The organism is Nonomuraea sp. NPDC005650 (assembly GCF_040605375.1).
GTDB lineage: Bacteria > Actinomycetota > Actinomycetes > Streptosporangiales > Streptosporangiaceae > Nonomuraea.
Window position 1 is genome coordinate 227486 of the sequence record NZ_JBEXCR010000013.1, and the last position, 57671, is coordinate 285156.

Genomic DNA, 57671 nt, shown 5'->3' on the forward strand with positions numbered 1-57671 from the left:
CGTGGCCGACCGCTCCAGCTGCCGGTGGGTCACCAGCGCGCCGATCCGCAGCTTCCCCGCGCCGGCCTCGATCCCGCGCAGCTCGCTCAGCCGTCCCATCGCGAGGAGCGCGGCGGGGGTGTCCTCGCCGGTGCGGATCCGGTTCATCAACGCGGTTCCGCCCGCCAGCAGTGCGGTGTCGCTCCCGTGCCGCTCCCGGAGCTCCAGGAGTTCCTCCAGCGACTCGGGGAGCAGCACCCGGGGCCAGCTCATCGAGCTCCCTCGTGGACCGGGGCCATGGGGTCGAGTCCAGACATCGTCTCCGCCCTCCGTGCGATTCGTTGCCATAATATGGCAACACATTCCGGCTGGGAAGAGGCAGATCCCATACTTGACGTCGCCGTTTCCTCGGCGGGGCCGGCGCGGCGCCGCTCGTCCGAGCGCATGCTGCCGCCAGGCCGCGGGCCCGCCCCGGCCGGGGTGCGTCAGGCGCCGGACAGGGCCCGGACCGTCCGCGACGGGCTCGGGCGGCCGAGCTCCCCGGCCAGCCAGACGCTCGTCTCGACGAGCTTGGCGAGGTCGACGCCGGTGTGCACGCCGAGTCCGTCGAGCTGCCAGAGCAGGTCCTCGGTGGCGAGATTGCCGGTGGCGCTCCTGGCGTACGGGCAGCCGCCGAGCCCGCCCGCCGCGGCGTCGACGGTCGTGACACCGCGCTGCAGGGCGGCGAGACAGTTGGCCAGGCCCTGCCCGTAGGTGTCGTGGAAATGCACCGCGATCCGGTCGAGCGCGACCCCGGCGGCGCGGAGCGCGCCAATAAGCGCGACGACCCGCCCGGGGGTGGCGACGCCGATGGTGTCGCCGAGAGCGAGTTCGGTGCAGCCGAGCCCGAGGAGCCTCGTGGCCACGGACACCACCCGCGGGATCGGGACGGCGCCCTCCCAGGGATCGCCCCAGCACATCGACAGGTAGCCGCGGACGCGCAGCCCGGCCTCCCGGGCACGGGCGACGACCGGGGCGAACATCTCCAGCGATTCGTCGACGCCGCGGTTGAGGTTGGCCCTGGCGAAGCTCTCGGTGGCCGACCCGAACACCGCGACGTCGGTGACGCCGAGGTCGAGCGCGCGCTCAAGCCCGCGCAGGTTGGGCACGAGGACCGGATAGCGCACCCCGGGCCTGCGGTCGATCCGCCGGAGCACCTCCTCGGCGTCGGCGAGCTGGGGCACCCACGCCGGGTGCACCATGCTCGTCGTCTCCACCACGGTGTGCCCAGCGTCGACCAGCCGCTCGACGAGCTCGACCTTCACCTGGACCGGCACGAGCCCGGCTTCGTTCTGCAGCCCGTCGCGGGGGCCGACCTCGCACAACGTCACCGCGCGGGGAAACCCGGGCAAGGAGTCGATGCCGTAGCCGTCCATGCAGCTCCCTCCGGGGCGCCCGGTCGCTTGGAGACAGCCACAATAAGACCATATAATGGCAAAAGCCAAGAGCGCCGACTGGCGCTCTCGGCTGATTGATCGCAGTGGTGTCAGTCGTTCTGCGGAAAACCGAGATTGAGCCCGCCGTGCGACGGGTCGAGCCACCGGGAGGTGACGACCTTGCCGCGGGTGAAGAAGTGCACGCCTTCCGTGCCGTGCGCGTGGGTGTCCCCGAACAGGCTGTTCTTCCAGCCGCCGAAGGAGTAGTACGACACCGGCACCGGGATCGGCACGTTGATGCCCACCATGCCGACCTCCACCTCGTTCTGGAAGCGCCGCGCCGCTCCGCCGTCGTTGGTGAAGATGGCCGTGCCGTTGCCGTACGGGTTGGCGTTGATGAGGCCGAGGCCCTCGTCGTAGGAGCGCACGCGGACGACGGACAGCACGGGGCCGAAGATCTCGTCGCGGTAGATGGACATGTCGGGCGTGACGCCGTCGAACAGGGTGGGCCCGAGCCAGAAGCCGCCCTCCCCGCCGTCGAAGTCCCCCTCGCGGCCGTCCACGACGAGCCGCGCGCCCGCGGCGACCCCCTCCTCGACGTACCCGGCGACCTTGTCGCGGTGCTGGCCGGTGACCAGCGGGCCCATGTCGCAGCCGCGGGTGCCGTCGCCGGTGCGCAGCTTGCGCATCCGGTCGGTGATCTTCTCGACGAGCTCGTCGGCGATGGTGTCGACCGCGACGAGCGCCGAGATCGCCATGCAGCGCTCGCCGGCCGAACCGAAGCCGGCGTTGACGGCGGCGTCGGCCGCCAGGTCGAGATCGGCGTCGGGCAGCACGAGCAGGTGGTTCTTGGCGCCGCCGAGCGCCTGCACCCGCTTGCCGTGCGCGGTGCCGGTCTCGTAGACGTAGCGGGCGATCGGGGTGGAGCCGACGAACGAGACGGCCCGCACGTCGGGGTGGGTGAGCAGGGCGTCCACGGCCTCCTTGTCGCCGTGCACGACGTTCATGACCCCGTCGGGCAGCCCGGCCTCGGTCCACAGGCGGGCCACGGCCACGGCCGCCGAGGGGTCCTTCTCGCTGGGCTTGAGTATCACCGAGTTGCCGCAGGCGATGGCGATCGGGACGAACCACAGCGGCACCATCGCGGGGAAGTTGAACGGCGAGATCACGGCCACGACGCCGAGCGGCTGCCGGATGGAGTAGACGTCGACCCGGGTCGAGACGTTCTCGCTGAACCCGCCCTTGAGCAGGTGCGGGATGCCGCACGCGAACTCGGCGACCTCCAGCCCCCTGGTGACCTCGCCGAGCGCGTCGTCGAGGACCTTGCCGTGCTCGGCGGTGATCAGCTCGGCGATCTCGTGCTTGCGCGCGTGCAGCAGCTCGCGGAACGCGAACAGCACCTGGGCGCGCTTGGCCAGAGAGGCGCCGGCCCAGCCGGACCAGGCCGCCTTGGCGGTGGCCACGGCCTGGCCGACGAGCTCGGTCGAGGCGAGGTCGACGCGGCCGGTGAGGGCGCCGGTCGCGGGGTTGTACACGTCGCCGGCGCGCCCGGCGGGGCCCTCCCAGGAACGGCCGCCGATGAGGTGGGTGATACGGGTGGTCAACGTGCTGGTCCTTCCGGGTCGCGAGAGGCCGGCGCCACGTGGGGCCGTTGCGTGGCCTTGTGCGTCGTGTACCGCTCATAGGCGCGGCGGGTGGAGTCGAGTTCGCTGACCTCGCTGACGGGGACGTCCCACCAGGACCCGCTGTCCGGGGCGTGCACCGTCGGGTCGGTCTCGACGTGGATGACGACGGGCCCGCCGTCGGCCGGAGCGGCCTTGGCGTCCTTGATCGCCTGTTCGAGCTCCTGCGGGTCGCGCACCTCGATGACGGTGGCGCCGAAGCTGCGGGCGCTGGCGGCCAGGTAGACCGGCAGCCGGGCACCGTCGAGGCGGCCGGTGGCCTCGTCGCGGAAGCGGTAGCCGGTGCCGAAGCGCTGGGAGCCGAGCTCCTCCGACAACGAGCCGATGGAGTGGAAACCGTGGTTCTGCACCAGGACGACGATGATCTTGACGCGTTCCTGCACCGCCGTGACCAGCTCGGCCGGCATCATCAGGTACGAGCCGTCGCCCACCATGACGAACACGTCCCGGCTCGGGTCCGCCAGCCGGACGCCGATGCCGCCCGGGATCTCGTAGCCCATGCAGGAGTAGCCGTACTCGACGTGGTAGCCCTTGCGGTCGCGGACCCGCCACAGTTTGTGCAGGTCACCGGGCATGGACCCGGCCGCGCACACCACCACGTCCCGCGGGTCGGACAGCTCGTTGACGAGGCCGAGCACGGTGCCCTGGGTGAGCACGCCGGCGGCGAGGGCCTGGGTGACCTCCGCCGGCGGGTGGTAGGCGGCCTCCACCCGCGCGTCCCACTCCCTCCAGAGCTCGGCCTGCCGCTCGCGGTAGGCCGGCTCCACCTCGTATCCCTCCAGCGCCGCCGTGAGCGCGGTCAGCGCCTCTCGTGCGTCGGCGACGACCTGCAGGCCCGCGAGCTTGCCGGCGTCGAGGCGGGCGACGTTGACGTTGACGAAGCGCACACCGGGGTTCTGGAAGGCGGTGCGCGAGGCGGTGGTGAAGTCGCCGTAGCGGGTGCCGACCCCGATGACCAGATCGGCCTCCCTGGCCAGGGCGTTGGCGGCGGTGGTGCCGGTCGAGCCGACCGCGCCCATCGCCTGCGGGTGGCCGTGCGGCAGCGCCCCCTTGCCGGCCTGGCTCTCGCCGACCGGGATGCCGGTCGCCTCGCAGAAGGCCCGCAGGGCGTCCTCGGCGCCGGAGTAGTGCACGCCGCCGCCCGCCACGACGAACGGCCGCCGGGCCGCGGAGATCAGCGCCGCGGCGTCGGCGACGTCGGCGGCCTCCGGCAGGGGCCTGCCCACCCGCCAGACCCGCCGCTCGAACAGCTCAAGCGGCCAGTCGTACGCCTCGGCCTGCACGTCCTGGGGCAGCGCGATCGTCACCGCGCCGGTCTCGACCGGGTCGGTCAGCACGCGCATGCCGTTCAGCAGCGCCGCGGGCAGCTGCTCCGGCCGGTCGACCCGGTCGAAGAAGCGCGACAGCGGGCGGAAGGCGTCGTTGACGGTCACGTCCGCGGCGTACGGCACCTCCAGCTCCTGCAGCACCGGCCCGGCCACGCGCGTCGCGAACGTGCCCGACGGCAGCAGCAGCACCGGGATCCGGTTGACCGTGGCCAGCGCGGCCCCGGTGAGCATGTTGGTCGAGCCGGGGCCCACGGACGCCGTGCACGCCCAGGTCTGGAGGCGGTCCTCGTGGCGCGCGTAGGCCACGGCCAGGTGCACCATCGCCTGCTCGTTGCGGGCCAGCACGTACGGCAGCCGCTCCGGCCCGCCGGCCAGCTCGTCCTGCAGCAGCGCCTGCCCGAGCCCGGCAACGTTGCCGTGCCCGAAGATCCCGAGGCACCCGGCGAACAGCCGCCGGCGCTCCCCGTCGCGCTCGGTCCACTGCGCGGCCAGGAACCGCACGACGGCCTGCCCCACGGTCAGTCGCACGGTACCTGATGTCGCCGGGTCCGCGACGGCGCCTGACGTCGCCGAGTCCGCGACGGTGTCCATCATCGGGCTCCTCCCATCGGCAGCCGGGGATCGACGTCCTGACCGGCCCAGGTTCGGCGTACCCAGCCGTGGGCGGGGTCGTCGCAGATCAGCCAGGCGCGGGTGGCGCCGGGGCCGGCCATCACGTTGAGGTAGTAGAGGTCGTAACCGGGCGGGGCCATGGCGGGACCGTGCCAGCCGTGCGGCACGAGGACGACGTCGCCGGTGCGGACCTCGGCGAACACGTCGATGGGCCGCTCGGCGGTGCCGTAGACGCGCTGGTAGGCGACCGCGTCCGCGCCTCCGGGGGCGCCCGGCTCGGCGCGTACCTCGAAGTAGTAGATCTCCTCGAGCTCGGTCTCCACGCCGTCCCGCTCCTCGTCGTGCTTGTGCGGCGGGTAGGAGCTCCAGTTGCCCGCGGGCGTGATCACCTCGCAGGCGATGATCGAATCGGCGTCGAGCACCTGCGGGACGCCGAAGTTGCGCACCTCGCGCGAGGCCGTGCCGGCCCCGCGCAGCTCGACGGGCACCTCGGCCGCGGCCACGTGCCGGAACGGCAGCGGCTGGGCGGCCTTCGCCCCGCACAGGGCAATCTTCGCCGGGCAGTCCCCCGCGCCGACCGTCAGGCGGGAGCCCTTCCCCACGTACGCGACGTCGGTGGGCCCGGCGAACACGCTCTCCCGCCCGGCGAGCCGGACCTCGTGCCGCCGCCCCTCGTGGTCGGCGACCACGAGGTCCGCGCCGCCCGCCAGGGGCACCACGATGACCTCGCTGTCACCGGTGTCCAGCTCCACCTGCGCGTACGGCTCCAGCGTGGCCACCCGCAGGCTCGTGTGCGCCCACCCGGGGACGGCGTCGGTGATCGACACCTGGAAGGCGCCGTCGGCGGCCGTGCCGTAGGTCCGGACCCAGCGCGCGTTGTCGTTCATGATCCCTCTCCGTGTACGAGTGCCGCGGCGAGGTCGACCGCGGCGGCCACGTCGCCGTCCGGCGGGAACAGCAGGGCCCGCCCGACCACCAGCCCGCGCACGGCGGGCAGGTCCAGCGCCCGCCGCCAGCCGGCGTAGGTCTCGTCCGGATGGCCGGTGGGGTCGCCGCCCAGCAGCAGGGTCGGCATGGTCGTGGCCTCCATGACGCGTTCCAGGTCGTCGACCACGGGCAGTTTCAGCCAGGTGTGCCGGCTGGCGGCGCCCAGCCCGGCGGCGATGTGGATGGACGTGATGGCCGAGTCGGGATCGAGCAGGTTCTGCACCCGCCCGTCCGCCCCCCGTACCGACAGGAACGGCTCCACCATCGCCATGACGCCGTGCCCCGCCAGCTCGGTGACCGCCCGGCCGCAGGCCTCCAGCGTGGCGACGGTGCCGGGGTCGTCCAGGCAGATGCGGGTGAGCATCTTGCCGCCGTCCAGGCCGCGGGCGGCGATCTCGCCCGCGGTGTAGGCGGTGAAGCGGTCGTCCAGCTCGAAGACGGCGCCCTGCAGGCCGCCCCGGTTCATCGAGCCGATCGCGACCTTGTCCTCCAGCGCCCCCATCAGCAGCAGGTCGTCCAGGACGTCGGGGGTGCCGAGCACGCCGTCCACGCCGGGGCGCGACAGCGCGAGGGCCAGGCGTTCCAGCAGGTTGCCGCGCGAGGCCATGGCCTGGCGGTCGCCGCGGGCGCCGAGCGCGCCGCGGGCCGGGTGGTCGGCGGCCACGATCAGCAGCCGGCCGTCGGCGCCCACCAGGTCGCGCCGCCGGCGGGCGGCCCACCCGTCGGCGATCCGCGACGGCTCGCGTACCCGGATCTCGGTCAGATCGCCGATGCCGGGACGGCGCGGCGCCTGGGTCGTCATCGTTCTTCCTCCCCGTTCTGGGGCAGGGCGCTGCTCAGCCCCGCCTCGACCTCGGCCTCCGTCGGCATCGCGTCGGCGCATTCGAGCCGGCCGGCGACGATGGCGCCGGCCACGTTCGCGAAGCGCAGGATCCGGGTCAGCGCCCAGCCGCTCAGCAGGCCGTGCACGAGCGCGCCCCCGAAGGCGTCGCCGGCGCCGAGCCCGTTCACCACCGCGACGGGGAAGGGCGGCACCTCGACGCGCTCGTCCGCGGTCGCCGCGAGCACCCCCTTGGGGCCCTGCTTCACGATCGCGAGCTCCACGCCCCTCTCCAGCAGGGCGTCCGCCGCCCGCTGCGGATCGCTCTCGCCGACCGCGACCTCGCACTCCTCCCGGTTCCCGACCGCCACCGTGACCTGCTCCAGCGCCTTGCCGATCTGCGCGCCCGCCTCACCGGCGTCCGGCCAGAACATCGGCCGGTAGTCGAGGTCGAGGACGGTGTGCGCGCGCCGGCCGCGGGCCTGCCACGCGGCGAAGTGCGCCGAGCGCGACGGCTCCTGCGACAGCCCCGTGACGGTGGCCCAGAACACCCCCGCCTGGCGCACCGCCTCCAGCGGGACCTCGTCCGGCTCGATCATCAGGTCGGGCGCGGTCGGATAGCGGTAGAAGTACAGCGGGAAATCGTCAGGAGGGAAGATCTCGCAGAACGTCACCGGCGTCGGCGGGCCGTCCACCTCCCCGGCGAAGGCGTCGTCCACGCCGAAGCCGCGCAGCGCCCGGCGCACGAAGCGGCCGAACGGGTCGCGCCCGGTCCGCGTGACGATCGCGGCCCGGCGGCCGTACCGGGCCGCGGCCACCGTCACGTTGGTCGCGCTGCCGCCCAGGAACTTGCCGAACCGCTCCACGTCCTCAAGGCCGACGCCGTGGTCGAGCGGGTAGATGTCCACCCCGCACCGGCCCATGGCCACCAGGTCATATGACCGCGCCATCGCTCATGCCCCCGCGGCGCCGCGGTCGAGAGCATCGCGCCGCACGGTGCCGGGCCGCCGGTACGCGCCGCGGTGGCCTGGCGGTGGGGTGAACGGGGTGGTCATGGCTGCTGGATCCCTTCCGGCTCAGAAACGCGACGGCTCTCGCGACCTCGGGCCCGCCCCTGGACAGAGCGGTCGGCGATGCTGTCGAGCCTGCCTGACCGCGACGGCTTGAGTCAAGACTTTGTCCTGACATATTGGCGTAATGTCATCCTGAGAAGACGCTCCAGTATGGTGGCCGCGTCGATGATCAGCACGGCCGGGGCCTCGATAGGGTGCGGTTCGTGCCCTCATCCCCCAGACGCCGGCTCCTGAGCTTCCTCCCGCTGGCCGGCCGGCCATGGCTGGCGGCCCTTACCGTACTCGAACTGTTCCTCCTGGCGGAGCCGACCGCGGTGGCCCTGGTGACCGGTGAGCTGGTGGGCCGCCTGGCGCAGGGCGTGGCCCGGCAGGACGCCGCCGCGGGCGGCATCGGCGCGATGCTCGCGCTGCTCGGCGCGCTGCTGGTCACCGGCAACGTGCTCCGCTCGACGAGCCGGCCGCTGGCCGAGCGGGTGGGCCGGCGGATCGACGCCGCGGTCCGCGAGGAGCTGACCTCCCGCGTGCTGGCGCTGCCGGCCCTGGACCGGGTGGAGGACGTCGCCGTACAGAACGAGCTGACCACCATGCGCTCGCCGCTGCTGACCTGGACGGACGAGGGCATCGGAGCGGCGGCGGCCGGCCGGTTCCGCGCCGGGCTGACCATGGCCGGGCTGGTGACGGCGATGCTGGTGCTCTCCCAGGTGGTGTGGTGGTGGGGCCCGGCAACGGCCGTGGTGGCGCTGCTGCTGGGCCGCTACCGGGTCGGCATGTGGCGGGAGTTCTTCGCGGTGGTGTCGGGCACCATGCCGGCCGCGCTGCGCGGGCGCGCGTGGTCGGCGATGATGTCGGACAGCCGGGACGCCAAGGAGGTCCGGATCTTCGGGCTGACCGGCTGGCTGGAGAAGCACGCGGACGAGAACATCGCCGACGCCACGCGGCGGATCATCGATTCGCGGGTGGCCCTGCTCCGGCGCGAGATGTCGGTCTTCCTCGGGTGGGCGGCGACCGCGTCGGTGGTGTACGTGGCGGTGGCCACCTCCGGCGAGGTGTCGGTCGGCCGGATCGCCGCGACGATCGGCGCGGTCTCCGCCATGTTCGTCATCTCCATGTCGAGCCAGGGCGAGGACCGGGACGAGGTCGCGATGCCCGCCGTGGACGCGGTCACCCGGATCCGCGCGCTCGCCCCCGGCCTGGAGCCGCCGCCAGGACCGGACGGCACCGGCGAGATCGCCCTTCGGGACGTGGAGTTCGGGTACGGGGAGGTGCGCGTGCTGAACGGCGTGACGTTAACGCTCACACCCGGCGAGGTGATCGCGGTCGTCGGCGTGAACGGGGCGGGCAAGACGACCCTCGCCAAGCTACTGACCGGCCAGTACCGCCCGTCGAGCGGCACGATGGCCACCGATCCCACGGCGTACGCGGTCTACCAGGACTTCAACCGGTACGAGCTGAGCGCGTACGAGAACGTCAGGATCGCTGCACCGGAGGCGACGCGGGAGCAGGTCGAGGCGGCGGCCCTGGCGGTGGACGCGGCCGAGCTGATCGAGAAGCTGCCCAAGGGATGGGAGACGGTGCTCTCCCCGAAGTACGCCGGCGGCGGCGACCTGTCCGGCGGCCAGTGGCAGAAGATCGCGCTCGCGCGGGCCGCGCTGGCGGCCGCGTGCGGGGCGCGGCTGCTGGTGCTGGACGAGCCGACCGCCAACCTGGACATCGAGGCCGAGCTGGCGGCCTTCGACCGCATCCGCCAGGTGCGGGGCCGCGCGACCGTCGTCCTGATCTCCCACCGCTTCTCCACCGTGCGCAAGGCCGACCGGATCGTCGTCCTGTCCGGCGGCCGGATCAGCGAGGACGGCACCCACGACGAGCTGCTCGCCGCCGCCGGGGAGTACGCGCGCATGTTCCACCTCCAGAGGAGAGCGTATGAGGTTCACTGAGATCCGCACGCTGCTGGGCGAGTGCCTGCGTCACAAGCCGGGACGCACCTGGCTGGTGCTCGTCCTGACCCCGCTGGGCGCGATCACCCCCGGGCTGACCGCCCTCGGCCTGCAATGGCTCGTGGACGGCGTGCTCACCGGAGCCCGGCCGTCGGTCATCGGCGGGGCGGTCTGCGCGGCGACGGCGGGCGCCTTCGCCCTGGCAGGGAGTCGCGTCATGCAGGTGCAGACCGACCTGCTGGGCAGCGAGGTGGGACCCGTGCTGGACCGGCGGATCATCCGCTGGTGCGCGACCCTGCCGACCACCGCGCACCTGGAGGACGCCGAGTCGCTGCGCCGGATCGAGCAGATCCGCGGGCTCGGCCAGCGGACCGTCACCACCGGGCTGGCCTCCCTGTTCGTGGTGCAGAGCGGGCTCTGGCTGGTCATCACCACGATCCTGCTGGCCGGGGTCCACCCCGTGTTGCTGGCGCTGCCGCTGTTCGCGCTGCCGTCGATCCTGCTCACCCGGACCAGCTCGCGCAGGACCGAGGCGGCCAGGGCGGAGACCGCCGAGCGCAACCGGGCCGAACAGCACCTCTTCACGACGATCACCGAGGCGAACTCGGCCAAGGAGCTGCGGCTCGGCACCTCCGGCGGGCACGCCGCCGCGATCGCGCGCCGCCTGCGCGAGGAGCGGACCGCGATCCTCTGGCGGGCCACGCTCGCCGTCGGCCGCCTCTCCCTGATCGGCTCGCTCGTCTTCGTGGCGGCCTTCCTCGGCGCGTTGTTCCTCACCGTCCGGCTGGCCCTCTCCGGCACCGTCAGTCCGGGCGCGCTGCTGCTGGTGGCCACGCTCGGCGGCCAGATCAGGGGCCAGCTCGACCTGCTCACCCACGCGCTCACCCGCTCCGCCTACGGCCTCACCCTGGCCGGCCACTACCTGTGGCTGCGCGACCTGCACGATGCGGGCACCAGCGGCACGCTCGCCCCGCCCGACCGGCTGCGCGACGGCATCACCCTGTCCGGCGTGGACTTCTCCTACGGCGGGCCGCCCGTGCTGCGCGGCATCGACCTGCGGCTGCCCGCCGGGGCCACGGTGGCGCTGGTCGGCGACCACGGCAGCGGGAAGACGACGCTGGTCAAGCTGCTGTGCGGGTTCCACCTGCCGACCGGCGGAAGCGTCACCGTGGACGGGACCTCCCTCACCGAGCTGGATCCCGCGGCCTGGCGCGAACGCGTGACCGCCGCCTTCCAGGACTTCAGCCGGTTCCCGTTCCTGGCCCGCGAGGCCGTCGGCGTGGGCGACCTGCCCAGGATGGACGACATCGCGCGGGCCGCCGAGAAGGGCGGCGCCGCCCAGGTCTTCGCCCGCCTGCCGGAGGGCGAGCGCACCCGGCTCGGCAAGGCCCTCGGCGACGGCGTCGAGCTCTCCGGCGGCCAATGGCAGAAGATCGCCCTGTCGCGGACGTTCATGCGGCCGACGCCGCTGCTCGCCGTACTCGACGAGCCGACCGCCGCGCTCGACGCCGCCAGCGAGTACGAGGTCTACCGGCGCTACGCGGAGGCGGCCCAGGAGTGGCAGCGCGCCACCGGCGGGATCACCCTGCTGGTCTCCCACCGGTTCGCCACCATCCGGATGGCCGACCTGATCGTCGTGCTCGACGGCGGCCGGATCATCGAGTGCGGCACGCACGCCGAGCTCATCGACCTCTCAGGCCGCTACGCCCACCTGTACGACCTGCAGGCGTCCGCCTACCGGTGATCGCTCACGGGTGGCGGGAGAGGTAGCCGCCCATCGTCCGGAAGACCTCGCCGGCCGGCAGGTCGGTGCCGTCCTCGGTGCGGACCCGTTCGACCACCAGGCCGTGGCTGCGGCCGCGGCGGGCCTCGGCGCCGGCGACGATGACGATGCCGTCGCCCTCGCGGATGAACACCCGGCCCGGGGTGCCGCCGTAGACGCCCTTGGAGACCGAGGCCTTCAGGACGCGGACGCGCTCGCCCCTGTAGTGGGTGAAGGCGTTGGGGTAGGGGTCGGACTGGGCGCGTACCAGCCGTTCGATGTCCTCGGCGGGCCAGGTCCAGTCGATGTTGCCGTCATCGATCGAGCGCTTGTGGAAGAAGCTGGCCTTGGAGCGGTCCTGGGGCGTCCAGTCGGTGCGGCCGGAGGCGATGAGGTCCAGCGCCTCGGCGACGATGGGGGCGATGAGGTCGACGGTGCGGTGGAACAGGTCCGTGGTGGTGTCGTGCGGGCCGACCGGGACGGCGCGCTGCACCACGATGTCCCCCGCGTCCAGTTCGGCGTTCATCATGTGGGCGGTGACGCCGACCTCCTTCTCGCCGTTGATGAGCGCCCAGATGAGCGGGGAGAAGCCGGCGTAGGCCGGAAGCAGCGAGTCGTGCACGTTGAGGATGCCGTGCCGGGGCAGGGTGAAGATCTCCGGCGGTATCCAGGTGCGCCAGTTGTTGGCGACGATGAGGTCGGGCTCGGCTTCCTTGAGAGCCAGCAGGACGTCGTCGTCGGGGCGGTTGCGCAGCAGCACCGGGACGCCGTTGGCCTCGGCCAGCTCGGCCACCGAGTCGCTCCAGATCTTCTCGTATGCGTGGTCGCTCTGGGGGTGAGTGACCGCCAGCACCACGTCATGCCCTGAGTCCAGCAGGGCGTGGAGGGTGCGATGCCCCCAGGTCTGGTAGCCGAACATCACGACCCGCATCAGCGCTCTCCTTGTGAGGTGAGTGGAAGAAAGGTTAGGCTCGCCTAATTAGGCGAGCCTAACCTAAGTTTGTTGGGGATTCCACCCATGGCTCCCCCTTCCGGACCGCTCTCTCGAAAGGCCTTTCATGCCCACTCCCGAGCAGCCCGTCCACGACCTCGTCGGCATCGGTTTCGGACCGTCCAACCTCGCCCTGGCGATCGCACTGCGCGAGCGCCAGGCGCGGACCGGCGAGCGAATTGACGCGGTATTCCTGGAGAAGCAACTCTCATTCGGCTGGCACCGCGGCATGCTCCTCGAAGGCACCACGATGCAGGTCTCCTTCCTCAAGGACCTGGTCACCATGCGCGACCCCACCAGCGAGTTCAGCTTTCTGTCCTATCTCAAGGCGCGCGGCCGGATGCTGGACTTCATCAACCACAAGACGATGTTCCCCTCCCGCATGGAGTTCCACGACTACCTGGAGTGGGCCGCGGCGCCCTTCGCCGACCAGGTCGAGTACGGCTCGGAGGTCGTCGCGGTCACTCCCGTCTCCGTCGACGGCGCGGTGGAGTACCTCGACGTGGTGGTCCGCCAGGGCGACGGGGAGCTCAGCACCCGCCGCACCCGCAACCTGGTCGTGGCCGTCGGCCTGGTGCCGGTGCTGCCCGACGGGATGGTCGGCGACGAGCGCGTCTGGCACAGCGAAGAGCTCCTGGACCGGCTCCCCTCGCTCACGGACCCGCGGCGCGTGGTGGTGGTCGGCGCCGGCCAGAGTGCCGCCGAGGTGACCGACCACCTGCACGGCCACTTCCCCGACGCCGAGGTGTGCGCGGTGTTCGCCAAGTACGGCTACACCCCCGCCGACGACAGCTCCTTCGCCAACCGCATCTTCGACCCCGACGCGGTCGACCACTACTTCGCCGCGCCCGAGCCGGTCAAGGAGCGCCTGGACGGCTACCACGCCTCCACGAACTACTCCGTGGTCGACCTCGACCTCATCGACGAGCTGTACCGCAGGCACTACCAGGAGAAGGTGCGGGGCAGGGAGCGGCTGCGCATCCTCAACGCCTCCAGGCTCGTCGACGTCGACCGGGGCGTCGCCGAGGGCGTGCGCGCCACCGTCGAGTTCCTGCCCACCGGGGAACGGACCGTCCTGGAGGCCGACGTGGTCGTCTACGCCACCGGCTACCGGCCCGGCGACCCGCTGACCCTGCTGGGCGCCATCGGCGACCACTGCGAGCGGCTGCCCTCGGGCGCCCTGCGCATCGAGCGCGACTACCGGGTCGCCACCTCCGCGCGCCTGCGCTGCGGCATCTACGTGCAAGGAGCCACCGAGCACACGCACGGACTGAGCTCGACGCTGCTGTCCAACACCGCCGTACGGGCCGGGGAGATCGCCGACGCCGTGGCCGGACGCCTGAGCGACACCGGCCGCAGCACCTACGCGTTCTCGCGCTGATTCCCCGCCGCGGTGTCGGCCGACCGCATCGGCCGTCACCGCGGCGGCGCCGCACCCGAACCTGCGCTGCTCCTGGCTACGCGAGCACCCAGGCGACGTCCCTGAGCAGGGCGTGCCGCCAGCCGGCCCGGTCGTGGCCCGAGGCCGACCGCGAGACCCGCACGGTCGCGCCGGCCTGTTCGGCCAGGGTCTCGACCAGCTCGCAGTGCGGCAGCATCCGCGTCTCGTGCTCCCCCACGTCGAACGCGGCCCGCAGCCCGGACAGGTCGGGGCGCCGCCGCAGGCGCTCGGCGATGGCGCCGCCGAGCTGGCCGCCCATGGGGTCGGCCAGGCCGGCGGCCTCGGGCGTCCACCAGAACGACCCCGACTGGCAGGCGACGCCGGACACCAGCTCCGGGAACTCCAGGGCCGCGTACATCGCGCTCAGGCCGCCGAGGCTCTGCCCGGCGACCACCAGCCGGTCCAGGTCGGCGGGCACGCCGCTCTCGGCGACCAGCGGCAGCAGCTCGTCCCGGACCGCCTCCCACAGCTCGGGCCCGCACCCGAACTCGGCGTCCCTGGCCCGCGCGGGCAGGAAGACGAGCGTGACGGCGGGCAGCTCGCCGCAGGCGACCGCCGAGTCGAACGCGGTCATGGCCGGGTGCAGGTACAGCCAGTCGTCCCCGTCGAGCAGCAGGACCAACGGCCCGCCGCCGCCCGCCGGGTGGACGCGCACGGTGCGCCGTCCGCCGAGCCGTTCGCTGGTCCAGCGGAACCGGGTGCGCGGGAGGGGCAGGACGTCGGCGGCACCGACGGCCGGCCAGTGCGGCTGGGCGGGGGCGTCGGGGGTCGCGGCGATGGACCGCTCACCGCCCGCGCCGACCGGGTTGAACGGGTCGGCGCACGCCGCGCCGTCCGTCAGGAACTGGTACGTCACCCGCAGCCGCGCGGGCATGGCCACCTCCGCGTACCAGCAGTCCGTCCCACTCCACCGGCGCAGCGGCACCGGCTCCGACCAGCTCTCGAAGCCGACGCTCGCCGGCGACCCCCGCCAGAGGAACAGGGTCTCCCAGCCATCGCCGGCGGGCACCGACGCGGGCGCCCCCGCCGCCGCCCAGAACTCGTCGGTGCCCGGCTCACCGGGCAACCCGAACCTGGCGAAGGTGTTCTCCATCCCACTCCGTCCCTACCGTCGACCATTGACTAAGGATAGACTTACCTAAGTTTGAAGATCGAGACGGCCGCAGAGCGCCCCAGTGGATCAACCCGTGGATCAAAGGGATGACGCACGTAGATGAGCATGACGCTGGAGAAACGTCCCACGCCCGTGGCCACGCAGGCCCGCCGTCGGCGGGTGGTGGGCCTGGGCGCGCTCGCGGTGGTCCTCCTGGTCGCGGCGGCGGCGTCGCTGGCCGTCGGCGCGCGCGCGTTGAGTCCGGCGGAGGTCTGGCACGGGTTGTTCCCGGCACCGGGCTCCGACCAGCGGCTCACCGAGATCACGCTCATCGTGCAGACCGTACGGGTGCCCCGGACCGTGCTCGCGATCGTGGCGGGCGTCGCCTTGGGGGTCAGCGGGGCGCTGATCCAGGGCTACACGCGTAACCCGATCGCCGACACGGGGTTGCTGGGGGTGAACTCCGGCGCCTCGTTCGCGGTGGTGACGGTGATCACGCTGTTCGGGCTCGCCAATCCGTTCCAGTACGTCTGGTTCGCCTTCCTGGGGGCGGCGCTCGCGGGAGCCGTCGTGTTCGGGCTGGCGAGCATCGGCAAGGGCGCGGGCAGCCCGTTGACGCTCGCGCTGGCCGGGCAGGGGGTCGCGGTGTTCCTGGCGGCGATGACCACGGCGGTCGCGTTATCGGACCAGGCGTCGCTGAACGCCCTGCGGTTCTGGAACGCGGGCACCGTGGCCGGTGTCGGATTCGACGTCATCCGGCCGGTGACCGCGTTCGTCGCGGCCGGGCTGCTGCTGGCGCTGACCACGCTGCCCGCCCTCAACCTGCTCAACCTGGGTGACGACGTGGCGCGGGCGCTCGGCGTGAACCTCGCGCTGAGCCGGACCGTCGGCATCGTCGCCGTCACCCTGCTGGCGGGCGCGACGACGGCGGCGTGCGGGCCCATCGCCTTCCTCGGGCTCATGGTGGCCCACGTCGCCCGGCATCTCACCGGCCCGGACTATCGCTGGCTGGTGCCGTGCGCGGGCCTGCTCGGCGCCGTCATCCTGCTGACCTGCGACATCGTGGGGCGCGTGGTGACCCGGCCGGGCGAGTTGCAGGCCGGCGTCGTCGTCGCCCTCGTCGGCGCCCCCTTCTTCGCGGCGCTGGTGTGGCGCGGAAAGTTCAAGACGGTATGAACGAGACAGCGGTGAAGCGGTCGGTGGCGCCGGGCGTGCGGCTCGGCCGCGCGTCGTTCGTGTGGCGGCCCTGGATGGTGCTCGTCACACTGTTGCTGGCGGTGGCGGCCTTTCTGGTGTTCTGCCTGTCCATCGGCGTCGGGGACTTCCCCATCGGCCTGTCCCAGGTGATCGCCACGCTCTTCGGCCAGGGCGAGCGGGTCGACGAGTTCGTGATCATGGATCTGCGGATGCCGCGCGCCCTGGCCGGGCTCGTCGTGGGGGTCGCGCTCGGGCTGTCCGGGGCGATCACGCAGTCCATCGCGCGCAACCCGCTGGCCAGCCCGGACGTCCTGGGGATCACCGGGGGCGCCAGCGCGGTCGCGGTGTTCCTGGTGACGGTGTCGGGCGGGGCCGCCACGGCGATCGCCGACTCCGTGGGCCTGTCCGCGGCGGCGCTCGCGGGCGGTCTCGGCACCGGCCTGACGGTGTACTTCCTGGCGTGGCGGCGCGGGATCGACGGCCTGCGGCTCATCCTCATCGGCATCTCGGTGAGCGCCGTGATGGAGGCGATCACGGCCTGGCTGCTGGTCACGGCCGACATCCGGGACGTGGCCCGGGCCCAGGCGTGGCTGGTCGGCTCGCTGGACAACCGCTCGTGGGGCGAGGTCTGGGTGGCCCTGTGGTGCGCGCTCGCCCTCGTGGCCGTCGTGTCGTGCGTCGCGTTCCAGCTCAGGCCGCTGCACTTCGGTGACGAGGTCGCGGCGGGCCTCGGCGTCCGGTACTCGATGGTGCGGGCGGTCCTGCTGCTGTGCGCGGTGCTGCTGGCCGGCGTGGCGGTGAGCGCGGCGGGCCCGGTGCCGTTCGTCGCGCTGGTGGCGCCGCAGGTGGCGATGCGCCTGTCGCGGTGCCCGACGCCGCCGCTGGTGGCCTCCGGGCTGGTGGGCGCGCTGCTGCTGATCGGCGCGGACCTGGTGGCGCGTACGGCGCTGCCGGTCAGCCTCCCGGTCGGCGTGGTCACCGCCGCGATCGGCGGCCCTTTCCTCGTCTACCTCCTGGTGCGGGCGAACCTCAAGAAGTAAGGTTAGGCTAACCTAATCTTCCGTGTTACGGTTTTTCTGCTCCTAATAGGGCTTGCAGCGGATTGCACTGAAAGCAAGGGATTCCTGATGCTCCTCCGACGAACAACAGCTACGAAGACCTTGCGGCGGTTCGCAGCGGTGTTGTCCGCTGCGACTCTCGGCGTGGGCCTCGTCGCGGGATGCGGTTCCGGCTCGGCGGACAAGCCGAGCACCGAGACCGCGGCCACCTCGGCGGCCACCGCGGCGGCCCCCGCCACCACGGCGGATGGCGCGTTCCCGGTCACCGTGGAGCACGCGTTCGGGTCCACGCAGGTCGCCAAGGCCCCCCAGCGGGTCGTCTCGGTCGGCTACACCGACGACCAGGCCATCCTGGCCTTCGGCATCAAGCCCGTCGGCATGGTCGACCAGTACCCGAACCCGCCGGGCAAGACCCCCGACGTCAACACCCAGTGGCCCTGGGTGAAGGACAAGTGGGGCGACACCCGGCCCGAGGTCGTCATGAGCAACGGGGACTCCGGCCCCAATTACGAGAAGATCGCCGCCCTGCGGCCGGATCTGATCATCGCGGTCTACTCCGAGATCGACCAGGCCGCCTACGACCAGCTCTCCAAGATCGCTCCGACGGTGGCGCGTACCAAGACCGAGAAGGAGCCGTTCAGCGCGCCGTGGCAGGACAACGCGCTGCACATCGCCAAGGCGCTCGGCAGGGCCGACGAGGGCGCCAAGCTGGTGCAGGGCATCCAGGACAAGCTCGACGCGGCCAGGAAGGAGCACCCCGAGTTCGCGGACCGCACCGCCGTCGCGGTGTCCTGGTTCAAGAACTCGGTCGCGCCGTTCACCACCACCGACGTGCGCGGGCGACTGGTGTCTGGCATCGGCTTCAAGGGCACGCCGGAGATCGACAAGATCGCGGGCGGCAGCTTCTACACCGTGCTCTCCCCCGAGCGCATCGACCTGATCGACGTCGACCACATCTTCGTCATCGCCGACCAGGCGGACCAGACGGCGCTGAAGAACTTCAAGCTGTTCGCCAACCTGCCCGCGGTCAAGAGCGGCAAGGTGTCGTACCTGCTGGACAGCGAGGGCCCGGCGATCGGCGCGGCCATGTCGCAGGGCACCCTGCTGTCCCTGCCGTACGCGATCGACGAACTCGTCAAGTCGGCCGCCTAGCGATGCCGTTGAATGTGTCCTGTCCCCGGCCTGCCGTGGTCCGGGCGTGAGCACCACCGACACGCGCCCCGCCTCCGTCATCCTGCGCACGGCGACCAGCCGCGAGGCCACCCGCTGGGTCGCGGCGTACTGCCGCGAGGCGTCCGGGCTGACGGCCGCCACCGTGCTCACCGCGGTGGCGGGGGCGGCGCTCCAGGTGCTGCCCATGTTCCTGCTCGGCCAGGTGGTCGACGGGGTGGTCGCGGGCGAACCGCCGTCGATCCTGGTCACGATCGGGGTGCTGATGGTGGCCGCCGCGCTGCTCGGCTCGGCGGCCACCACGGCGTCGACGTACCTGATCGGGCGGCTCGGCGCCGACCTGCTCGCGCGGTTGCGGGAGGGCGCCGTCCGGGCGGTGCTGGGCATGCCGAGCGCGCGGGTCGAGCAGGTCGGCCGGGGCGACGTGCTGTCCAGGGTCGGCGACGACGTGGCCGTGGTGTCCAAGGGCATCCGGACGGCCATCCCCATGGTGTTCTCGTCGGGGGTGCTGGTCGTCATCGCCACGGCCGGCATGTTCGGGCTGGACTGGCGGCTCGGGCTGGCGGGCGCCTGCGCGCTGCCCGCGTACGTGCTGGCCCTGCGCTGGTACCTCCCCCGGTCCGCGCCGCTCTACCAGCGGCAGCGGGAGGCCCAGGCCGATCGCGCGCAGGCGCTGATCAGCGGGCTGAACGGGATCGGCACCGTCCGGGCGTACCGGCTGGAGGGGGCCTTCCGCGAGCAGGTCACCCGCGAGTCGTGGCGGGTGCGCGATCTCGGCGTCGAGGTGTTCCGGCTCTTCGGCCGGTTCGTCGGCAGGGAGAACCGCGCCGAGTTCATCGGGCTGGTCCTCATCATCGTGGTGGGGTACGTCCTGCTGGAGGCCGGTGCCGTCACCCTGGGCGAGGCGTCGGTGGCCCCGCTGCTGTTCCACCGGCTGTTCAATCCGCTGGGCGCCATCCTGTTCACCTTCGACGAGGCGCAGAAGTCGGGCGCGAGCCTGACCCGGCTGGTCGGGGTGCTGGGCGAGGCCACGGAGGACAGGCTGGTGGGCCGGGTGGCCGCCGCGCCGGCGGAGGCCGGGCCGTACCCGGTGACGGTCGAGGGGCTGACGTTCAGCTATCCCGACTCCGAGCGGCCGGTCCTGCTGGACGTCAACCTCGTGATCCCGGCGGGCGGCTCGCTCGCGCTGGTGGGGGCGACGGGCGCGGGCAAGACGACCCTGGCGGCGCTGATCGCGGGCATCGGGACCCCGCAGGCGGGATCGGTGCGCATCGGGCCGACCGATCTGGCCGGCCTGGACGAGGCCGGGGCGCGGGCCCTGGTGAGCATCCTGACGCAGGAGACGCACGTGTTCGCCGGTCCGCTCGCCGACGACCTGCGGCTGGCCGCGCCGGAGGCGACCGACGCCGAGCTGATGGACGCGTTGCGCAGGGTCGGCGCCGACACCTGGGTGGCGGCGCTGCCCGACGGGCCGGCCACCGTGGTCGGCGAAGGCGGCGAGCGCCTGGACGGCACCAAGGTCGCCCAGCTCGCCCTGGCCCGGCTGGTGCTGCGCCGATCGCCGGTGGTGGTGCTGGACGAGTCGACCGCGGAGGCGGGCAGCCAGGGCGCCGCCGAGTTGGAGCGGGCCGTGTCGGCCGCGTGCCAGGGCCGCACCACGCTGTTCGTGGCGCACCGGCTGACCCAGGCGATGGCGGCCGACCGCATCGCCGTGCTGGACGCGGGACGCGTCATGGAGCAGGGAACCCACGAGGAACTGGTGGCTCTGGGCGGCAGGTACGCGCGGCTGTGGCGCGCGTGGCAAGAACCTTCATCCTTCGAAAGGGACGGCTGAGTCTTCGATGACGGAACCGAGCACTCGTCTCGTACTGCTTTCTCCCGCCCGCCTGGCCGACGTGCGCCGGCGGACCGGCGAGTACTCCGACGCGACCATCGCCAGGGCGTGCGCCATCGGGCTGGCCTACTGGGCGACGGGCCAGAGCCCCGACAGCCTCGACCTCACCTCCGGCACCCTGTTCGCCGACGTCCTCGGATGGGCCGACAACGGCGGGGACGGGGTCGGCGGCTGGGAGGTCGGCGCGGACGGCCGGAGCATCACCGTCCCCGAAGGCGTCGTGCCGGACGACGCGCAGCTCGCGCTGGACGACCTGGCCGACTTCCCCGATCGGCCCATCGGCACCATCGGCCCGTCCAGCGTGGCGGCGCGGCTCGCGGCCCTGGCCGGGTGGAACGACACCAGGGCCGACCGGGTCCGCCCGACGATCGTGGAGATGTTCCGCGAGCAGGCCCGGACCAGGCCGGACGCCGTCGCCATCGTCGACGGGCGGCGGTCGCTGACCTACCGCGAGGCGGCCGAGCTGTCCAACCAGCTGGCCCACCACCTGCTCGGCCGCGGGCTCACCGCCGAGCAGATCGTCGGCATCTCGCTGGGCCGCTCCGCCGAGATGGTGATCGGCCTGCTGGGCGTGCTCCAGGCGGGGTGCGCGTTCGTGCCGCTCGATCCGCAGTGGCCCGCCGCGCGCCGGGCGGTCGTCATCGCCGACGCCGGGGTCGTGGTGCAGCTCAACGGCTCCGGCGAGCACGACGCGGGCGAGCCGGAAGCCGTGGCGATCGACCTCGGCGACTGGCGGTTCAGGTCGTGTCCCACCGATGACACCGAGGTCGCCGTCCCCGGCCCCGCCCTGGCCTACGTGATCTTCACGTCCGGGTCGACCGGGCGGCCCAAGGGCGCGATGATCCGGCACGAGGCGATCAGCGAGCGCCTGCTGTGGCAGAGCAGGGAGATCCTGGGCTTCGGCCACGACGACGCGTCGCTGTTCAAGGCGCCGCTGTCGTTCGACATCTCCATCAACGAGATCTTTCTGCCGCTGGTGTGCGGCGGCCGGCTGGTGGTGCTGCGGCCCGGCGGCGAACGCGACCCGCACCACCTGCTGAGCGTGATCGCCGAGCAGCGCGTCACCTTCACGTACCTGGTGTCTTCGATGCTGGACGTGCTGCTGGAGATCGAGGGCGACTCGGGAAGCCTGGACAGCCTGCGGCACGTGTGGTGCGGCGGCGAGGTGCTGACCCCGGAGCTGTACGAGCGGTTCCGCACCCGGCTCGACATCCCCATGTACCACGGCTACGGCCCGGCCGAGACGACGATCGGGGTCTCGCACGTCATCTACCGGGGCGCGGCCGAGCGCCTGTCGACCTCGATCGGCAAGGCCAACCCCAACACCGAGCTGTACGTGCTGGACGACGAGCTGCGCCCGGTCCCGGTCGGCGTCGGCGGCGAGCTGTACGTGGGCGGCTTCCTCCTGGGCCGCGGGTACGTCAACGCGCCCGGCCTGACGGCGGCCCGGTTCGTGGCCAACCCGTTCGCCGCGGACGGATCCCGCCTGTACCGGACCGGCGACCTGGCGCGGTTCGCCCCGGACGGGTCGCTGGACTTCCTCGGCCGGGCCGACAACCAGATCAAGATCCGCGGCATGCGGCTGGAGATCGAGGACGTCGAGGTGGGCCTCGCCGAGCACCCCCGGGTCCGGCACACCTGCGTCGTCGCGAAGAAGAACGCGGCGGGCGGCACCTACCTGGTGGGCTACGTGATCCCGGTGGCCGGGAGCGGGGACCTGCGGGCGGACGAGGTCAAGGCGTGGGCCGCCGAGCACATGGTCGAGTACATGGTGCCCGCGCACGTCGTCGTGATGAAGGAGTTCCCGCTCACCGCCAACGGCAAGCTGGATCGGGGCGCGCTGCCGGAGCCGGCGATCGAGACGGGCACGATCGTCCCGCCGGCCACGGACGACGAGCGCCTCGTGTGCGCGGCGGTCGCGTCGGTGCTGCGGCTGGACGAGGTCGGCGTCGACCAGAACTTCTTCCGGCTGGGCGGGGACAGCATCCTGGCGATCTCGCTGCTGAGCGCGCTGCGCGACGCGGGCCTGCACGTCACGGCGACGCAGATCTTCGCCAGCCGCAACGTGGGGGCGCTGGCGGCGGCGGCAAGCCGTGCGGACGTCCCGGCCGTGGACCGCGGGGACGTCGCGACCGGTCCCATCGCGGGGGCGCCCATCGTGCGGTGGCTCGGCGAGAGCACGGACGCGGTCGACGGCTTCGTGCAGTCGGTGGTGCTGAACACCCCGGCGGACCTGACCGCCGACGCCCTCGGCGAGCTGCTCGCCGCCCTGGCCGGGCGGCACGACATGCTGCGCGCCAGGCTGGTGCGCGGCGACCGCTGGGGCTTCGACATCCCGGAGGCCGGCCGGGCCGCCGCGGACTGGCAGACGAGCGACCGTCCGCTCGACGAGTGCGTCGAGCTCGCCGCCGGCGGGCTGGACCCGGACAACGGCGTGATGCTGCGCGCCGTCTGGCGGCCCGAGGCGCGGCAACTGGTCCTGGTCGCCCACCACGTGGTGATCGACGGCGTGTCCTGGCGCATCCTCATGGACGACCTGGCCACGGCCTGGCGGCAGCTCGCCGCGGGCGCGCCGGTCGAGCTGCCCCCGGTGGGCACGTCGTTCCGGCACTGGACGCGGCTGCTGGAGCGGGCGGCGTTCGACGCGGACCGCGGCTACTTCCAGCGGCCGCTGCCGGGGGCGGACGGGCCGCTGGGCCGGCGTCCGCTGTCCGAGTCCGACGTCGTCGCACGTGAGAGGGTCAGGTCCGTCTCGGTCGACCCCGAGGTCACGGCCGCGCTGCTGGGCGAGCTCCCCGCGCGCTTCCACGCGGGCGTCAACGACGTGCTGCTGACCGCGCTCGCCGTCGCCCTCGCCCGGTGGCGCCGCGATCTCGGGCAGGATCAGACGTTCGCGCACATCGAGCTCGAGGGTCACGGCCGCGAGGGACGGTTCGTGGCGGGCGCGGCCGGCTACGAGCCGGACCTGTCGCGGACCGTGGGCTGGTTCACCACGCTGTTCCCGGTGACCGTGGACCCCGGCGCGACGGCCGACTTCACCAGCCCCGACTACCTGTCCGCGGCGCTCAAGGCGGTCAAGGAGGACCTCGCCCGGGTGCCGAGCAACGGCCTGTCCTACGGCGTCCTGCGGTACCTGGGCGGCACCGGGTTCGCCGCGCCCGCCCCGCAGGTGCTGTTCAACTACCTGGGCCGCTTCGACGCGGGCGCGAACGGGGACTGGCAGCTCGCGGGCGCCACGGGGCAGCTGGGCGAGCGGCGCGACCCGCGGATGCGCCTGCCGCGCGTCCTGGAGTTCAACGCGATCGCCGAACCCGGCGCGACCGGCGCATACGAGCTGCTCACCACCATCTCGTGGCCGGACGGGGTGCTCGGCGACGAGGACGTCGCGACGATCGGCGAGCACTACCGGGCCGCCCTGGGCGGGCTGGCCGGGCTGGCCGCGCTCGACCGGGGCGGCCACTCCCCCAGCGACTTCGCCGCGGTGGCCCTCACGCAGGCCGACGTCGACGCCCTGGACGGCCCGGCGCTGCGGGACATCCTGCCGCTCACCCCGCTGCAGGAGGGCCTGTACTTCCACTCGGTCTTCGACGACGACTCGGCGGGCAGCTACGTCGAGCAGCAGATCATGACGCTGGACGGTGAGGTGGACGCCGACCGGCTCGCGGCGGCGGCCACCCGGCTGCTGGAGCTGTACCCGAACCTGGCCGCGCGGTTCGTGGCCCTCGCCGACGGCCGCGTGGTCTCGGTGCTGAACAGCGGCGTGGAGGCGCCGTTCACCACGCTGGAACGCCCCGGCGTCACCGAGGACGAGATCCGCGACTACGCCGAACGGGACCGCCGCGCCGGGTTCGACCTGGCCACCGGCCCGCTGATGCGCTACACCCTCATCCGCACGGGCCCTGGCCGGAACGTCCTGGTGCAGACCGTGCACCACATCATCGCCGACGGCTGGTCGGTGCCCCCGATGCTGCGCGCGCTGCTGACCGAGTATCACGCGCCGTGGACCGCGTACTCGCAGGGCGGCTTCCCCGACTACGTGCGATGGCTGGCCGCCCGCGACGGCGACGAGAGCGACCGGGTGTGGCGCGATCAGCTCGCCGGTCTGCCGGGCCCTTCGCTGGTCGCCGAGGGGCACGCACCGTCCGGCCGGTTCGCCGAGACCGCCGTGGAGCCGGACGACGACGTCGACGCGGCCGCCCGTGCGGCGGGTGTGCCGCTGAGCGTGGCCGTGCACAGCGCGTGGGCGGTGACGCTGGGAGGCATCCTGCAGGGTGAGGACGTCGTGTTCGGCTCCACGGTGTCCGGGCGGGACGCGGACGTGCCCGGCGTGAAGGACATGGTGGGCCTGCTCATCAACACGATCCCCGTACGCGCCCGTTGGGACGCCGGCACCACGGCGCGCGAGCTGCTCGCCTCGGTGCGGGACCACCAGAGCGCGGTGCTGCCGCACCAGCATGTCTCCCTGACCAGGATCGGCCGCCAGGCCGGCGGCGGTGCCCTGTTCGACACCCTGGTGGTGTTCGACGTGGCGACCGACGTGGAGGGGCTGCGGCGGCCCGGCGACGAGTTCGCCGTCGCCGGCATCGTGAACGAGGGCGCCCCGCACTACCCGCTGACGCTGGTGGTGGAGCGGCGAACGTTCGGGCCTGAGAGCGGTAGCTCGCGTGACCAGCGAAGGCCCAGTGAGCGCGACCATTCAACACAGCAGCGCGCGCTCGACGGCCGTCCGCGCTTCAACCTGATCTACGACGGCGAGCTGCTGGGCGAGCCGCGCGCCCGGGCGATCCTGCGCGCGTTCACCCGGGCCCTGACCGGTCTGCTCACCCGGCCGGACGACCTGGTGCCCCGCGGCGCCCGGTCACCTGCTCAGGTCACCTCCGCGACCTTGGGCGAGCTGTTCGACGCCGCCGCGAGCCGCGACCCGGCCGCCACCGCCGTCACCCAGTGCGCTCTCGACGGCGGCACCCGGTCGCTGACCTACGGCGAGCTGGCGGCGGCGAAGAACGAGCTGGCCGCGGCGCTGCGCGCGGCCGGGGTCGGGCCGGGCAAACGGGTCGCGGTCGCCGTCCCGCGCTCCCTTGAGCAGGTCGTCGCCCTGGTCGCGATCGTCACCGCGGGCGGCGCGTACGTGCCGCTGGATCTGGCGTACCCGGACGAGCGGCTGGAGTACATCCTCGCGGACGCCGCCCCGCAGGTCGTCCTCGTGGACCGCGAACACCGGGACCGTTTCACGGAGCTGTCGGCCAGGGCGGGTCTGGCGGCCCGCGTGCTCACGCAGGGGGACGAGCTGCCGCTGGACGGCACCGCGCCCGAGGTCGGCCGGCACGACCCGGCGTACGTGATCTACACCTCCGGATCGACCGGCAGGCCCAAGGGCGTCGTCGTCCCGCACTCCAGCGTGGTGACGCTGCTCGCGAACACCCAGCCCGACATGGGCTTCGGCCCGCGGGACGTGTGGGTGCAGTTCCACTCCTACTCCTTCGACTTCGCGGTGTGGGAGCTGTGGGGCGCACTGGCGTACGGCGGTGAGCTGCTGGTGCCGGAGTACGGGCTGACCCGCTCCCCGGTCGACTTCCACCGGCTGGTCCGCGAGCGCGGAGTGACCGTGCTCAACCAGACCCCGTCGGCGTTCTACCAGTTCATCGAGGCCGACCGGCACGCCGGTGAGCCGGTCGGCGCGCTGCGCCGGATCATCTTCGGCGGCGAGGCGCTGGATCTCGGGCGGCTGCGCGGCTGGGTCGAGCGGCACGGCACCGGCTCGCCCGAGCTGGTCAACATGTACGGCATCACCGAGACCACCGTCCACGTCACGCACCGGGTGCTGACCGACGAGGACTTCGCCGTCGGCGGCGACGTCAGCCCGATCGGCGGCCCGATCCCCGGCCTGGTCACCTACCTGCTCGACGACCGGCTCCGGCCGGTGCCGCCGGGCCGGGTGGGCGCCATCTACGTCGCCGGCGACCAGGTGTCGCTCGGCTACCTGGGCAGGCCGGGGCTGACCGCGAGCCGGTTCGTGGCGAACCCGTTCGCGGGCGACGGCTCCCGCATGTACCACACGGGCGACCTCGCCCGCCGCACGCTCGACGGCGAGCTGGAGTTCGCCGGGCGGGCCGACGACCAGGTGCAGCTCAAGGGGTTCCGGATCGAGCTGGGCGAGGTGGAGTCCGCGATCAGGGAGCTCGACGGCGTGGTCGACGCCGCCGTGACCGTGGCCGGCAGCGGCGACCACCTGGTCGCGCACGTGGTGGGCCGGGTGCCCGACGACGTCACCGGCCTGCTGTCGGCGAAGCTGCCCGTGCACATGGTGCCGGGCCGGGTGCTGCGGGTCGGCGCGCTGCCGCTGACGGTCAACGGCAAGCTGGACCGCGAGGCCCTGAGCGAGCAGGCCCTGAATGAGGGACCCGCGCTGGACGGCGCACCGGTGCTCGTGAGCGACTCCACCCTCGCCGCGCTGGTCGGCGTCTTCGCCGACCAGCTGCCCGGCTGCGAGGTGGACGGCGACACCGACTTCTTCAGGGCCGGAGGCGACAGCATCGTCGCCATCACCGTGGTCAACCGGGCCAGGGCGCTCGGCCTGCCGATCGCCCCACGGGACGTGTTCCTGTTCAGGACGCCGCGCGCACTCGCGGAGCACCTGGGGACGCGCGCGCCCCAGGCCGTGGAGTCCGTGCCCGCGGCCCGCGAGGACGGCCCGCTGACGCCGACGCCGATCATCCTGCGCCAGCGGGGGCTGGGCGGCTCTCTCGCCCGGTTCGCCCAGGCCAGGGCACTGGTGGCACCTGAAGGGACCGGGTTCGCCGACGCCGGGCGCGCCGCGAACGCCGTCGTGGCCGCGCACCCGGCCCTCCGGCTGCGGCTGCGCGTCGAGCACGGCGTCTGGGCGCTGCGCACCGAGCCCGCCCGCGAGGTGGCCGTAGCCCTGACGGACGCGACCGACGCGACGGCCGTGGCGAACGAGGCCGCCGGACGGCTCAACCCCGAGTCCGGTGAGATGATCACGTTCTCGTGGCTGGCGGCGAGCCGGACCTTGGTGGTCACCGTGCACCACCTGGCCGTGGACTCGGTGTCCTGGCTGGTCCTGCTGGACGACCTGGCCGCCGCCCTGCACGGGGCGGCCCTGACGCCGCCGACCACGTCCTACGCCGAGTACGCCGACGCGCTGGCGGCCCGGTCCGCCCAGGTGATCGACGGCATCGAGCACTGGGTCACCACGCTGGAAGCGCCCGCGCTGCTGCCTGCGGTCGGGGGGCTGCGCGAGCTCACGGTCGAGGTCGCGCCCGACGTGACCGCCCGTGTGACGCGTACCGCGCCCGCCACGCTCGGCGTCGGCCTCACCGAGCTGCTGTGCGGCGCGCTGCGGACCGCTCTGACATGCGTCCAGCCGTCCCCTACCGATCTCGCGATCGAGCTGGAGCGGCACGGCCGGGTCCCGGTGCTCGAACACCACGACTACACCCGTACGGTCGGCTGGTTCACCTCCATCGCCCCCGTACGGCTCACCGCGCACACCGACCCGGTCGCGGCGGCGCGCGAGCTCGCCGAACGCCAGCCGGACGAGCGCGGGCACGTCGCCTACGGCCAGCTCAGATACCTCAACCCGCAGACGGCACCGCTGCTGACCGCCCGCCCGCAGGTGCTGTTCAACTACCTGGGCCGGGGCAGCGAATCCCAAGCGCTACACATCGCCGGCGGCGACCCGGGCAGCCCGTACGCCGTCGAGGTCAACGCCTGGATCGACGCGGCCACCGGAAGCCTGCGCGCGGCCTTCACCCTCGCCGAGGGCATCCCCGACGAGCTGGCCGAGCACTGGCGGCGCGCTGTGGAGCGGATCGCGGACGCCTGCGCGACGGCCGAGTGGACGGCGCCGGTGACCCCGCTCCAGCGGGGCCTGTTCTTCCAGGCCCAGCTGGCGGGCTCGGCCGGACATTACGTCGCCCAGAACTACTTCACCTTCGACCGGCGCCTGGACACCGGCGCCCTGGCCGAGGCGATGGCGTACGTGATCGCCCGGCACCCGGTCGTGGGCGCCGGATTCACCACCGACGACGGCGGCAACCCGGTCCAGGTCTTCGCGGCGGGCCGGCGGGTCGAGGTCCGCACGGTCGTCCTGTCGACAAGCGCTGAATCGGACACTGCGGTCGAGGCCCTGCGCGCCCGGGACCGCGACACGGGCTTCGACCCAGGCGAGCCGCCGCTGATCCGGCTGACCGTGGTGCGCCTGCCCGGCGAGCGCGACGGCCTGCTGCTGAGCTACCACCTGATGCTGTGGGACGGCTGGTCGCGCGAGATCGTGCTGCGGGACCTGTTCGACGCCTATCAGGCCGTCGTCGCGGGCCAGCCGCTGGACCCTTCCCCGGCCACGCCGAGCTTCGAGGACTACGCGCGGGCGCTCGACGCGAGGGACCCGTCCGCGTCGGAGCGCTTCTGGGCGGAGCACCTGACCGGCCTCCCCGGCCCGACGCTGCTGGCCGGGCCGTCGCCGTCGCTTCCCGACACTCTGCCGCCCGCCCTCGTACGCACGCTGTCCGCCGAGCAGTCGCAGCTGCTGCGGGAGGCGGCCAGGACGCACGGCGTCACGCTGAACTCGGTGCTGACCGGCGCGTTCGGCCTGCTCCTGGGCGCGCACACCGGCAGGAGCGACGCCGTGTTCGGCATGACCGTCTCCGGCCGCGAGGGCGAGGGCCTGTCCGGCATCGTCGGCGTGCTGCTCAACACCGTGCCCATGTGGACGCGGGCCCGGCCGGACGACACCGTCCGCGGCTACCTGTCCGGCGTGCAGGCGGCCAGGGTCGCGGCGATGGAGCACGAGCACCTCGGGCTCGGCGAGATCCAGCGGGCCAGCGGGCACGACACCCTGTTCGACAACCTGTTCGTGCTCCAGAACTTCCTGGACATGGACGCCTTCGCCGCCATGAACGCCAGGCACGGCATCACCGGCGTGCGGGCCGACGACTCCACGCACTACCCGTTCACCTGGGTCGTCACCCCCGGCGACCGGCTCACGGTCAAGCTGGAGTACCGCGACGGCGACGCGGAGCGCGCCGGTCGCCTCCTGGGCGACTACCTGCGCGTGCTCGACGACCTGGCCCGCGCGAGCGGGCCGGTGGGCGCGCTGCCGGGCCTGGGTCCTGAACCCGAGCCGGCCGGGCGTACGGACGTCGGCACGGACACCGTGGTCGACCGGTTCGACCAGGCGGCGGAGCGCGGCCCGGAGCGGGTCGCGCTCGTGGCCCACGGCAGGACCATGACGTTCGCCCAGCTCAGGGAGCGCAGCCGCGCGGTGGCCGGGGTGCTCGCCCGGCGCGGCATCGGCCCCGAGAAGACCGTGGGCCTGGCGATCCCGCGCTCTCTCGACTCGATCGTGGCGCTGTTCGCCGTGCTGCGCGCCGGCGCCGCGTATGTGCCGCTGGAGCTGGACCACCCGGACGAGCGGATCGCCGCGATCGTGGCGGACGCCCGCCCGGACGTGATCCTCACCGTGAGCGCGGTCTCCCCCCGGCTGACCGGCGACCTGATCGAGCTGGACCGCCCCCTGCCCGAGGCCGAGCCGTTCACGACGTTCGCGCCGGACGACCCGCACCGCCTGCGGCACCCCGCGTACACCATCTACACCTCCGGATCGACCGGGAAGCCCAAGGGCGTGGTGACCGAGTACGCGGGGCTCACCAACATGCTGATCAACCACCAGCGCCGGATCTTCGAGCCGGTGCTTGCGGAGCACGGGCACCGGGTCTTCCGGATCGCGCACACCGTGTCGTTCGCGTTCGACATGTCGTGGGAGGAGCTCCTGTGGCTGGCCGACGGCCACGAGGTGCACATCTGCGACGAGGAGCTGCGGCGCGACGCGCCCCGGCTGGTCGAGTACTGCCTCGAACACGGGATCGACGTCATCAACGTGACCCCCACCTACGCGCAGCAGCTCGTCGCAGAGGGGCTGCTCGACGACCCCGCGCGGCGGCCCGCTCTGGTGCTGCTGGGCGGCGAGGCGGTCACCCCGGCGTTGTGGCACCGCCTCGCCTCGACCGAGGGGACGGTCGGCTACAACCTGTACGGCCCCACCGAGTACACGATCAACACCCTCGGCGTCGGCACCTTCGAGTGCCAGGACCCGGTGGTGGGCGTGGCGATCGACAACACCGACGTGTACGTGCTGGACCCGTGGCTGCGGCCGGTGCCGGACGGCGTGCCCGGCGAGCTGTACGTGTCGGGCATCGGCATCGCGCGCGGCTACCTCGGGCAGAGCGCCCAGAGCGCGCACCGGTTCGTCGCGTGCCCGTTCGGCGAGCCCGGCGAACGCATGTACCGCACCGGGGACCTCGTGCTCCGGCGGCCCGACGGGAACCTGATGTACCTGGGCCGCACCGACCAGCAGGTCAAGATCCGGGGACACCGGGTCGAGCTGGGCGAGGTCGAGGCCGCGTTCGAGGCGCACCCGGCGGTGCGGTTCGCCGCCGCGGTCGCCCAGCCGGATCCACAGGTCGACGGCGCGTACCGGCTGGCCGCCTACCTCGTGCTGGGCGGCTCCGACCTGGCGGCGGTCGCCGCCGAGGTGGGCGCCGGGCTGCCGGACTACCTGCGGCCCACGCACTACGCCCAGGTCGACGCCATCCCGCTGACGGTGAACGGGAAGGCCGACGCCAAGGCGCTGCCGGAGGCCAGGCCGCTGGGCGCGCTGACCACGGCGGCCGAGCGCGGCCCGGCGACCGAGACCGAGACCGTGGTGTGCGAGCTCTTCGCCGAGGCGCTGGACCTCGACGACGACGAGGTCAGCGCGGTGAGCGACTTCATGTCCCTCGGCGGGCACTCCATGCTGGCGGTGCGGCTGATCGGGCTGCTCCGCCGCGAGTACGGCCCCGTGATCACCGTACGCGACCTGTTCACCCTGCGGACCCCCGAAGCGATTGCCCGGCACCTCGATGACAACTCCTGACCAGCACACGGGGTCCGGCATCCTGCGGACCGCGCTGCGGCGCAACGCGGGCGCCATGGCCTGGGGCACCGTCCTCATGGGCATGTACCAGGCCGGCGAGACCGCCTTCCCCATCGCACTCGGCCTGATCGTCGAGCACACGATGCAGGAGCGCAGCCTCGGCGCCCTCGCCTGGTCGATCGCCGCGCTGGCCGTGATCATCACGACCGTGTCGATGTCGTGGCGGTTCGGGATGCGCATCCTGCAGAAGGCCAACACGACCGAGGCGCACCGCTGGCGGGTGCGGGTCGCGGCCTGCGGCCTGCAGCCGGTGGCCAGGGACGTCGACCTCAAGTCCGGCGAGGTCCTGACCATCGCCACCGAGGACGCCGACCAGACCGCCGACATCATCGAGGTGGTGCCGCTGCTGATCAGCTCGATGGTCGCGGTGCTGATCACCGCGGTCACGCTGGGCATGGCCAGCGTCTGGCTCGGCGTGCTGGTGATCGTGGGAACCGTCGCGATCCTGTCGATCCTGAGCGTGCTGTCCAGGCGCATCGGCACCGGCACCCGCGAGCAGCAGGCCCGGGTCGCGCGGGCGGGCGCGAAGGTCGCCGACCTGATCACCGGCCTGCGGCCGCTGCACGGCTTCGGCGGCAACCACGCGGCGTTCCTGTCCTACCGGAAGGTCAGCACGGAGGCCAAGAGCCAGGCGATCACCGTCGCCAAGGTGAACGGCGCGTACGCCGGCACCGCGCAGGCGCTCAACGCGATCCTCGCCACCGCCGTCACCCTGATGGCGGGTGGGCTGGCGTTCACCGGCCAGATCACCATCGGGCAGCTCGTCATGGCCGTGGGGCTGGCGCAGTTCATCATGGAGCCGCTCAAGCTGTTCTCCGAGATGCCCAAGTACGTGATGATCGCGCGCGCGTCGGCCGAGCGGATGGCGCTGGTGCTGGCCGCGCCGCCCGTGATGACCCCGGGGCCGGAGCGCCCCTCCGCGGGCGGGGACCTCGAGGTCGACAGCGTCCGGTACGGGTCCCTGCGCGAGCTGAAGTTCCACGTGCCCGCGGGCGAGTTCGTGGCGATCGCCGCCTACCAGCCGCGCGCGGCGGCCGATCTGGCGTCGATCCTGGCCGTGCACGTCCCGCCCGGCACGTACGAGGGCGTGGTGCGGGTCAGCGGGCGGGAGCTGGCGGACCTGTCGATCGAGGCGGTCCGCGAGCACCTGCTGGTGAACCCGTACGACGGGGAGATCTTCGCGGGCACCCTGCGCACGAACATCGACCCGGCGGGCGCCGGCCGCATGGTCGCCGAGGCCGTGGAGGCGTCCATGCTGATCGACGTCGTCGCCCTCCACCACGAGGGGCTCGACTACGGCGTGCGCGACCGCGGCGCCAACCTGTCCGGCGGGCAGCGCCAGCGGCTGTCACTGGCCCGCGCCCTGGCCGCCGACGCCGACATCCTCGTCCTGCACGACCCGACGACGGCCGTGGACGCGGTCACCGAACAGCTCATCGCGCGCAACCTCTCGGAGCTGCGCCGCGACCGCACCACCATCGTGATCACCAGCAGCCCGGCCCTGCTGGACGCCGCCGACCGGGTCCTCGTCCTGGACGGCGGCGTCATCACCGCGGAGGACACCCACCGCAACCTCCTCACCTCCGACGAGACCTACCGCCTGGCCGTGGCCCGGTGACGTCAAGACAACCCAGAAGGGATCGAGCATGACCACCAACCCGTTCGACGACGCGGACGGCCGCTTCCTGGTCCTGGTCAACACCGAGAACCAGCACTCCCTGTGGCCCTCGTTCGCGCAGGTCCCCGGCGGCTGGACCGTCGCCTTCGCCGAGAACACCCGCGCCGCTTGCCTGGACTACATCGAGAGCCACTGGACCGACCTGCGCCCGCGGTCCCTGGCCGAGACCGTGGACGGCTGACCGGGGCTCAGCCGAGCACGCAGCTCACCTGGGGCGGCATGTTGGCCGCGTTGTTCCAGCTCGCGATGAAGCCGAACGTGGTGGACGCGCCGACCGGCAGGCCGCCGTTGTATGCGGCGTTGCGTGCCGTGACGGTGGCGCCGTTCTGGGTGAGCACGGTGTTCCATGACTCACGGGTCTGCTGGCCGTCGGCGAAGGTGAGGGTCGTCGTCCAGGCGGAGGCCGCGCGCGAGGAGGTGTTCTTCACCGTGACCTCGGCCTGGAAGGCGCCGCCCCACTGGGAGATCACCCGGTAGGCGGCGGTGCACAGGCCGTCGCCGGGAGGCACGGTCGGGGTCGGCGTGGGGCTGGGCGTGGGGCTGGGCGAGGTCGGCGGGATCACGCCGTCGAGCACCCGCGCGAGGGGCGGGAACCAGCGGTCGGCCATCTTCCGGAAGCCGGTGTCGTTGGGGTGCACCCCGTCGCCGGTGTCCGTGGCCGGGTCGAAGCCGGTCCACTGGTCGACGACGACTATGGGCGACTGCGCGGTCGTCAGGCCGGCGGCCCAGCCCGGGATCGCGTTGTCGAGCGCCGTCACGCTGGCCGCGCAGGTGGTGCAGCCGGACGGATTCATGGGGATGATCTGCGCCACGACGATCTTCATGTTGGGGTTGCTCGCCCGCATCTGGCCGACCAGCTTCGTGTACGCGGCCAGCACGGCCGAGGTGGGGATGAAGCCGCCCCACATGTCGTTGGTGCCCAGGTGCATGAGCACGATGTCGGGCCTGGCCGCGGCCAGCCACGGCGGCAACTGGTTCTGGTCGGCGATGCCGGTGGCGGAGTAGCCGCCGTGGCCCTCGTTGTCGCCGTCGTAGGAGTACCCGTAGTTGCAGCCGCCGTCGGGATCGCTGCCGACGAAGTCGATGCCGGCGTATCCGGCGGTCTGGAGCTGGTGCCAGAGCATGGCGCGCCAGCAGCCGGGGCCGGCGGTGATGGAGTCGCCGAGCGGCATGATGCGGACGGCCGCCGCCGCCGACGTCGCGGGCAGGGCGGCCCCGAGGGTGACCGCCAGGAGGAACGCGGTCAGGAGGGCGTAGAGGTGGGACCGGCGAAGCATCGGTGACTCCCCGTGTGAGGGCGGCCCGAGCGTGCCTTTGACCGTAACGTCTTGCACTCTCTCGGCCACTGTGGGTATGGTTCGAGTGATCGAACGGGAAGGCGATAGCCAAGCCCATCGGGAGATCGTGTCCTTGTCGGTACAGCTAGGCCGCCGGAACGGCGGTGACAGCGCGTGGAGACTCGGGGTTGCCCGGGTCGGTGAAGCGCGAACCCCCGCACTTGAGGGTGACGGGAAGAATCTCCACTGTTAACCGGTGGAGAGGAGTTCAAGAGTACGGGTTCTGGGTGAGCAGGTGTGCCTTGAAGCCCTCGCCGTACGTGCTGGTGGGGGTGCCGTTGTAGTCGGTGATGAGGACGTTGCCCTGGCCGCAGCCCCACGGGTTCCAGGTCCAGGCCGTGTATCCGACGCCGTGCGCGTCGGCCCAGGCCATCACCTGGTCGATGTAGTCGTGAGCGCAGGAGTTCTGGCCGATCTCGCCGGCGTGCACGGGCACCTGCGCGGCCACGGCGCCGACCTGGCTGTTCCAGCAGGAGACGTTGGAACAGGTGTTGAAGTTGTAGGTGTGCCAGGCGGCCATGAGGTTGCCGGCCGGGTCGGTCGGCTTGTAGGTCAGCCACTGGCTCAGGTCGTTGGACCAGGCCAGGCCGCCGAGCATGATCACGTTGGTGGCGCCGGTGGCGCGCACGGCGTTGACCAGCGACTGCATGCCGGCCACCTGGTAGCCGATGCCGGTGCAGGTGCCGCCGTCGCGCCAGCAGGTCCAGCCGGCGGTGGCGTTCCAGTTCGCGGCGGCGTCCGGGTAGGGCTCGTTGAACAGGTCGAAGATGACCGCGTTGTTGCCCTTGAACGCGTTGGCGACGCCGGTCCAGAACGTGGGCGCGTACTGCGCGTCGGGCATCGGCTTCTGGCAGGTCGCCGTGGTGTCGGAGCAGCCGGCGCCCTGGCCGGTGTACTGGCCGTAGTTCCAGTGCATCTCCACGATCGGCGTGACGCCGTTGTTAACCAGCAGGTTCACGTAGTCCTTCACGTTCTGCTGGTACGTGGCGCCGCTGGGCGAGCCGTTGGTGCCGACCCAGCACTCCTCGTTCAGCGGGATCCGGACCGCGTGGATGTTCCACGCCTTCATGGCGTCGATCGAGGCCTTGTCCACCGGGCCGCTGTCCCACATGCCCTTGCCCTGCACGCAGGCGAACTCGCCGCTGGCCCGGTTGACGCCCAGCAGCCGGTAGGTGTTGCCGTTGCCGGCGACCAGCTTGTTCCCGGAGACGTGCAGAGCCGGCGCCGGGAGGTTGGTGCCGTCGTCGTCATCGGTCTCGGTGGCGTTGACCGTGACGGTGGTCAGGCCGGAGGAGGCGACGCTGATGGGCCGGGTGCCGTTCACCCTGTCGGTGTCCTGCGCGGCGCGGAGCGTCACGGTCTGCGCGGTGTTCCAGTTGGCGGTGGTGAAGGTCAGGCTCGCGCCGGCGCTCACGGTGATGTCGCTGTCGCCGGTGCCCGCGGTGCTGGTGACCGTCACGTTGCCGGACGGCTGGGACTGCAGGCGGACCGTGTAGCCGGCGGTCCCGCCCTCGGGCACGTTCACGCTGGTCGGAGAGATCACCAGGGCCTGCTGCTGCGGGCCTCCGTTGCCGTTGCCGACGCACGAGACGCTGGGCGGCGGGTTGTTCGCGCCGCCGGTGTAGGTGCCGTTGAAGCCGACGGTCCACGTCGCGCCGGTGGCCTTGGCGGCGTTGTAGGTGGTCGGGTTGACGGTGACGGCCGCACCCGCCGGGGTGGGCGTGGCCGGGGTCGGCACGCCCTCCCACATCTGGGTGATCACCTGGTTGTCGGGGAAGTCGAAGCTCAACGACCACTTGGTCAACGGGTCGCCGGTGTTGACGACGTTGATGTTGGCGCCGAAGGCGCTGCCGTTGTCCCAGCTCTTGGTGTAGGTGGCCGAACACGACACGGCGGCGTCGGCGGGCGTCCGCACGGTGGCGAGCCCGAATCCGGCGAGCAGCACGGCGGCCGCTGCCGTCGAGGCTCTGCGCCACAAGTTCCGGTGGACAGTCATTTGGGGTTCTCCGTGACGAGATCGAGAGTCAGCAGCCGCCTGAATGGGAGCGCTCCCAAACGATCTGCCTGACCGGTCCGATGCGCAAGAACCCGCCGGCGCCGGGAGCCGGGGCAGCCGCGTCCACCTTGAACAAGGCGCCGAACGCAGCTGAAACTTTCACCCCGGGCCTCCCCGGCTCCCGTCAGCGCGGGCCGCCCGAGCCCGTAGTGGGGGAAGATCGGGGGGCGACGCCGGTGCGCAGCTGCGCCGGCAGCCCGGTGTTGGAGTAGGAGCAGCGGCCCCGCCCGGGCCGGGGCAGCCGCTTGCCGATCGGCTCGTCCAGGCTCAGCCCGCCCTCCTGGACCGACTGCAGGGCGATCGTGGCGACCATGCTCTTGGTCACGCCGGCGACGCGGAAGCGCGGCCCGTCCTCCTCCGCTGCGACTCAGGGCCGACTCGCGGACGCGCCGGGCGGGCCGTCCGCGAGTTACTCCCTTCCTTTGACCTTTCTGACTTTCAGCTGTGAATTACCATTCGTTCAGCAGGGCACGAAGGAAATTTTCAGGACGCCCTCGAGAATCCCCCATTGGCCCGGCTGACTGCACCCGAACCAGCGCTGCCCGATGAGCGTCTCCCCGTCGTAGTAGCTGAGTACGGTGAGGTTGTCGCCCCCCGGCGGAGGCGGCGGAATGGCGTGAGCTGGGGTCGAGCCGACGGCGAGCGTGCCGGCGATTAACGTCGCCGCGATAATCCCCTGCTTGATTCTCACGAAGTTTCCTCCAGGGCGACCGGCTTTTCTGATCAAGGCGAACTTCATTCTCGCCGTTCCGCGAATCCTGTCAACGGCCGAATGCCGGTCATTTCACCGGCGTGCCGTACACGCTGACCTCGGTGAGATGGAACGACAGGTTGGCGGTGTTGTGCGTGCCGACCACCCGGACGTAGCGGGCCTTCGCCTCGGTGGTCATCGTGTCCCCTGCGTCGGTCGCGGCCCGGGGGCCGCGGCGGCCGCCCAGCGTGTACCAGGTGGAGCCGTCGAGGCTGCCCTCCAGCCGGTACTCGTAGTAGCGCCCGCCCCCGACGTAGTTGCGCACGTTGACGCGTGAGACGTCGTTGACCGCCCCCAGGTCGACCTGCCACCAGGTGGTGTCCCAGGTCAGCTGGCTGGCGAAGTACGGCGAGTTGGCCCGGTTGCCGTCGTTCGCGTACTCGGGGCCCCGGCCCTGCTCCCAGCTCAGCGCGGTGACCGGCTTGCGGAGGCTCTGCAGCGTGTCCTGCGCGCTGTCGCGCGCGGTCGACGGGGCCGGTGCGGGATCGGTCAGGACGGCGACGGCCTCCTGGCCGGTGTGGCGGTTGGCCGCGCTGACGAACAGGCCGACGTCGAGCGCGGCGCCGCCGCCCGGGACGGCCGCCGACCCGATCACCGCCCAGTTCCCGCCGTCACCGCCGCAGGAGCCGGTGAGCCGGTCGCCGGACCTGCCGATGCGCACGCGTACGGGCGGCGTGAACCCGCCCACCTCGTTGTACGAGTCGAGCTGCCCGTCACCGTCGGAATCCCAGCTGAAGACGCAGCCGTGACCGGGGGTGACGGCGATGTTCGCGTAGCCGGCGGCCCCCGGGGTGGCCAGGTCGTCGCTCACCACCAGCCCGGACCTGGTCCACTCCGAGGAGCCGTCCTGGCGCAGCACCGTGCTCACGAGCTGCTGCCCGTCGGCCAGGGCGTCGGCGCGATAGGCGACGGCCAGCTCGTTGGTCTCCCGCCAGAGGTCCGCGCCGCCCGCGGCGATCGCGATCCCGTCGCCGGTGGGAGCGAACTCGGCCGTCGTGTTGCTCATCGTCCGGTACGACGCGGGCGCGGCTCCGGCGATCAGCAGGCGGGCCTGGGCCGTGTCCTCCCGGGAGGCGTCGCCGGATCGCCAGGAGGCGGTGACGTCCAGCGCCGGGGTGCCGCCAGGGGTCTCGCCGGCGGGCACGGTCACCTCCCACGTCACGGTGAGCTGGTCACCCGGGGCCACGCGGTCGGCGCGGGCAGGCGAGGTCGCCCGCACCCGGTATCCGCGCGGGGCGTCGAGCCGGAGCGCCGCCCGGCCGGTGGGCCGCAGCGCGTTGTCGTTGGCGAACACGGCGGTGACCTGCACGGTCCCGCTCGGCTTGACGCCCTTGCGGTCGGTCGCGACGGTCACCGCGCCGTCGGGCAGCGCGGCCACTCTGCTCGCCTCGTCGTAGGCGTCGCCGCGCGGCTCGGCGGCGAGCCTGGTGCCGGCCTTGGACCAGTCCTTGGCGACGGCCATCCAGTCGATCGGCTCGGGGTAGTCCTTGCCCGAGCGCAGCGCGCTCTCCAGGCTGTCGAAGAACAGCTGCCACCGCTTGGCGTAGTACTGCCCGACGAGTCCGTTCATCTCCCTGCGGGCGTAGTCCTGCAGCCGGGCGCCGTCGGCCCAGAGCGTGACCAGCGACTTGAGGTTGTAGTCGAGGGTCGCCGCCTCGGCCGGAGTCGCGGCCTGCCGTCGGGCCTCCTGCTGCCAGGCCCCGAGCAGGAAGTTCTCGTCGGTGCCCAGCAGCCGGTCCATCAGCCGGAGCTGGTCCAGCCACTGGCCGGTGAGGCGCTTGAAGCGGTCGAGATCCTTGGCGTGGTAGGCGGCGCGGATCTCGGGCAGTTGCAGCCGGCTGTGGTTGGCCAGCACCTGCCGTGCGACGTCGACCAGGTCGTAGCGGTAAGCTCCGGAGCCGCGCAGGCGCCGGTCGACCTGGAGCAGCTCGTCGAGCGCCTTGTCGAAGGTGGCGATGTCGTACTGCAGCGGGAAGCCGGTGTTCGCCAGGCCGGGCTGGTCGTCGTACAGGCCGGTGACGTGCCTGGAGTCGGCGCCGGCCGGCCAGCTGTAGACGGTGTCGAGGAGGATCCGCCAGGCCGCTTCGGCGTGCGGGTCCGCGCCGCCGTACCGGGCGGTGGCGTAGTCGGCGAACCACTGCCGCATGTCGACCGGGCCGTCCTGCCAGGGCAGGTCGGCGAAGAACGCGACCGCGGCCGGGTTGTTGTCGATGGCCTCCGGCATCAGCGCGATGCCGTTCATGGCCGTGCCGGGCTTGGCGCGCCAGGCGTGGAACTTCTCGTTCCACACCGTCAGCCTCGCGCCGAGGTTGAAGTGCCCGCCGAAGTTCCAGATGGTGCCGAACGCGTACCCGGTGCCGAGGAAGTCCCTGTCCCGGTCGGTGGTGCCGGCCTCCTCGCTGATGCCGTCGACGATGAACATCTTCGTCCGGTCGATGGCCCGCAGCGTCGCCGGCAGCGGGTTGCTCTGCCAGCCCAGGATGGTCCAGAGCGCGTCGGGGTGGGCGGCGTTCAACGCCCGCTGCACCGCCTGTGACGCCTGCGCGACGTCGACCGTGCCCGCCGTGCCGCCCTCGTGCAGCAGGTCCATCTTGTACATCGTGCTGGCGCCGAACAGTTCGGTCTGCACCCGGTAGAACGTGGCCGCGACGCGTGTGAAGACCGGATCCGTCGGGTCGAGCCAGTGGGGGCGTTCGAGCTGGTTCCAGGTGCCCTGCGGGACCGTGTTGGCTCCCGGGTTGCGGGCCTTGAAGTCGGTCGGCACGGTGCCGAAGTAGCCGGGCAGCACGGGGACCATGCCCAGCGAGCGCAGCCGGTCGGCCATCCTGCGGCCGAGCTCGATCCGCCGGTCGATGAGCTGCTGGGAGATCGGGCTGTCGGTGCAGCACATGTTCTGCAGCAGCCACCACGACTGGTGGCCCGGCTGCGGGATCCACTCGCGCATCTGCTGGTCGGAGTAGCCGAACTCCATGAAGGTGCGCTGGTAGACCGCCTCCTGACCCTCGTAGACGAGCACCTCGTTGATGCCGTGCAGCGCGAGGACGTCGATCCGCCGCTGCCACTCCGTCCAGCTCAGATACGCCCCCGCATAGCCCTGGTTGGTGTCGTTGAGGGCGAAGCGGTGGTCCACCGAGGAGTCCTTGGCGATGGGGGCCGCAGGCAAGGGGAGGCGCTGGGGCAGGTCGACCTGGGAGCCGTTGATCGAGATGTCGGCGTGCGCCACCTGCCGCAGGTAATAGCCGAAGCCGGTCAGCTGGACCGCGGGCGTCGTGCCGGAGACGACGAGGCGGCCGTTCTCGGCGTACACCTGGAACCGGTCGCGGCCGGTGCCCTTGTCGATCGCGCGCAGCGTGACCTGCCTGGCGCGCGACGTCCCGATCAGCCGCTCCAGGGCCTGGGCCGCCGGACCGGCGGGCTCCGGCGGTGCGAGCGTGCCGGCCGCCGCCCCGGGCTGGGAGATGAACGGGGCGGCGAGCAGCGTGAGCACGACGGCGAGCGCCGTCAGGCGCGGTCGCCACCGTCGCGCGCGGCGGCTCTGGGGTTCGCGGGGACGGGTCATGGGGCGGCCACCTCCGGGGGGTGGGTAAGGGGCCTATTATTATGTAAAGACTTTTCGTAAGGTCTCTGCGAAACATATTCGGCCGCGGGCGGCATAAGGTCAAGATCTCGCGACGGATGTTCATGAATCGGACAGCGAGGGGCGGATGACGGAGGAACGGCCGGCGGGCACGCCGGTCCTGCGGAGGATGAACCGGGCGGCGGTGCTCGACGCGGTCCGGCGGCGCGCGCCCGAGCCCGTACGGGTGGCCGAACTCGTCCAGCTGACCGAGCTCACCCGCCCGACGGTCGCCCAGGCCGTGGAGGACCTGCTGGCCGCCGGATGGCTGCGGCAGCACGCGCCCGAGCCCGCCACCACGAGCAGGACGGTGGGCAGGCCGGCGTCGCGGTTCTCACTGAACGGCCGGGCGGCGCCCGTGCTCGGCCTGGACGTCGGCCCGCACACCGTGACGGCGGGGATCGCCGACCTGGCCGGCGAGCGCCTCGCGCTGATCCGCCGGCCGGTCGGCCGCCGCGGCGCCCGGCACCTGCTTGAGGCGGTCGACGAGGCGACGGACGAGGCGCTGGCGGCGGCCGGCCTGACCGCCGGGCAGATCACGGCGGTCACCGCGGCGACCCCGGGCATCGTCGAGGTGGCCACCGGGCGGGTGCTGTTCGCCCCGAGCGTGCCGGGCTGGTCGGAGATCGACCTCGCCGACCGGCTGCGGGCTCGTTTCCGGTGCGCGGTCACGGTGGAGAACGACGCGAACCTGGCCGCGCTGGCGGCCGTCCGCCAGCGTCCCGGGGCGGGCACCCTGCTCGCGGTTCAGTGGGGCGAGCGGCTCGGGGCCGGTGTCGTCATCGACGGGCGGCTGCACCGGGGCGCGGGCCAGGCCGGCGAGATCGGCTTCATCCGCCCACCCGGCGACCGTCCCGACCCGCCCGGGGGCCCCGACGCGGCCAAGGATCTTTCCGACCCGACCGGGGACCTCCCCCACCCGGCCGGGGACCTTGCCGACGTGGCCGGGGACGGGCGTGGGCCGTTGGAGCGGGCGATCGGCGCCGAGGCGATCGTCGAGCTCGCCCGCCGCCGCGCCGCGGGTCACCCGGAGTCCGGGCTCGCCCGCGCGCGGGACGCGGCCGCCGTCTTCGCCGCCGCGGCCGGGGGTGACCCGATCGCCATCGAGGTCGTCGACCGGGTCGCCGCCGTCTTCGCCGAGGCGATCGCGCCCGTCGTCCTCGTGCTGTCCCCGCACGCGATAGTGATCGGCGGCGGCATCGCCCGAGCCGGGGCGGTCCTGCTAGACGCGATAGCGCGGCACCTCAGGGAGCTGACCCTCACCCCGCCGAGCGTGGAGTTGTCGGAGTTCGCCGAGGGCACCGTGCTCACCGGCGCGATCCAGATGGCCCTGGACGAGGTGTGGCGCGACACGCTCACGGTCACCTGACAGGCCGGGCGGCGTTCATCATGTACGTCGCCCCGGTCGTGGCGGTCTCGGCCGGCGTGCTCCTGCTCTCCGAACCGATCACCGCGCGTACGGTCGCCGGTGCCCTGCTGGTCCTGGCGGGAGCGGCGCCGGCCGTCCGCCGGGCTCCGGCCCGGTCCAAGGGAAGTGTCAGGACGACAGCGCCGCGCGTACCGCCTCGGCGCGTTCCTCGGTGAACACCCCCGAGTCCAGCAGGTCGAGGATCGACAGGACGCGACCGCCCGAGCCCCAGCTGCCGTCCTCGATCACCCGGAAGTTCACCCACCATGTCGGGGACGGGGCCGGCAACCCGCAGGCCGCGGCCAGCGCCGCCAGGATGCGTTCGATGGCCTCGGCGCGGACCTCGCGTCGCCAGTCGGCGTCCATGACCGCCACGTCGACGACCATCACGTCCTGCCCGGCGTCGGCGAGCAGGACCCCGCCGATCGCCATCATGTCGGGCGCGCGCTCGGCGAAGTGGACCTGGAAGCCCACCCGGGCGGCCTCCGCGAGCTGCCCGACCTCCGGCACCAGGACCGCGTCGGTCAGCGTACGCGCCAGCAGGCGCCGCTGTTCGACGGTCAGCCGTCCCTGCGGCGCGGTCACCCTGATCACTGTCATTGTTTCCTCCTACTGAGTGAGGGTCACCCCTCCGACGAGGTGTGCGGGCGGACGGGCAGGGCGAAGTAGGACCGGAGCGCGGGAGGCAGCGCCGCGGGGTCGGGTTGGAAGATCTCCAGCAGGAGCCGGTCGGGGCCCTCGGCCATGGCGTAGCGGGCGGTGGGCTCGTGGCGAATGGGGGTGACCGAGACGTCCATGGCCCGCAGCCGTTCCACGACCGCGTCCAGCTCGTCGGTCTGGATGCCCAGGTGGTGGACGGTGGAGCGTTCGGTGGTGGGGGGAGGCTGGTCGTAGAGGTGGATGCGGCCGGCGCCGACGGTCAGGAAGACGTTGCGGGCGCCGGCGAAGACGTCGTCGTACACCACCTGGGCGCCGAAGCCGTCACGCCAGAAGGCGATGGTGGCGTCGATGTCGCCGGCCATCAGGTGGGCGTGGTGCAGGTTGATCATGATGTGGGCCCGTTTCCGGTCGGGAGCGGGTCGCGGGCCAGGACGAGTTTGGTGGTGCGGGCGGCGTAGGCGGTGGGGGCGTCGTCCCAGTCCGCGAGCAGGGTGATGACGTTCTCGGCGGGGAAGCCGCTGCGGTGGACGAACTCCAGGAGGTCGGGCAGGGTGGCGCGGGCATGGGAGACGCCTACGCGCAGGGTGATGTCGGTGGCGTACATGCGCATGAGGGGGACGCGGGTGCCGGTCGCGAGGTAGTAGCCCACGGCGGTGCACACGCCGCCGGGGGCCGTCGCGGCGAGCGCCCTGCGCAGGCCCGGGGCGCGTGAGGTGGCCTCGACGACGACGTCGTAGCCGCCGTCGGCAGGACCGGCCAGTGGCCGGGCTTCGGCGCCGAAGGATTCGGCGATCTCGCGTCGCCGCCGGCTGTCGTCGAGGTAGTGAACGGTTTCCGCGCCGTGGGCGCGGGCGAGTCCGGCGGCGTACAGGCCGATGCTCTTGGCGCCGCCGCCGAGGACGAGCACCCTGCCGCCTTCGCGATGGGTGAGCGGGGGGACGACCGTGCGCCAGGCGTCGGCGAGGTTGTCACTGGCCGCGGCCACGCGAACCGGCGGAACGCCGTCCGGGACGGGGACGAGCATGTGGTCGGCGTGGGGGACGCGGATCCGGTCGGTGACCATGCCGCCCCACGGGCCGCTGGCGGGGCCGAACCCGTAGGCGGCGAGGGTGCCGCCGGTGGTGGTGGCGCATTTGGAGGTGAGCCCGGCCAGGCAGCGGGGGCAGGTGCCGCAGGAGATCGCCCAGGGCACGACGACGGTCTGCCCGATCCGGACCCGTCGCACGCCGGACCCGACGGCGACGACTTCGGCGACGCATTCGTGGCCGATCGGGAAAGGCCCTCTGAAGGGGACCTTCCCGCAGATCGAGCCGACGATCGGGTCGACGAGGCCGAGCGCCATCCCGGCTTGCAGCGCTCGCGAGACCGGCCGGTGGATCGGCAGGGTGTCACCGTCGCACCGGCCGGCCAGGAACGGGCGGACGATCGCGTCGCCCGGCTCGGCCGGTTGCGGTGCGGCCCGCTCGCGCCAGGCCAGGCGCCCGCTGCGCAGGAAGACGAGCTCGCGCACACCGTCGCCGGGCAGGTGCTCACGCATTCGTGGCGTCCTTGGCCAGGGCCTTCAGGTCCGCGTAGCGGATGACCGAGCCGCCCGCTCCCCAGGTGCCGTCGGCCTGCTCGTGGATGAGCACCCACACCCGCAGCGCGTCGGAGTCCGTCAGCCCGGCCGCCTTCAGCACGATCCGCGTCGCCTCCTCGACGAGCCCGCTCTTGCGCCGGTCCGACAGCGCTCCCTCCGGGACGGTGACGTCGACGCGGAAGCGCGGCAGGTCGTCCTCGGCGGTCGTCTGCGCCTCGGCGGGCGGTTCGTGGAGATAGCTCCACGCCTGGGCGCGGAAGAACGCCGCGTCCGGGGCGCCCTCCCAGCGCAGCAGCGCCCGCGCGAGCTCCCGCTGGACCTCCGCCCGGCCCCGGTCGGTCAGCGCCCCGGCCGGAGCGGTGAGCTGGATCATCGGCATGGGCTGCCTCCTGAGGCCACCGAAGTTATGACGGTCGTTATAATCGCTGCTCACGGTAGGCTATAACGCACGTCATAATCAACCTGGAGTTACCATATGGAATCGCGGTCACGGGAGCGGATCATCTTCGGCGCGGCCGACCTGATCCGGCGGCGCGGCCTGGCCGGGAGCACGGTCCGGGACCTGGCCGCGCACTCCGGCGCGCCTCTCGGCTCCACCTACCACTACTTCCCGCGCGGCAAGCAGCAACTGGCCGCCGAGGCGGTCCGCTTCGCCGGCGACCTGGTCACGCGGGTCCTGGAGCGGGAGCTTCAGGCCGGCCCGGCGGCGGGTCTGCGCGCGTTCCTGACCCTGTGGCGGCAGACCGTCCTCGACAGCGACTTCCGCGCCGGCTGTCCCGTCCTGGCCGTCGCGGTCGAAGAGCCTCCCGCCGACGGCCCTCCCGAGGCGATCGACGCGGCCGCCGACGTGTTCAGGACCTGGGAACGGATGCTCGCCTCGGCATTGCGCGAGCACGGCGCCGACCCGGCCCAGGCGTCCCAGCTGGCGACCCTGATCGTGGCGTCGACGGAGGGCACGGTGGCGATGTGCCGCGCCCAACGCGACATCCGCCCCCTGGACGACGTCACCGCCCAGCTCGAAGCGCTGGTCCGGCACGCGACCGGCGGCTAGCCGCATCGGCTTCGTACGAGCCGAGGCGGCCCGTGGACGCCGGCGCGCCACGGAAGACCTCTATCACTCTCGCGGCCGACTCTCCTACCGTGTGTGACGAATGGGTAAGAAGTTTGGGATACTTCGCCCCGGCACCGAATCACTACGGAGGCGGGCGAATTGGCGCTGGACGGGGAGGGCGGCCAGGGCGATGGGGAGAGCGGCGAGCCCGGGCGGAGGTTCGATGCGCGGTTCCGGCTGGAGCAGGGGGCGGCCGAGGGCAAGGGCGAGGTGCTCTTCGCCCACGACGAGGAGCTGAGCCGCGCCGTCGTGCTCAAGCGCACCCATTCGGGCGAGGCCCGCGCGCTGGCCAGGCTCGTCCACCGCCACATCGTCACCGTCCACGACGTCCTGACCGTCGATGACGGCCCTCGGGCCGGCACGTGGCTGGTCATGGAGCGGGTGCCGGACGGCAGCCTGTCGGGCAGGAGATTCTCCCCCCGGGAGGCGGCCCGGATCGGGGCGCAGATCGCCGACGCGCTGGCGGCGCTGCACCGCAGCGGGCTGATCCACTGCGACGTGAAGCCCGCCAACATCGTCATGGACGCCGGAGAAACGGCGAAACTGACCGACTTCGACGCCGCGCGGCGGCTCGGCGGCGCGGAGACGATCTCGCCCGACCGCCCGATCTCCTACACGCCCGACTACGCCGGACCCGAGCTCATCGGCGGCCGGCCGGACGCGGCCTCCGACGTGTTCTCCCTCGGCGCCACCGTCTACGCCCTGGTCACCGGGAACCCTCCTCGCCCCTGGGCGCACGGCGGCGTGGCGGCCGACGAAGGGGACGAGCGCGTCGTGGAATGGGGGGCGCACCACGGCGTCATCGAGATGAGCGGGGATGTCGGGCCGCTGCGCCCGGCGCTGACGGCGATGCTCCAGAGCGACCCGGGCAGGCGGCCGACCGCCGGCGGAGCCCGCGACGCGCTGCGCGACCTCGCCGACCCGCCATCGCTGTGGCGGAAGGCGCACACCGCCGCCCGGCGCCGCTGGCAGGCGTACACCGCCGCCCGGCGCCGGTGGCAGGCGCTCACCGCGGTCGCGGCCGCCTCTGCGCTGGCCGTGACCGGCACGGCCTGGCTCACCGGCCGCGATGACCGCCCCACCCCACCCGCCCAGACCTCGCCGCCCGCGGCCTCGCCCAGCGCCAGGGCGGTGACGGAGGCGAAGATCGTCGCGTCCAAGGGCCCGTCGACGACCTACGGCAATTGCCGGAAGAACTGCGCCTTCGTCGAGTTCCGGGCCACCGGCCTCAAGCCGGGCACCAAATATCGTTTCCGGCCGTACACCAGCAACTGGGGCGCGTTCAACCCGGGAGCGTCGTTCACCCCCGACGAGAACGGCGAGCAGCACACGGACAACCGGTTCCCGTGCAACGCGGTCGGCCAGAAGGTGTGGGTCGTCGCCGAAGGGCCGGACGGGGAACGGATCGTCTCCAACAAGTTCACCTGGACGGCCGGATGATCATGCGGCGTGTCCCGGTCAGCCCTCCTGCTCGGTGGGCCGCACCAGCAGCTCGTTGATCGCGACGCGCCGGGGCCTGGTCACGATGTAGCTGATCGCGTCGGCGATGTCCTCGGCCTGCATGCGCTCCACCGCGGCGAACCGCTGGCTGATCTGCTCCTGGATCTGCGGGCGGTTGTGCCCGGTCAGCTCGGTCTCCACCGCTCCCGGCTCGACCAGCGACACCCGCACGTGCCGGCCGGCGAACTCCTGGCGCAGCGACTCGCTGAACGCCCCCACGCCGTGCTTGGTGAGGTTGTAGACCCCGCTGCCGCTGCGCGCCACCCGCCCGGCCACCGAGCTGATGTTCACCAGGTCGGCCACCCGGCGCGGGCCGTCGGCGGCGGCGCGTACCAGGTACGGCAGCGCGGCGTGCGCGCAGTAGAGCACGCCGAGCACGTTGACCTGCACCATGCGCTGCCACTCTTCGAGCGGCGCGTCGGCGGCCGGGCCGAGCAGCATCACCCCGGCGTTGTTGACCAGGGTGTCGAGCCGCCCGAGCTCGGTCGCGGTGCGCTCGACGACCTCCCGGGCCTGCCGTTCGTCGCCGACGTCGGCCACCAGCGTCAGCGCGGTGCCGCCCTGGCCGCGGATCTTGTCGGCCAGCTCGTTCAGGCGATCGGCCCGCCTGGCCACCAGCGCGACGGTGGCCCCCTGGGCGGCCAGCGCCAGCCCGGTCGCGGCCCCGATGCCGCTCGACGCTCCCGTGATCAACGCCACGGTGCCGTTCAACCGATCCGCCATCGAAGCCCCCATCAGCCACGTCGCATGATGCTCTTCGCAGATTACTCCGTCGCGTGCCGGAGCCGGATCCGGGGGAGGCGGGCGGCCCCGGACCGCGACGGTGCGGGGCCGTACGCGCACGTCAGACCCGGGCGTCCGCGCGGTCGCGCTCCTCGACGAGCTGAAGGGCGACGTCGATGATCATGTCCTCCTGGCCGCCGACGTAACCGGCCTCGCCGACCCGCTGCAGGATCTCGTGGGCCGGTACGCCGTACCGCTCGGCGGCGCGCTCGGCGTGCAGCAGGAAGCTGGAGTACACCCCCGCGTAGCCCTGGGTGATCGCCGAGCGGTCGGCGAACGGCAGCCGCCGCAGGAACGGCTTGACCACGTCCTCGGCGGCGGCCAGCGCGCCCTGCACGTTCACCCCGGTCGGGATGCCGAGCCGCTCGAAGGTGGCGACCAGCACCTCGGTGGGCGAGTTGCCCGCCCCGGCGCCCAGCGCGCACAGGGCTCCGTCGATCTGGCGGGCGCCGTTCTGGGTGGCCAGCACCGAGTTGGCGACGCCGAGCGAGAGGTTCTGGTGGCCGTGGAACCCGACCTCCGCCTGGTGGCCGATCTCCTCGACCAGCGCGCTGACGCGGGCCTGGGCCTCGCCGAGCACCAGGGCTCCGGCCGAGTCGACCACGTAGACGCACTGGGCGCCGCCGTCCACCATGATCCGCGCCTGGGCGGCCAGCTCGGCCGGGCCGACGCGGTGCGACAGCATGAGGAAGCCCACGGTCTCCATGCCCAGTTCGCGGGCGGCGGCGAAGTGCTGGAGCGAGACGTCGGCCTCGGTGCAGTGGGTGGCGATGCGCGCCACCGAGGCGCCCGCGCCGTGGGCCTTCCTCAGGTCCTCGACCGTGCCGAGGCCGGGCAGCAGCAGGACGGCGATTCTGGCTTCGCGCGCCTCGTCCACCGCGGCGCCCACCAGCTTGATGTCGTCCTCCAGCGAGAACCCGTAGTTGAACGACGAGCCGCCCAGCCCGTCGCCATGGGTGACCTCGATGACCTCCACCCCGGCGCTGTCCAGGGCGTGCACGACACCGCGTACCTGCTCCTCGGTGAAGCGGTGGGCCATCGCGTGGCTGCCGTCGCGCAGGGTGGAGTCGGTGATCCTGATCTTGGCGGTCATGCGCCCACCTTCGCGAGTCGCTCGCCGACGCGGGCGGCCGCGGCGGTCATGATGTCGAGGTTGCCGGCCCACGGCGGCAGGTAGTCGCCGTTGCCGCGCACCTCGAGGAAGACGGCGACGCGGGCCATGCCGTTCCAGATCTCGCGCGGCGGGTCGAACTGCGGCTCGGCGCGCAGGGTGTAGCCGGGCACGTACGCGGCCACCTCGGCCGCCATCGCCTGGATCGACGCGCCGATCGCGGCGGTGTCGGCGTCGGCGGGGATCGCGCAGAACACCGTGTCCCGCATGATCATCGGCGGGGTGACGGGGTTGAGGATGATGATCGCCTTGCCCTTGGCGGCGCCGCCGACCGTCTCGATGGCACGGGCGGTGGTCTGGGTGAACTCGTCGATGTTGGCCCGGGTGCCCGGACCGGCCGAGCGGGAGGCGATGGAGGCGACGATCTCGGCGTACGCCACCGGGACCACGCGCGAGACGGCGTGCACGATCGGGATCGTCGCCTGCCCGCCGCACGTGATCATGTTGAGGTTGGGCGCGTCCGACAGCGTGTCCAGGTTGACCGGCGGGCACACGAACGGGCCGACGGCGGCGGGGGTGAGGTCGATCGCGGTGATGCCCGCCTCGGCGTAGCGGGGGGCGTTGGCCGCGTGCGCCTTGGCGGAGGTGGCCTCGAAGACCAGGTCCGGCAGGGTGTCCTGGGCCAGCAGCCAGTCCACGCCGCCCGCCGACGCCTCGACGCCGAGCGAACGGGCCCGCGCCAGGCCGTCGGAGCCGGGGTCCACGCCCACCATCGAGTGGACCTCGACGGCCTCGCTGCGCAGCAGCTTGACCAGCAGGTCGGTGCCGATGTTGCCGGGGCCGACGATGGCCGCCGTCAGCCTGCTCACGATGCCTGCCCGAAGTTCGCGGTGACCGCGCCGAGGCCGGCGAAGGTCGCCGTCACGACGTCGCCCCGCTCCACGGGGATCGCCGCGGTGACCGAGCCGGGCAGCACGACGTGCCCGGCATCCAGCGCCACCTTACGCTCGCCGAGGACGTTGGCCAGCCACACCAGCGCGTTCAGCGGGGATCCGAGCACGGCGCCGCCGGCGCCCGTCTGGACCAGTTCGCCGTTGCGGTGCAGCAGGCAGCCGGTCAGCGCCAGGTCGACGTCCGCGAGCTTCGTCGGCCGGTTGCCGAGCACGAACCCGCCGCTGGAGGCGTTGTCGGCGATGGTGTCGGCCAGCGTGATCTTCCAGTCCGCGATGCGCGAGTCGATGATCTCCAGGGCGGGCAGCACGAAGTCGACCGCGGCCGCCGCCGTCGCGGCCGTCACGCCCGGGCCCGCCAGCGGTTTGCCGAGGACGAAGGCGATCTCGGGCTCGATGCGCGGCTGGAGGAAGCGCCCGGCCTCGATGGGCGCGCCGTCCAGGTGGGCCATGCCGTCGAGCAGGTGACCGTAGTCGGGCTGATCCACGCCGAGCTGACGGCGCATCGCCGCCGAGGTCAGGCCGACCTTGTGCCCCACGATCCGGGCGCCGGCCGCCTGCCACGCCTCTACCTGGCTGAGCTGGATCTCGTACGCGTCCGAAACCGACATATCCGGATATGTCGTGGTGAGTGGCGCGATCGGGGTCCGCGTGGCGTACGCGTCCAGCAGCCCGGTCGCGGCGTCACCAATGGAACGAGGGTCCATCGTGATCCTTCCGTTGTTTCTCCCGGGCAGACCATGCTGTTCGGAGGCGGCGTCGGGCAAGCAAACCGTCCCGCCAGGCGGGACACGCCGGCGACCCGGCCTCGTTCTTCAGCGGGGCGCGAGCGCGGCGAAGGCCTCGTCGAGGAGCTCGACGAGGTCGAGCCGGCCGTCGGACGCGGTCCAGTGGTCGACCGCGATGTTCAGGCAGTCGAGGGCGGCGGCCACCCGTACGGACTGGGCCAGCGCCGTGGATCGAGGGGCTGCCGCGCGCTCGGCGAGGGCCTGGACCAGGTAGGGGCGCCAGCAGTGCTGCTTCTCCAGGTGGCGCGCGCACAGGGCCGGAGTGTCCCTGATGAGGCGGGTCGTCGCGAGGGTGCCGGCGCGGTCCTGGTGATAGAGCTCGATGACGGCGTCGAGCGCCCGCCGCAGCGCCGTCCAGTCGTCCTCGCCGGCGGGGCGGGCGCGCAGGGCGCCGGAGACCTTGTCGCCCTGGGCGTCGAGGGCGCCGACGACGGCGTCCTCCTTGGTGCCGAAGTAGCGCAGGAAGGTGCTGCGGGAGACCCCGGCCGCCTCGGCCAGGTCGTTGATCGTGACCTGGTCGAAGCCCTCGCGCATGAACAGGTCGAAGGCCACCTGGGCCAGCTCGGCCCGCACGGCGGCCCGTGCGATGTCTCGCGTGCTCGTCCGCGCTGCTTCGGCCACCCGGCGATCCTACCTCTCATTCGGTCCTGGCTTGCAGAGACAGAACCGCGTCGCTAACCTGACACTCAGTTTCACCTTCGAAATTTAGGCTCATCGGTTTGAGGAGACATGACACCGTGATCCAGACTCTCGGACTCATCGGCAGCGGCATGATCGGCGGCGTGGTGGCCCGCCTCGCCGTCGCCTCCGGCGTGGACGTCGTCCTCAGCAACTCGCGCGGCCCGGAATCCCTCGCCGACCTCGTCGCCGAGCTGGGCGAGCACGCGACGGCGGCCACGCCCGCCGAAGCCGCCCGCGCCGGCGACCTGGTGGTGGCCACCATCCCGTTGCACGCCTACGACCAGCTCCCGGCCGCCGCCCTGGCCGGCAAGACGGTCATCGACACGATGAACTACTATCCCGACCGCGACGGCCGCATCCCGGAGCTGGACGCGGGAACGGCGACCTCCAGCACCCTGGTGCAGCGGCACCTGGCCGGCTCCCGCGTGGTCAAGGCGTTCAACAACATCGACTTCCACCGCCTGGCCACCCTCGCCCGCCCCGCCGGCGCCCCCGACCGCAGCGCCCTGCCCGTCGCGGGTGACGACCCAGCCGCCAACGCCCAGGTGGCGCGGCTCCTGGACCTGCTCGGCTACGACGCGGTGGACATCGGCACGCTCGCCGAGAGCTGGCGCAGCCAGCCCGGCACCCCTGTCTACGTCCAGCCGTACTTCCCGGCGGAGCGGTCCGAGGAGCTGAGCCTCGACGAGACGTACCGCTGGTTCCTGGAGACTCCCGGAGTCACGGTGCCCGCCGACGAGGTGAGGAAGCTGACCGACCTGGCCGTCCGCGACGCGGCGTCCCCGGAGGACTGACGGGCCGGGCGGCGAGGGTGTCGTACGGCTGCGGGCTCCCCGCGGCGGACGGCTTCGGAGCGCGGATGGACGTGAGGTAGACGATCGCGGCGAGCACGGCCGAGGCGACGGTGACGAGCCCGAGCGGGGTGGCGTCGCCGGCGCCGCCGAGCCCGACGAGGGGTGCGGCGAGGCCGCCGAACGCGTAGCGGGCCAGCCCGAGCAGCGAGGAGGCCGTGCCCGCGATGTCGGGGTAGTTCGCCAGGGCGAGGGAGATCGTCGGCGGGGTCGTGGCCGCCACGCCGCCGACCATCGTGAACAGCGAGAGGATCATGGCGATCAGCGGCAGGTGGAGGGCCGCGGTGGCGAGCAGCCCGCCGGTGCCGGCGAGGCACAGCACGAGCCCGGCCACCAGGGTCCGCCGCTCCGACCACCGCTCGGCGAGGCGGCCGGCGGTGAAGCCGAACGCCATGTAACCGAGCGAGTTCAGCCCGAACGCGAACGAGTACCCCTGCGGGGAAAGCTGGTAAATCCCCTGCAGGACGTACGTCGCGCCGCTGAGGTAGGCGAACAGGGCGGCGTTCAGGAAACCGGTGACGAGCACGGCGCCGACGAACACGCGGTCGCGCAGCAGCCGGCCGAAGTCGCGCCCGGTCCGCGCGAGCCCACCGGCGACGCGCTCCCCCGGCGGCAGCGTCTCGCGGAAGACGGCGAGCGAGGCGACCAGGATCGCCACACCGATCGCCGACAGGAACAGGAAGATGCCGCGCCAGTCGGTGACGGAGGCGAGCTGCCCGCCGATCACCGGGCCGACGATGGCGGCGAGCCCGCCGATCACGGTCAGGCGGCCGTAGTACCGCAGGAGCTTGCCGCCGGAGTAGACGTCGCGGCCCGCGGCCTGCGCGATCACGATGCCCACGCCGCCGGCGAGACCTTGGACGAATCGCGCGGCGACGAGGGTCTCGATGGCCGGGCTGAGGGCGCACAGCGCCGAGGTGAGGATGTAGGCGACGACGCCGGCCAGGAGCGGGCGGCGGCGGCCGAGCCTGTCGGACAGCGGCCCGGCGACGACCTGGCCCATGGCCAGGCCGAGCAGGCACGCCGTGACGGTCAGCTGCGCGACCGACGTCGCGGACCGGAGTTCGGTGGTGAGCGCGGGGAGTACGGGCAGGTAGAGGTCCATGGAGATCGGACCGAAGATCGTCAGCAGGCCGAGGACGATCGCCAGGGGGCGGCCGACGGCCTGTGCGCGTGGGGACATGGCGGTCACGCTGTCCAGAAAACCCTGAACGCCCCTGACCAGGGAGTTCTTAATAAAAGGTGTACTGGCAGGGCATCCCTGCCCGTGAGCCGTGGGGCGTACGGTCGAAGTGTGGACAATCGACAGGAAGTCCGTGAGTTCCTCGTCTCGCGGCGAGCCAAGATCACGCCGGAACAGGCCGGACTGCCCTCCGGGAGCAACCGCCGGGTCCCCGGGCTACGCCGGAGCGAGGTCGCCGCGCTGGCGGACGTGAGCATCGAGTACTACTCGAAGCTCGAACGAGGGGCCCTCGCCGGGGTGTCGGCGAGCGTGCTGGAGGCCATCGCCCGCGCGCTCCAGCTCGACGAGGCCGAACGCGCGCACCTGCTCAACCTGGCACAGGCCGCGGGCAGGACCGGCGCGATCGTACGGCCGCGGCGGCACCCGGCGAGACAGTGGACCCCGCACCCGAGCCTGCAGTGGACCCTCGACGCCGTCACCGAAGGACCCGCCTTCGTCCGGAACGGCCGGATGGACCTCCTGGCCGCCAACCGGCTCGCGCGAGCCTTCTACGCCGACGTCTACGCCGATCCGCAGCGGCCCGCGAACATCGCCCGGTTCACCTTCCTCGACGACAAAGCCCACCAGTTCTACCCGGACTGGGGCTATTTCGCCGACACCACCGTCGCCATCCTCCGCACCGAAGCCGGGCGCGACCCGCACGACAAGGGACTCCACGACCTGATCGGCGAGCTGTCGACGCGCTGTGACGAGTTCCGCAGGCGGTGGGGCGCCCACAACGTCCGCCGCCACGGGACCGGCACGAAGACCTTCCACCACCACATCGTCGGAGACCTCACCCTCGCCTACGAGGGGCTGGAGATGGCCGCGGAGCCCGGCCTCACCCTGACCATCTACGCCGCCGAGCCGGGCTCGCCGTCCGAGGAGGCGCTGCGCCTGCTCGCGTCCTGGGCCGCCTCTCAGGAGGCGGACTCCGCCCAGGAGCCGCGGGCGGCCTGGTCGTAGCCGGGGGCCGCTCTCAGGAAGCGGTCCGGGTGCTGACGCGCGGGCCGTTGTACTCGGTGTCGCTGACGTGTTCCAGCCAGGTGGCGCCGTCGCCTTCCCAGATCGCGAGATGGATCATGAACTGGTCCGGCGCCGCGCCGTGCCAGTGCTCCTCGCCCGGCGGCGTGTGGACGATGTCGCCCGGGTGAGCCTCGATGATCTCCCCGCCGCGCGACTGGATCAGCGCGACGCCCTCGACGATGTAGAGGGTCTGGCCCAGGCCGTGCGAGTGCCACGCGGTACGGGCACCCGGCGCGAACTTGACCAGGTTCGCCCGCGCGCGGGAGGGCTCCTCGCCCCGGTAGATCACGTCGGCCCAGGCGTCGCCGGTGAACCACTCGGCGGGCAGCTTGGCGGTCGGCGGCTGCTTCAAGATCTTCATGGGTCCCTCCCTCAGGCGGCAGGCCGGCCGGCCTGGTCGGCGATGGCCTTGAGCCGGGTCATCGCGGTCATCGTGACCGGCCAGCCGGCGTAGAAGGCCAGGTGGGTGATCGCCTCGACCAGCTCGGCCTCGGTCAGCCCGTTCTCCAGGCCCTTGCGCAGGTGGAAGTCGAGCTGGTCGGTGCGGTACAGCGCGGCCAGCGCGGTGATCGTGACCAGGCTGCGGTCGCGGGGCGACAGGTCGGGCCGCTCCCACACGTCACCGAAGAGCACCTGGTCGGTGAGCTCGACCAGCTTCGGCGCGAGGTCGCCGAGCAGCTGCCGCGCGCCCGACGGCTGGTTGTCCTGTGCCATATGTGGTCATCCTTCCGGCAGTTCGGCGAGTGAGGCGTGTGACAGGTCCGGGCGCGTACGCCCGTACGGCGAACGCGCCCCGACAGCGCCCCATCTCTCATGAAACACCTGGTCAAGCACCGTGTGACAGGCCCTGGTGTGACACGTACCGGCAGAGCACCCCTAGGCGGCCACCGGCGCCGGCTGCGGCAGCCGCCGCGACATGAGCACGGCGGCGATGGTGAGCACCTGGCACACCACCGCGAACACGATCACCAGCCACGGCGAGCCACCGGCCGCCTGGACGAGAGCCGTGGCGATAAAGGGGGTGGTGCCGCCGAGCAGCATGACGTTGATCTCGCGAGAGGTCGCGATCGCGGTGAACCGGTAGCGCGTCTCGAACAGCTCCGACAGGAACGCCGACTGCGAGCCGAGCATGGCGCTCTGCCCGACTCCGTACGCGACGGCCATCGCGATGATGATCAGCACCGGCTGACGGGTGCCGAGCAGCAGGAAGTACGGGCCGATGTAGAGGGCGGTGAAGATGGCCCCGCCCATCAGGACGGGCCCGCGCCCGATGCGGTCGGCGAGCTTGCCGAACAGGGGGACGGCGAAGACGCTGGAGCCCGTCGCTGTCAAGAATCCGTAACCCGGCGCAGCCGTTCGAGCGCGTCCGGATCGCTCAGCGCCGATCCCACGGCCACTCCCCTGCAGCCCGCGGCCAGGAAGGCTGCTGCGTTGCCCGCGTCGACGCCGCCCGTCGCGACGAAACGGACCCCGGGGAACGGCGCGAGCTGCGCCTTTATCCAGTCCGGCCCGAGTTGCGCGGCGGGGAACGCCTTCAGCCAGGTGAATCCGTGGGCCAGGGCGGTGGCGATCTCCGTGGAGGTGGCCACGCCCGGCAGGTGCGGCAGCCCGAGCCGCAGCGACAGCGCCACGACCTCGGGGTGGAGGCCGGGCGCGACGGTGAACGCGGCCCCCAGGTCGCTGACGGCGGTCAGCTGCTCGGCCGTGGTCACCGTTCCCGCTCCGACGCTCCTGCCTTCGGCCCGGGCGGCGTCCAGCGCCGCGCGCAGCGACGGCAGCGCGTCGGGCGTCTGCACGGGCACCTCGATGAGCTCGACCCCGAACGCCCAGGCGCGCTCGCACATGGCCACGGTGGCCGCGGGGTCGAGGTTGCGGAAGATGCCCAGGACCGGGCAGCGGTCCAGGTGGGTGCCGAAGAAGTCATCGGCGTCCATATTTGTCTCCTCCCCAGCCGAGGCTCTTGGAGATCTCGTGGGCCGCGTCGCGCAGGTCGTCGACGTACGCGCGCAGCTCGTCCAGCGGTACGACCGCTCGCAGAGCGGTGATGGAGATGCCGTGCGTGACCTTGCCGCGCGCGTCGAAGACCGGCAGCGCCACACAGTTGATGTAGTCCTCGTGCTCGCCGTCGTCCTCGGCCCAGCCGCGCTCTCTCGTCAGGGAGAGCTCCGCCTCCAGCGCCTCGGCGGTGGTGATCGTCGTGGGGGTGAACCGGGTGAACGTGGTGCGCTCCATGACCCGCGCCCAGGTCTTGGCGTCCTGGTAGGCGAGGATGACCTTGGCGACGGCCGCAGTGTGCGGCTGGGCGGGCAGCCCGATGCGCGAGCCCATGGCCACGGTGCCGCGCCCGTCGATCTTGTCCACGTAGATGACCTGGTCTCCGACCAGCTCCCCCAGGTGGATCGTCTGGCCGTAGCGCTCGCTCAGGCCGTGCAGGATCGGGTGCGCGAGCGAGCGGGCCTCGACCTGGTCGAGCGCGAGCTGGCCGAGGGCGATGAGCTGGAAGCCCATGCCGTACATGCCGCCGGCGACGCGCCGGACGAAACCGCCCTCCTCCAGCGTCTGCAGCAGGCGCAGCGCGGTGGACTTGTGCACGCCGAGGTGATCGGCGATCTCGCCGAGCGTGCGGTGACGTTGGGAGACGAACCCGACGATGTCAATCGCACGTGCGACAGTCTGCGACATGCTGGTGTGCTCCTTGTTCGAGCAGCGAGACGATCTCGCCGGCGGGAGGAAGGTCGGCCAGGTCGGCCGGGGACGCCAGGACGCGGGAGGCCGCGTAGTGGCCCAGCCGCAGGCGGATGAGCTCGTCGCGGCCGTCGAGGAACCCGCTCAGCCAGCCGGCCGCGAACGCGTCCCCCGCGCCGACGGCGTCGAGCACCTCCACCCGCGTCGACGGCGCCCGGTGCACGCCCGCCGGGGTGAAGGCGACCGCCTCGATCGCGGCGTCCTTGACGATCAGGTACGCGGGCCGGTCGACGAGCCGGCGCACGCTCTCCGCGTCGGAGGTGCCCCACAGCGCCGCCGCCTCGTCGCGCCCGACGAAGACGATGTCGGCGCGCTGGGCGAGCTCCAGCAGCACGGCGGAGGCGTCGGCGCCGTTCCACAGGCGCGGCCGGTGGTTGACGTCGAAGCTGACC

General features: G+C 72.6%; 44 protein-coding genes and 1 pseudogene (2 of these 45 running past the window's edge). 15 read left to right on the plus strand and 30 right to left on the minus strand.

Annotation, left to right across the window (positions count from 1 at the left end; all coding sequences use genetic code 11):
- The 7 genes from ABZS69_RS23790 to iolC all read right to left on the minus strand — a co-directional run.
- On the minus strand, positions 1 to 252 hold the beginning of the coding sequence (locus ABZS69_RS23790) for an FAD binding domain-containing protein (protein ID WP_355376238.1). The gene continues 630 nt to the left of window position 1, outside the view; the window shows 252 of its 882 coding nt (coding positions 1–252); its start codon is at positions 250 to 252; its stop codon lies beyond the left edge, outside the window.
- Positions 253 to 464: 212 nt separating this feature from the next.
- A complete protein-coding gene (locus ABZS69_RS23795; protein WP_355376241.1) occupies positions 465 to 1394 on the minus strand; it encodes a hydroxymethylglutaryl-CoA lyase in 930 nt (309 codons plus the stop codon).
- A gap of 110 nt (positions 1395 to 1504) precedes the next feature.
- A complete protein-coding gene (locus ABZS69_RS23800; RefSeq protein ID WP_355376243.1) occupies positions 1505 to 2998 on the minus strand; it encodes a CoA-acylating methylmalonate-semialdehyde dehydrogenase in 1494 nt (497 codons plus the stop codon).
- Positions 2995 to 4995: a 3D-(3,5/4)-trihydroxycyclohexane-1,2-dione acylhydrolase (decyclizing) gene (gene iolD, locus ABZS69_RS23805; RefSeq protein ID WP_355376402.1), complete on the minus strand. Its 2001-nt coding sequence runs from the start codon at positions 4993 to 4995 to the stop codon at positions 2995 to 2997. Before iolD ends, ABZS69_RS23800 begins: the two co-directional genes overlap by 4 nt.
- A complete protein-coding gene (gene iolB / locus ABZS69_RS23810) occupies positions 4995 to 5903 on the minus strand; it encodes a 5-deoxy-glucuronate isomerase (protein ID WP_355376246.1) in 909 nt (302 codons plus the stop codon). The genes iolD and iolB overlap by 1 nt, the downstream gene beginning before the upstream one ends.
- Entirely contained in the window at positions 5900 to 6805 is a 906-nt protein-coding gene (locus ABZS69_RS23815; protein ID WP_355376249.1) for a deoxyribose-phosphate aldolase, read from the minus strand. The genes iolB and ABZS69_RS23815 overlap by 4 nt, the downstream gene beginning before the upstream one ends.
- Complete coding sequence (gene iolC, locus ABZS69_RS23820) at positions 6802 to 7773, minus strand: 5-dehydro-2-deoxygluconokinase (protein ID WP_355376252.1); 972 nt, start codon at positions 7771 to 7773, stop codon at positions 6802 to 6804. Before iolC ends, ABZS69_RS23815 begins: the two co-directional genes overlap by 4 nt.
- A gap of 326 nt (positions 7774 to 8099) precedes the next feature.
- Between iolC and ABZS69_RS23825 the strand changes: the two genes are divergently transcribed.
- Together ABZS69_RS23825 and ABZS69_RS23830 are read left to right on the plus strand one after the other, a co-directional pair.
- Positions 8100 to 9830, plus strand: a complete 1731-nt coding sequence (locus tag ABZS69_RS23825) for an ABC transporter ATP-binding protein (RefSeq protein WP_355376255.1) — start codon at positions 8100 to 8102, stop codon at positions 9828 to 9830.
- A complete protein-coding gene (locus ABZS69_RS23830; protein WP_355376257.1) occupies positions 9817 to 11574 on the plus strand; it encodes an ABC transporter ATP-binding protein in 1758 nt (585 codons plus the stop codon). Before ABZS69_RS23825 ends, ABZS69_RS23830 begins: the two co-directional genes overlap by 14 nt.
- Positions 11575 to 11578: 4 nt before the next feature.
- Here ABZS69_RS23830 and ABZS69_RS23835 read toward each other — a convergent pair whose 3' ends face one another.
- On the minus strand, positions 11579 to 12523 hold the full coding sequence (locus ABZS69_RS23835; RefSeq protein WP_355376260.1) for a methionyl-tRNA formyltransferase: 945 nt from the start codon (positions 12521 to 12523) through the stop codon (positions 11579 to 11581).
- Positions 12524 to 12650: 127 nt separating this feature from the next.
- Between ABZS69_RS23835 and ABZS69_RS23840 the strand changes: the two genes are divergently transcribed.
- Positions 12651 to 13964 carry a lysine N(6)-hydroxylase/L-ornithine N(5)-oxygenase family protein gene (locus ABZS69_RS23840; protein ID WP_355376262.1) on the plus strand — a complete coding sequence of 438 codons (1314 nt, stop codon included), beginning with the start codon at positions 12651 to 12653 and terminating at the stop codon, positions 13962 to 13964.
- Positions 13965 to 14040: 76 nt separating this feature from the next.
- Here ABZS69_RS23840 and ABZS69_RS23845 read toward each other — a convergent pair whose 3' ends face one another.
- A complete protein-coding gene (locus ABZS69_RS23845; protein ID WP_355376264.1) occupies positions 14041 to 15117 on the minus strand; it encodes an alpha/beta hydrolase-fold protein in 1077 nt (358 codons plus the stop codon).
- A gap of 120 nt (positions 15118 to 15237) precedes the next feature.
- Between ABZS69_RS23845 and ABZS69_RS23850 the strand changes: the two genes are divergently transcribed.
- The 7 genes from ABZS69_RS23850 to ABZS69_RS23880 all read left to right on the plus strand — a co-directional run bounded on the left by ABZS69_RS23850 (position 15238) and on the right by ABZS69_RS23880 (position 33285).
- Positions 15238 to 16293: an iron ABC transporter permease gene (locus ABZS69_RS23850; protein WP_355376266.1), complete on the plus strand. Its 1056-nt coding sequence runs from the start codon at positions 15238 to 15240 to the stop codon at positions 16291 to 16293.
- On the plus strand, positions 16290 to 17354 hold the full coding sequence (locus ABZS69_RS23855) for an iron chelate uptake ABC transporter family permease subunit (RefSeq protein WP_355376269.1): 1065 nt from the start codon (positions 16290 to 16292) through the stop codon (positions 17352 to 17354). Before ABZS69_RS23850 ends, ABZS69_RS23855 begins: the two co-directional genes overlap by 4 nt.
- Positions 17355 to 17492: 138 nt before the next feature.
- Entirely contained in the window at positions 17493 to 18524 is a 1032-nt protein-coding gene (locus ABZS69_RS23860) for an iron-siderophore ABC transporter substrate-binding protein (RefSeq protein ID WP_355376272.1), read from the plus strand.
- A 46-nt stretch (positions 18525 to 18570) separates the two neighbouring features.
- Positions 18571 to 20376 carry an ABC transporter ATP-binding protein gene (locus ABZS69_RS23865; protein WP_355376275.1) on the plus strand — a complete coding sequence of 602 codons (1806 nt, stop codon included), beginning with the start codon at positions 18571 to 18573 and terminating at the stop codon, positions 20374 to 20376.
- 7 nt (positions 20377 to 20383) lie between these two features.
- Complete coding sequence (locus ABZS69_RS23870; protein ID WP_355376277.1) at positions 20384 to 31366, plus strand: amino acid adenylation domain-containing protein; 10983 nt, start codon at positions 20384 to 20386, stop codon at positions 31364 to 31366.
- On the plus strand, positions 31353 to 33044 hold the full coding sequence (locus tag ABZS69_RS23875; RefSeq protein WP_355376280.1) for an ABC transporter ATP-binding protein: 1692 nt from the start codon (positions 31353 to 31355) through the stop codon (positions 33042 to 33044). The genes ABZS69_RS23870 and ABZS69_RS23875 overlap by 14 nt, the downstream gene beginning before the upstream one ends.
- Before the next feature lie 28 nt (positions 33045 to 33072).
- Positions 33073 to 33285, plus strand: a complete 213-nt coding sequence (locus tag ABZS69_RS23880; RefSeq protein WP_355376283.1) for an MbtH family protein — start codon at positions 33073 to 33075, stop codon at positions 33283 to 33285.
- Between the two features lie 7 nt (positions 33286 to 33292).
- Here ABZS69_RS23880 and ABZS69_RS23885 read toward each other — a convergent pair whose 3' ends face one another.
- From ABZS69_RS23885 to ABZS69_RS23905, 5 genes and pseudogenes are all read right to left on the minus strand, one after another.
- Positions 33293 to 34381, minus strand: coding sequence for a cellulose binding domain-containing protein (locus tag ABZS69_RS23885; protein ID WP_355376285.1), 1089 nt, complete (start codon positions 34379 to 34381; stop codon positions 33293 to 33295).
- A 268-nt stretch (positions 34382 to 34649) separates the two neighbouring features.
- Complete coding sequence (locus ABZS69_RS23890) at positions 34650 to 36437, minus strand: cellulase family glycosylhydrolase (RefSeq protein ID WP_355376288.1); 1788 nt, start codon at positions 36435 to 36437, stop codon at positions 34650 to 34652.
- Between the two features lie 184 nt (positions 36438 to 36621).
- Positions 36622 to 36828, minus strand: a pseudogene (locus ABZS69_RS23895) (hypothetical protein); the annotation flags it as partial.
- Positions 36829 to 36957: 129 nt separating this feature from the next.
- A complete protein-coding gene (locus ABZS69_RS23900) occupies positions 36958 to 37188 on the minus strand; it encodes a hypothetical protein (RefSeq protein WP_355376291.1) in 231 nt (76 codons plus the stop codon).
- Between the two features lie 88 nt (positions 37189 to 37276).
- Positions 37277 to 40807 carry an alpha-N-acetylglucosaminidase TIM-barrel domain-containing protein gene (locus ABZS69_RS23905; protein WP_355376293.1) on the minus strand — a complete coding sequence of 1177 codons (3531 nt, stop codon included), beginning with the start codon at positions 40805 to 40807 and terminating at the stop codon, positions 37277 to 37279.
- A 145-nt stretch (positions 40808 to 40952) separates the two neighbouring features.
- Here ABZS69_RS23905 and ABZS69_RS23910 point away from each other — a divergent pair, with 145 nt between their 5' ends.
- On the plus strand, positions 40953 to 42233 hold the full coding sequence (locus ABZS69_RS23910) for an ROK family protein (protein ID WP_355376296.1): 1281 nt from the start codon (positions 40953 to 40955) through the stop codon (positions 42231 to 42233).
- Between the two features lie 168 nt (positions 42234 to 42401).
- On the opposite strand, the gene ABZS69_RS23915 is transcribed toward ABZS69_RS23910, so the two are convergent.
- From ABZS69_RS23915 to ABZS69_RS23930, 4 genes are read right to left on the minus strand one after another with little or no spacing between them, the layout of a single operon-like run.
- The gene (locus ABZS69_RS23915) at positions 42402 to 42872 is read right to left on the minus strand and encodes a tautomerase family protein (protein WP_355376299.1); all 471 of its coding nucleotides are present in this window, start codon (positions 42870 to 42872) and stop codon (positions 42402 to 42404) included.
- Between the two features lie 23 nt (positions 42873 to 42895).
- Complete coding sequence (locus ABZS69_RS23920; protein ID WP_355376302.1) at positions 42896 to 43321, minus strand: VOC family protein; 426 nt, start codon at positions 43319 to 43321, stop codon at positions 42896 to 42898.
- Positions 43318 to 44469, minus strand: a complete 1152-nt coding sequence (locus ABZS69_RS23925) for an alcohol dehydrogenase catalytic domain-containing protein (RefSeq protein WP_355376305.1) — start codon at positions 44467 to 44469, stop codon at positions 43318 to 43320. The genes ABZS69_RS23920 and ABZS69_RS23925 overlap by 4 nt, the downstream gene beginning before the upstream one ends.
- The gene (locus tag ABZS69_RS23930) at positions 44462 to 44890 is read right to left on the minus strand and encodes a tautomerase family protein (protein ID WP_355376307.1); all 429 of its coding nucleotides are present in this window, start codon (positions 44888 to 44890) and stop codon (positions 44462 to 44464) included. The genes ABZS69_RS23925 and ABZS69_RS23930 overlap by 8 nt, the downstream gene beginning before the upstream one ends.
- A gap of 96 nt (positions 44891 to 44986) precedes the next feature.
- Here ABZS69_RS23930 and ABZS69_RS23935 point away from each other — a divergent pair, with 96 nt between their 5' ends.
- Positions 44987 to 45562 (plus strand): TetR/AcrR family transcriptional regulator, encoded by a 576-nt coding sequence (locus tag ABZS69_RS23935; RefSeq protein WP_355376310.1) that lies wholly within the window; start codon positions 44987 to 44989, stop codon positions 45560 to 45562.
- A gap of 159 nt (positions 45563 to 45721) precedes the next feature.
- Positions 45722 to 47062, plus strand: a complete 1341-nt coding sequence (locus ABZS69_RS23940) for a serine/threonine-protein kinase (RefSeq protein ID WP_355376312.1) — start codon at positions 45722 to 45724, stop codon at positions 47060 to 47062.
- Positions 47063 to 47080: 18 nt separating this feature from the next.
- On the opposite strand, the gene ABZS69_RS23945 is transcribed toward ABZS69_RS23940, so the two are convergent.
- The 5 genes from ABZS69_RS23945 to ABZS69_RS23965 all read right to left on the minus strand — a co-directional run bounded on the left by ABZS69_RS23945 (position 47081) and on the right by ABZS69_RS23965 (position 51375).
- Positions 47081 to 47845 carry an SDR family NAD(P)-dependent oxidoreductase gene (locus tag ABZS69_RS23945; protein WP_355376315.1) on the minus strand — a complete coding sequence of 255 codons (765 nt, stop codon included), beginning with the start codon at positions 47843 to 47845 and terminating at the stop codon, positions 47081 to 47083.
- Between the two features lie 121 nt (positions 47846 to 47966).
- Positions 47967 to 48998, minus strand: coding sequence for a 4-hydroxy-2-oxovalerate aldolase (gene dmpG / locus ABZS69_RS23950; protein WP_355376318.1), 1032 nt, complete (start codon positions 48996 to 48998; stop codon positions 47967 to 47969).
- Positions 48995 to 49888 (minus strand): acetaldehyde dehydrogenase (acetylating), encoded by an 894-nt coding sequence (locus tag ABZS69_RS23955; RefSeq protein WP_355376405.1) that lies wholly within the window; start codon positions 49886 to 49888, stop codon positions 48995 to 48997. The genes dmpG and ABZS69_RS23955 overlap by 4 nt, the downstream gene beginning before the upstream one ends.
- Entirely contained in the window at positions 49882 to 50673 is a 792-nt protein-coding gene (locus ABZS69_RS23960) for a fumarylacetoacetate hydrolase family protein (RefSeq protein WP_355376320.1), read from the minus strand. Before ABZS69_RS23960 ends, ABZS69_RS23955 begins: the two co-directional genes overlap by 7 nt.
- A 108-nt stretch (positions 50674 to 50781) precedes the next feature.
- Positions 50782 to 51375 (minus strand): TetR family transcriptional regulator, encoded by a 594-nt coding sequence (locus ABZS69_RS23965; RefSeq protein ID WP_355376323.1) that lies wholly within the window; start codon positions 51373 to 51375, stop codon positions 50782 to 50784.
- A gap of 116 nt (positions 51376 to 51491) precedes the next feature.
- Between ABZS69_RS23965 and ABZS69_RS23970 the strand changes: the two genes are divergently transcribed.
- Positions 51492 to 52229, plus strand: coding sequence for an NAD(P)-binding domain-containing protein (locus ABZS69_RS23970; RefSeq protein WP_355376326.1), 738 nt, complete (start codon positions 51492 to 51494; stop codon positions 52227 to 52229).
- On the opposite strand, the gene ABZS69_RS23975 is transcribed toward ABZS69_RS23970, so the two are convergent.
- Complete coding sequence (locus ABZS69_RS23975) at positions 52156 to 53469, minus strand: multidrug effflux MFS transporter (RefSeq protein WP_355376328.1); 1314 nt, start codon at positions 53467 to 53469, stop codon at positions 52156 to 52158. The two genes, ABZS69_RS23970 and ABZS69_RS23975, sit on opposite strands and share 74 nt — an antisense overlap.
- Positions 53470 to 53580: 111 nt before the next feature.
- Between ABZS69_RS23975 and ABZS69_RS23980 the strand changes: the two genes are divergently transcribed.
- The gene (locus ABZS69_RS23980; RefSeq protein ID WP_355376331.1) at positions 53581 to 54474 is read left to right on the plus strand and encodes a helix-turn-helix transcriptional regulator; all 894 of its coding nucleotides are present in this window, start codon (positions 53581 to 53583) and stop codon (positions 54472 to 54474) included.
- Positions 54475 to 54487: 13 nt separating this feature from the next.
- Here ABZS69_RS23980 and ABZS69_RS23985 read toward each other — a convergent pair whose 3' ends face one another.
- The 6 genes from ABZS69_RS23985 to ABZS69_RS24010 form a co-directional block, all read right to left on the minus strand.
- Complete coding sequence (locus tag ABZS69_RS23985) at positions 54488 to 54895, minus strand: cupin domain-containing protein (RefSeq protein WP_355376333.1); 408 nt, start codon at positions 54893 to 54895, stop codon at positions 54488 to 54490.
- Between the two features lie 11 nt (positions 54896 to 54906).
- Entirely contained in the window at positions 54907 to 55248 is a 342-nt protein-coding gene (locus ABZS69_RS23990; RefSeq protein ID WP_355376336.1) for a carboxymuconolactone decarboxylase family protein, read from the minus strand.
- A gap of 162 nt (positions 55249 to 55410) precedes the next feature.
- Positions 55411 to 55866, minus strand: coding sequence for an MFS transporter (locus ABZS69_RS23995; protein ID WP_355376339.1), 456 nt, complete (start codon positions 55864 to 55866; stop codon positions 55411 to 55413).
- Complete coding sequence (locus ABZS69_RS24000; RefSeq protein ID WP_355376342.1) at positions 55863 to 56468, minus strand: bifunctional 4-hydroxy-2-oxoglutarate aldolase/2-dehydro-3-deoxy-phosphogluconate aldolase; 606 nt, start codon at positions 56466 to 56468, stop codon at positions 55863 to 55865. The genes ABZS69_RS23995 and ABZS69_RS24000 overlap by 4 nt, the downstream gene beginning before the upstream one ends.
- Entirely contained in the window at positions 56455 to 57216 is a 762-nt protein-coding gene (locus tag ABZS69_RS24005; protein ID WP_355376345.1) for an IclR family transcriptional regulator, read from the minus strand. Before ABZS69_RS24005 ends, ABZS69_RS24000 begins: the two co-directional genes overlap by 14 nt.
- Positions 57188 to 57671, minus strand: partial view of a sugar kinase gene (locus ABZS69_RS24010; protein WP_355376347.1) — the 3' portion only. The gene runs 482 nt beyond the window's last position; 484 of the gene's 966 nt are visible here — the last part of the coding sequence; the start codon falls outside the window, past its right edge; its stop codon occupies positions 57188 to 57190. The genes ABZS69_RS24005 and ABZS69_RS24010 overlap by 29 nt, the downstream gene beginning before the upstream one ends.

What these genes read in the sequence shown, in the direction of transcription:
- ABZS69_RS23795 (WP_355376241.1), bottom strand. Translation starts at nt 1,394, where the DNA reads ATGGACGGCTACGGCATCGACTCCTTGCCCGGGTTTCCCCGCGCGGTG.
- ABZS69_RS23925 (WP_355376305.1), bottom strand. Translation starts at nt 44,469, where the DNA reads ATGCGTGAGCACCTGCCCGGCGACGGTGTGCGCGAGCTCGTCTTCCTG.
- ABZS69_RS23815 (WP_355376249.1), bottom strand. Translation starts at nt 6,805, where the DNA reads ATGACGACCCAGGCGCCGCGCCGTCCCGGCATCGGCGATCTGACCGAG.
- ABZS69_RS23850 (WP_355376266.1), top strand. Translation starts at nt 15,238, where the DNA reads ATGAGCATGACGCTGGAGAAACGTCCCACGCCCGTGGCCACGCAGGCC.
- iolD (WP_355376402.1), bottom strand. Translation starts at nt 4,995, where the DNA reads ATGGACACCGTCGCGGACTCGGCGACGTCAGGCGCCGTCGCGGACCCG.
- ABZS69_RS23930 (WP_355376307.1), bottom strand. Translation starts at nt 44,890, where the DNA reads ATGCCGATGATCCAGCTCACCGCTCCGGCCGGGGCGCTGACCGACCGG.
- ABZS69_RS23935 (WP_355376310.1), top strand. Translation starts at nt 44,987, where the DNA reads ATGGAATCGCGGTCACGGGAGCGGATCATCTTCGGCGCGGCCGACCTG.
- ABZS69_RS23855 (WP_355376269.1), top strand. Translation starts at nt 16,290, where the DNA reads ATGAACGAGACAGCGGTGAAGCGGTCGGTGGCGCCGGGCGTGCGGCTC.
- ABZS69_RS23870 (WP_355376277.1), top strand. Translation starts at nt 20,384, where the DNA reads ATGACGGAACCGAGCACTCGTCTCGTACTGCTTTCTCCCGCCCGCCTG.
- ABZS69_RS23945 (WP_355376315.1), bottom strand. Translation starts at nt 47,845, where the DNA reads ATGGCGGATCGGTTGAACGGCACCGTGGCGTTGATCACGGGAGCGTCG.
- ABZS69_RS23975 (WP_355376328.1), bottom strand. Translation starts at nt 53,469, where the DNA reads ATGTCCCCACGCGCACAGGCCGTCGGCCGCCCCCTGGCGATCGTCCTC.
- ABZS69_RS23960 (WP_355376320.1), bottom strand. Translation starts at nt 50,673, where the DNA reads ATGGACCCTCGTTCCATTGGTGACGCCGCGACCGGGCTGCTGGACGCG.
- ABZS69_RS23845 (WP_355376264.1), bottom strand. Translation starts at nt 15,117, where the DNA reads ATGGAGAACACCTTCGCCAGGTTCGGGTTGCCCGGTGAGCCGGGCACC.
- ABZS69_RS24000 (WP_355376342.1), bottom strand. Translation starts at nt 56,468, where the DNA reads ATGGACGCCGATGACTTCTTCGGCACCCACCTGGACCGCTGCCCGGTC.
- ABZS69_RS23880 (WP_355376283.1), top strand. Translation starts at nt 33,073, where the DNA reads ATGACCACCAACCCGTTCGACGACGCGGACGGCCGCTTCCTGGTCCTG.
- iolB (WP_355376246.1), bottom strand. Translation starts at nt 5,903, where the DNA reads ATGAACGACAACGCGCGCTGGGTCCGGACCTACGGCACGGCCGCCGAC.
- ABZS69_RS23990 (WP_355376336.1), bottom strand. Translation starts at nt 55,248, where the DNA reads ATGGCACAGGACAACCAGCCGTCGGGCGCGCGGCAGCTGCTCGGCGAC.
- ABZS69_RS23875 (WP_355376280.1), top strand. Translation starts at nt 31,353, where the DNA reads ATGACAACTCCTGACCAGCACACGGGGTCCGGCATCCTGCGGACCGCG.
- ABZS69_RS23905 (WP_355376293.1), bottom strand. Translation starts at nt 40,807, where the DNA reads ATGACCCGTCCCCGCGAACCCCAGAGCCGCCGCGCGCGACGGTGGCGA.
- dmpG (WP_355376318.1), bottom strand. Translation starts at nt 48,998, where the DNA reads ATGACCGCCAAGATCAGGATCACCGACTCCACCCTGCGCGACGGCAGC.
- ABZS69_RS23890 (WP_355376288.1), bottom strand. Translation starts at nt 36,437, where the DNA reads ATGACTGTCCACCGGAACTTGTGGCGCAGAGCCTCGACGGCAGCGGCC.
- iolC (WP_355376252.1), bottom strand. Translation starts at nt 7,773, where the DNA reads ATGGCGCGGTCATATGACCTGGTGGCCATGGGCCGGTGCGGGGTGGAC.
- ABZS69_RS23915 (WP_355376299.1), bottom strand. Translation starts at nt 42,872, where the DNA reads ATGACAGTGATCAGGGTGACCGCGCCGCAGGGACGGCTGACCGTCGAA.
- ABZS69_RS23885 (WP_355376285.1), bottom strand. Translation starts at nt 34,381, where the DNA reads ATGCTTCGCCGGTCCCACCTCTACGCCCTCCTGACCGCGTTCCTCCTG.
- ABZS69_RS23985 (WP_355376333.1), bottom strand. Translation starts at nt 54,895, where the DNA reads ATGAAGATCTTGAAGCAGCCGCCGACCGCCAAGCTGCCCGCCGAGTGG.
- ABZS69_RS24005 (WP_355376345.1), bottom strand. Translation starts at nt 57,216, where the DNA reads ATGTCGCAGACTGTCGCACGTGCGATTGACATCGTCGGGTTCGTCTCC.
- ABZS69_RS23835 (WP_355376260.1), bottom strand. Translation starts at nt 12,523, where the DNA reads ATGCGGGTCGTGATGTTCGGCTACCAGACCTGGGGGCATCGCACCCTC.
- ABZS69_RS23840 (WP_355376262.1), top strand. Translation starts at nt 12,651, where the DNA reads ATGCCCACTCCCGAGCAGCCCGTCCACGACCTCGTCGGCATCGGTTTC.
- ABZS69_RS23830 (WP_355376257.1), top strand. Translation starts at nt 9,817, where the DNA reads ATGAGGTTCACTGAGATCCGCACGCTGCTGGGCGAGTGCCTGCGTCAC.
- ABZS69_RS23920 (WP_355376302.1), bottom strand. Translation starts at nt 43,321, where the DNA reads ATGATCAACCTGCACCACGCCCACCTGATGGCCGGCGACATCGACGCC.
- ABZS69_RS23910 (WP_355376296.1), top strand. Translation starts at nt 40,953, where the DNA reads ATGACGGAGGAACGGCCGGCGGGCACGCCGGTCCTGCGGAGGATGAAC.